This window comes from Methylobacterium sp. A52T (assembly GCF_053346095.1).
The window spans coordinates 57,672-112,907 of the sequence record NZ_JBKFBI010000003.1 but is presented as its reverse complement, the minus strand read 5'-3'; the positions used below and the strand labels follow the sequence as shown (position 1 = coordinate 112,907).

The following is a 55,236-nucleotide window of genomic DNA, read 5'->3' as shown; positions in this document are numbered from 1 at the left end:
TCACGATGTCGAGGAGGTGCGGCCGCCCCATCCGCTCGGCGTACTCGGCGATGAACTGCCGCAGCTCGGCGCCGTGCTGGTCCATCCCCACCGAGAACATGGCGCGCCCGGCGATCTCGAGGGCGAGCCGGTAGAAGGACGTGAACAGGTCGACCGGTCCCGCCGCGGCCTCGGCGGCGATGCGCTCCATCCCGTCGGACACGGCGGCGGCGATGTGGGGCACGAGGCCGTCGATCGCCCGCGGCGTGAAGGCCGGCGCCAGGGTGCGCCGCTGGTGCCGCCACGCCGAGCCCTCGCTGATCAGGAGACCGTCGCCGAGGATCGGGCGCAGGATGCGGGTCGTCCCGGTGGTGCGGGCGTAGTTCGCCTGATTCTCGACGAGCACCCGGCGGATCGCCTCGGGGTCGTTCAGCACGAAGCTCGACCGCCCGAGCAGGCCCCGGCGGGTGACCGGCTCCTCGAAGGCGCGCCGGGGGAAGCCCGCCAGGGCGTTGTCGCGGATCGAGCGCAGGTAGGCGGACAGCGGCAGCTCGCGCTCGGGCGGGGCGCGGTGCGGCGGCACCACGCGCGGCGTCCCGGCGAGGCTCGGGATCGTCCGGTCCGGGGTCGCGGTGGCGTCCGAGAATGTTGGCATGGGGTGCCATCCTGTGCCGGAGACGGGCAGCCCTGTAAACCGCCGGCCGCGCCCCGCGCGGACCGGTCACGCTTACGTCATTCCGCCGCCGTGCGCAGGCGCGCTTCGGCACTCCGGTCGGCACTCTGGATCGGCAGGCGCGCGGAGAACCGGGCCGGGTCGGATTCCGGCGACAGGCTCGCCACGAGGCTCGCCCGGGGCAGGGCGGTCTCGGTCACGTCGAGCAGCGTGTCGACGCCCCGCTCCAGGTGCTCGTCCACCCGGTCGACCACGAGGATCTCCGGCTCGCGCAGGATCGCCCGCGCGAGGCCGACCCGCACCCGCACCCGCTCGGCGAGCAGCTGGCCGCGGTTGCCCACCTCCTTCTCGAGGCCGCGCCGCTGGATCGGCCGCTCCAGGTCGAACTCCCGGAACACCGCGCGGGCTTCCTTCTGGATCAGCGCCTCGCCGTGCATCCGCGCCGTGTCGATGCGGCCGAACAGCAGGTTGTCGAGGACGGTGCTGCGCGGGTTGATCCGGTTGGGGTCGTAGGACTCGACGTCGCAGCCGTCGTCGCCGTGCATGAAGCCCTGCACGACCGCCCGCGCGCCGACCATGCGCTTGGCCAGGGTCTCGTCGAGCAGCCCGAAGCGCATCCGCGGCTCGACATAGGCGAGGGCCAGCGCCAGGAAGGCCACGCTGTCGGCCTCGCTCAGCCGCCCGTCCTCGGGCAGGCGCGCGAGCCGGCGCAGGTAGTCCGGCAGCGCGTCCGGGGTGATCAGCGAGAACCGCCGGAACAGCGGGTGGCCCGGCGGCACGTCGGCGAAGATGTCCTTGAGGTTGCTGGCGATGGCGACGCCCATCCGGTCGAGCTCGTCGAGGAGCTTCACCTTCTCCAGCGCGTCGCGGAACAGGGGGACGCCGGCGAGGCGGCGCGGATCCGTCAGCGTCGGGTCGCGGGGGACGCCGAACAGCAGGTTCTCCCCGACGGTGGCCTGCTCGTTGTAGTGGCCCCGGGCGAAGGGGATCACGAGGTCGGCGAGACCCTTCTGGGCGAAATGCTCGCGCAGGTGCTCCCGCGCCGCGATCATGCGCTGGCCCACCGGCGTGTCGTGGGCGACCGAGCTCAGGGCGCCGAGCCCGAACCGGTAGAGCTCGTCGCCGAGGTCGAGCCGGCCGAGCAGGTCGAGCAGGCGCTCGTCGAGCTCGTCGGCATCCCGGACGCCGAGGCGCTTGAAGTCGATCCAGGGGTCCTCGACGCTGTCGCAGGGGTTGCCGGTCTTCACCGCCTCGTTGATCCGCGCCTTGCTGAGATCGAGGCTCTTGGTGCGCAGCGGGTGCACGCGCAGCCCGTAGAGGACGTTGTCGCGCAGCGTCCCGGGGAACAGCACGGGCTGGACGCCCGCGTAGGCGATGCGCCGCGCGTGGTCGCGGCGCGGCAGCGTCGAGAGGTCGTGCTCGCCGATCCGGACGGTGCCCCCGGGCGGCGCCTGGAGGCCGGCGAGCACGCGGACGAACTCCTGCGCGATCGCCCCGGGCGGGACCAGGGCGACCTGCCCGGGGAGGCGCACCTCCGTGTCGCCGACCTCGATCAGCGAGCCGCCCTGGGGATCGCGCAGCTGCAGGCCCTCCAGCCGCAGCGGCCCGCCGAGAGGGGGCGCCGCGCGCTCGGATTCGTGCTCGGCCGGCAGGAGGCGCTGCGGGCCGAAATGCGCCGCCACGGTCTCGTACTTGACCTCGACGTCGAGGCGCTGCTGGTCCCAGTCGATCAGCTCCTTCAGGGGCGGCGGCAGGTCGCGGTAGGCGGCCAGGACCGCCACGAGCTGGCCGATGTCGAGCTGACCCTTCAGGGCGAAGTAGCCGCCGATCGCGTAGAACAGGAACGGCGTCACCTGCGCGAGCAGGTTGTTGAGGTATTTGACCGCGAACTTGCGGCGGTAGATCCGCAGCCGGAGGTCGTAGAGCCGGTAGAGGCGGCCGCCGATCTCCGCCCGCTCCCAGCGGCCGGTGTCGTTCAGCGTCACCGCCTGCAGGCCGTCGAGCACCTCGGCGACGCGCCCGGCCAGGGCGCGCGACGCGATCTGGCGCTGGCGGCTGAGGCGGATGATCTCCCGCCGCAGCCGCGGGATCACGGTCATCTGCACGGCGACCATGCCGCCGGCCGTGATGCCGAGCCAGATGTTCTGCATCATGATGAAGGCCAGCGCCGTGGCGGCCTGCGTGCCCAGGAACACCGGCACCACGATCGCGTCGCCGATGAAGGAGCCGATCGGCTCGACCTCGTCCCGGATGATCGTCGCGGTCTCGGAGGATTTCACCTCCCGCTGCGTCTCCGGGGAGAAGCGCAGCATCAGCGAGAACAGCTGGAACCGCAGGCGGCGCAGCATCCGCTCGCCGAGGATGCCCTTCTGGAGGTTGATCCAGAACTTGAACGCGCCGTTGATCAGGACGAGGCTGAGGAACAGCGTCGACAGGCTGAGCAGCAGCTCGAACCGGTCGAGCTGGAACCCCTCGAACAGGTGCGTCTTGCCGCCGCCCAGGAAGGCGGGCCACTCGACGGTGAGCTCGAGGAACGGCGCGGTCGCCTCGCCGTGCGCGTAGGCTTTCCCCGTGATCGCGTCGTTGACGATGCGCTTCGGCAGGTCGAGCGAGGCGAAATAGAACGGGAGCGACGCCAGCACGACGGCGCAGATCCGGAGCTGCGCGACCTTGGAGTAGCGCCAGATATACGGGAACAGCCGCGGCTCAAGCGCGCGCATCGTGTCCTTCCGACGAAAGCCCGCCCTGCCGGCCCGAGGGCCGAATCGCCGCAGCCGGACGCCTGATCCTGGTCGATACGCTACCCGAGGGATCCGGTTTCATCCAATACAGCCCGATAAACGCGGCTTTCCGCCTGTCGCGGTGTCGTCGCGCCGTCATATAGAGCGCTCGTAGGCCGGCCGGCGCCGGAGCGCGCGCGCGGAGCAGCCCTGCGCCCGCGGCCGGGAGGCGTGCGGTGCCGGATTCCGCCCTCGGTCTTCCCCCAGCAATCCCGGCCACGCGAGGCCCCCATGACCTCAGCGGCCTTGCCCAAGCGCGCGCGTCCTTATATTGCGACGCAACCACCACGACTCCGTACCTGAACCGGCGCGGACGGCCGCGCCGCGCGGCCGCCAGGGAGCCGGCACAACCCGTTTCGGGCCGCCATGAAACTGCGCAACATCGCCATCATCGCTCACGTCGACCACGGCAAGACGACCCTCGTCGACAAGCTGCTGGCCCAGTCCGGCACCTTCCGCGAGAATCAGCGGGTCGAGGAGCGGGCGATGGACTCGAACGACCTCGAGAAGGAGCGTGGCATCACGATCCTCGCCAAGGCGACCTCGGTCGTCTGGAAGGACACCCGGGTCAACATCGTCGACACCCCCGGCCACGCCGATTTCGGCGGTGAGGTCGAGCGCATCCTGTCGATGGTCGACGGCGTGATCGTGCTGGTGGACGCCGCCGAGGGGCCGATGCCCCAGACCAAGTTCGTGGTCGGCAAGGCGCTCAAGATCGGCCTGCGCCCGATCGTGGCGATCAACAAGGTCGACCGTCCGGACGCGCGGATCAACGAGGTCGTGAACGAGGTGTTCGACCTGTTCGCCGCCCTCGACGCCACCGACGAGCAGCTCGACTTCCCGATCCTCTACGGCTCGGGCCGCAACGGCTGGATGGCCGACAGCCCGGACGCGGACCCGTCGGTCGGTCTCGAGCCGCTTTTCGACCTCGTGCTCAAGCACGTGCCGCCGGCCCGGACCGAGGAGGGACCGTTCCGGATGCTCGGCACCCTGCTCGAGGCCAACCCGTTCCTCGGCCGCATCATCACCGGCCGCATCGCCGCGGGCTCGGTGAAGCCCAACCAGCAGATCAAGGTCCTCGACCGTCACGGCAAGGTCGTCGAGACCGGCCGCGTGTCGAAGATCCTCGCCTTCCGCGGCCTCGAGCGCGCACCGATCGAGGTGGGCGAGGCGGGCGACATCGTGTCCATCGCCGGCCTGGTGAAGGGCACCGTCGCCGACACCTTCTGCGACCCGCAGGTCGAGACCCCGATCCAGGCGCAGCCGATCGACCCGCCGACCGTGACGATGTCGTTCATCGTCAACGACAGCCCGCTCGCCGGCACCGAGGGCGACAAGGTCACGAGCCGCATGATCCGCGACCGCCTGTTCAAGGAGGCCGAGGGCAACGTCACGCTCAAGATCGAGGAGGCGGCCGACAAGGACAGCTTCTACGTCTCGGGCCGCGGCGAGCTGCAGCTCTCGATCCTGATCGAGACCATGCGCCGCGAGGGCTTCGAGATCGCCGTGTCGCGGCCGCGGGTCGTGTACGAGCGCGACGAGGCCGGCGGTTTGCTGGAGCCGATCGAGGAGGTCGTGATCGACGTCGACGAGGAGCATTCCGGCGTCGTCGTCCAGAAGATGTCCGAGCGGAAGGCCGAGATGCTGGAGATGCGGCCCTCCGGCGGCAACCGCCTGCGCCTCGTCTTCCACGCCCCGACCCGCGGCCTGATCGGCTACCAGGGCGAGCTGCTGACCGACACCCGCGGCACCGCGATCATGAACCGGCTGTTCAAGGCGTACGAGCCCTACAAGGGCGAGATGCCGGGCCGGCGCAACGGCGTGCTGATCTCCAACGACCAGGGCGAGGCCGTGGCCTACGCCATGTGGAACCTGGAGGACCGCGGCCCGATGATGATCGAGCCGGGCTGGAAGGTGTACCAGGGCATGATCGTCGGCGAGCACAACCGCGAGAACGACCTCGAGGTGAACGTGCTCAAGGGCAAGAAGCTCACCAACATCCGCACCACGTCGAAGGACGAGGCCGTGCGCCTCACCCCACCGATCCGGATGACCCTGGAGCGCTCGCTGGCCTGGATCCAGGACGACGAGCTCGTCGAGGTGACGCCGAAGTCGATCCGCCTGCGCAAGGCGATCCTCGACCCGAACGACCGCAAGCGGGCCGAGCGGTCGAAGGAGAACGCCGCCTGAGGCGCGCGACCGACATCGATCGTGAACGACCGGCAACCGGGCGCTCAGGCCCGGTTGCTGATGTGGCCCTTATTCCTGGCCGCTCTCGGACCCATCGACCCCTTATGCCGGGGGCGGTACTTCGATGGGGCGGACCCGAGAGGCCCGCGTGAACCCCGTGACACCGATGCCCGTCGCGCTGAACCCGCTTCCGTCGCTCGCGCAGGCCGCCGCCGCGCCGCTCTCGTACCTCGTCGGCCAGGACGGCGAGGGTCACTGGGTCGCGGTCGAGACCGGTGGCCGTGCCGGAGGCATCTTCCGCAGCCGCAAGGACGCGATCCGCTACGCCTGCGTCGAGACCGGCTGCCGTCCCGGCGACGTCCCGCTGGCTTCCGGGCCGATCCCCTTCCGCCTCTCCTGACCCGCGCGCCGCCGCACCGGGCATGCCGCCGCGGCGGCCCGGTCGCGTCAGCTGCCCCCGGGATCGGTCTCGTCGTTCTGCGTTCCGCCGGAGGGCGTCCCCTGGCCGGGCTTGCCCTCCGTCTTCTCGTTCGGGTCCTTGACCGCGTCGGGGGCGACGTTCTTCGGCTTGTCCGGCTGCGCGCCGGCCTCACGACGCTCGGTCATTCCCGATTCTCCCGCTCCGCCCGGTAGTGGCCGTCCGCGACCTTCGTGTCGGCGGCCGGGCCCCGCGCGGCCTTCTGGTCCGAGTGGCCGCCCGAGGAGCCGCCGACCGCGGGCGGCGCGCGCCCCGGCTCTCCGGCCGTGCCCCATCCCGCCTTCGGTTCGGTCCGCGGCGCGTCGCCGGAGCCCATGTCGGTGATCGCCGCCTGATCGGCCGTCTGGTGGCCGCCCCCGGCGGGCGGGCTCCCGCGCGAACCGACCTTGTCGTCGGGCTTGCGGGTGACCGTCCCGGATTCGCTCGTCGGCCTGACCATCAGCGCTTCCCATCGTCCTGGCCGACGGCGGCGGTGGCGCGGTCGATCGCCTCGCCGAGATCGGTGCCGGACCGCGCCTTGTCCTCCATCTGGCCGAGCTTCTCGCGCGGCGTCTCGGTCTCGCGGGCCGCCGCGGCCTCGGCGCGCTCCCGCGCGGGTCGTCCGGTCTGTTCTGTCATGGCTCGCCTCTCTGCCTCTTCGGGGGACAACGGAGGCGGCCGAGGAGGGTTGCGCGGACCGGGCGACCGGAGGCGGTCGGTTCAGGTCTCCGGCCCGACGATCCGGGGCAGGACGGCCTGCATGAGGCGCCGCGCCGCATCCTCCGCGGCCCCGCGATCCGATGCCCGGGCCTCGATCGTGAGCAGATCGCCGTCCCGGAGGATGACCGCGGTCGCCCCGGCGCCGCCGTCCAGCGCGTACACGCTCAACCAGCCGATCGCCGGTCCATTGGGCAGGGCCGAGAGCCGGCAATCCGGATTGCGCCGCACACAGAGCGCCTCGAGCGCAGCGAGGGTCGTCCTACCCGAGCGGACCCGGGCCTCGGTCCCGTCCGTCAGGCGCCCGAGCCGCAACGCGATCGTCGGGGCGCCCGCGCGGGCGGCGCAGTGCAGGCCAAGATACCCGGCCTCCGCCCGCGCCGTGGCCGCCAGTCCGAGCGCCGATCGGGCGGCTTCGGCCAGGCCGGTCAGGTCGTGGACCGCGAAGCCCTGGGCCGTCGCCGCCTGAGCCCAGAGGCCGAACACGAGAAGCAGGAGGCCGCGCATGAGATCGTCACTGTCCGTTCGCCGGTCGGCGTTAGCGGAGAGTTTTTCTGGCGTCCAGGCAGGGCGGATCGCAGTGTTGATCCGAGGATATTGCCGGAAAGTCGGTATTGTGCTGAGAATACTTTCGAGGGACGACAAATATTGATCAGAGAAGAATAATTATATGACTATGATAATTGAAAAATTCCGTCGGTCGCGACGATCGTGTCCGTCTCCGGCGGGACGAGATCCCGCGCGGGTCCACATCGCCGCGATCCGCGCCGGCGCGATTCGATCGGCGCTCCGCAGGAGAGCGGCCCGAAGGCCGCTCCGATGCCGGGTTCAGCCGATTCCGTCGAACAGGGCCGAGGAGATGTAGCGCTCGGCGAACGAGCAGGCGACGGTCACGATCCGCTTGCCCTGGAACTCGGGGCGCTTGGCCAGCTCCAGCGCCGCCGCGACGTTGCCGCCGGTGGAGATGCCGCCGGGGATGCCCTCCAGCCGGGCGAGCGCCCGGGAGGTCTCGAACGCCGCCTGGTTGGTGACCTTCAGGACGCCGTCGAGGATGTTGGTGTGCAGGTTGTCGGGGATGAACCCGGCGCCGATGCCCTGGATCTTGTGCGGGCCGGGCTGGCCGCCGGAGATCACCGGGCTGTCCTCCGGCTCCACCGCGAAGACCTTCAGGTTCGGCAGGCGCGGCTTCAGCACCTCGCCGACGCCCGTCACGGTGCCGCCGGTGCCGACGCCGGCCACGAACGCGTCGAGCTGGCCGCCCGTGTCGCTCCAGATCTCCTCGGCGGTGGTCTTCCGGTGGATCTCCGGGTTGGCCGGGTTCGAGAATTGCTGCGGCATGACCGAGCCCGGGATCTCCTTCAGGAGCTCCTCGGCCTTGGCGATCGCGCCCTTCATGCCCTGCGCGCCCGGCGTGAGCGCCAGCTCCGCGCCCAGGAAGGCGAGCATCTTGCGCCGCTCCAGCGACATCGTCTCGGGCATCACCAGGATGAGCCGGTAGCCGCGGGCCGCCGCCGTGAAGGCGAGGGCGATGCCGGTGTTGCCCGAGGTCGGCTCGACCAGCGTGCCGCCGGGCTGGAGCTTCCCGGAGGCCTCCAGGGCGTCGATCATGTTGACGCCGATGCGGTCCTTCACGCTGGCGATCGGGTTGAAGAACTCGAGCTTCAGCAGGATCTCGGCGTCGACGCCGTGCTCCTTGGGCAGCCGGTTCAGGCGCACCAGAGGGGTGTTGCCGATCGTCTCGGTGATCGAGCCGTAGACACGGCCGTGGCCGACCTTCGCCGGTGCGTTGAGGGTATCGGCCATCGCGGAACTCCTGCTCGTGGTGACGGATCGGACAGATGTCGTATCCGGGAGAGGCCCCGCCAAGGGATCGCCCTCGCGTGGGGAGGCTTGACCGGCCCGGACGGGAGGCTGCGATATCGCGTTGCCGCGGCCGGAGCAATCGGGCTAAGTGCCGTTGCCGAAAGTTCTTTCCGGAATCGGGCGAACTTTCGGAGCGGGGTGGAAGACCTTTATTGAGCGGCCCTTTCCTGATGGAATTCTATTCTCCAGCCCGTCCGGCCGCGGCCGGCGCTGCCCGACCGTCCTGCCCGACGGACGGACGGGGCCTCCCCCTTCGGCCGACTCGTCGGGCCGCTCTGCTGGCGGGCCTCGGGCTGGTCCTGGCGCGGCCGGCGCGCGCCGCCGAGGCGCTCCGCGTCGTGCTCGCCACCGCGACGCCGGGCGGCGGCTTCCCGGCCTTCGGGGAGGCCTTCGCCGGCGCGATCGCGGCCGCAGACCCGGCCCTGACCGTCGAGCGGCGCGCCACCGGCGGGTCGTCCGAGAATGTCGGCCTCCTCCGCGCCGGCCGCGTCGATCTCGGCCTCGTGCAGGGCGAGTACGCCTATCCGGCCCTCGCAGAGGGCGGCGGCCTGACCGTCCTAGTGCCGATGTACCCGACGCCGGGCCTGTTCGTGGTGCCGGCCGTCAGCGCGATCCGCTCGGTGGCGGATCTGCGCGGGCGCAGGGTCGTGCTCGGCACGCACAAGTCCGGGCTGACCGTCATGGGCCGGAGCGTCCTCGGCGCCTCGGGCCTCGATCCCGAGCGCGACATCAGCCCGATCCTGCTCGACCGGGCCGGCGACGGCCCGGCCCTGGTGCGGGAGGGCCGCGCCGACGCGCTCTGGGGCGGCGGCCTCGACTGGCCGGGCTTCCGCGCGCTGGCCGCGGATCCGGGCGGGGCCCGCTTCTTCGGACCGTCCGAGGCCGGCATCGCGCGCCTCGCGCAGCCCGGCGCGGCGACGCGGCGCCTCACGGTTCCGGCCGGCAGCTTCGCCGGGCAGGCGGAGCCGATCGCGACGGTGGGATCCTGGAGCTTCGTGATCGCGCGGCCCGGCCTCGACGAGGAGACGGCCTACCGGATCGTCCGGGCGCTGGCGCGGACGGAGCTCACCGAAGCGCAGCCGAGGAACCTCGTCGGCCTCGTCCCGGCGGACCGGGTCAATCCCGGGACCGCCCGCGTCCTCCGCGAGGCCGGCGTGACGCTGCGCTGACGGCGCGGCGGCTCAGCGGAACGAGGCGACGCGGCGATCGCGCTTCCGCTCGGCGGCGGGCTGGTAGGCGATCTCGGCGTGGTGTGTGCAGTACGGCAGGCCGGTGATGGAGCGGGCGCCGCAGAAGCGGAATTCCGGCGTCGTCGGGTCGCCGAGGGGCCAGCGGCACATGGATTCCCGGAGGTCCATGATGGTGACGCGCTCCGACACCGCGAGGGCCACGGGCGCGGGCGCCGCGGCCGGCGCGGGCGCCGGGAATTCCGGGGCCGGACGGTGGGCCAGGATCGCGACCGGCTCGGGCGCCTGCGTCTCGACCACCGCGATGGCGGTCTCGATCTCGACCGTCTTCGACGGCGGGACGGCGGTGGCGGCTTCCTCGCCGCCGCGGGCGCGACCGGCCAGACCCAGGCGGTGGACCTTGCCGATCACCGCGTTGCGGGTGACGCCGCCGAGTTGCGCCGCGATCTTGCTGGCGCTCTGCCCGTCTTCCCACAGGCGGCGCAGCAGCGCCACGCGATCGTCCGTCCAGCCGAGACCCGCTTCCATCATCCCCTCCGCCCCCTGCGGCTCGGCCGCGTTCCCGAAGGCCAGTCCGCGTCTTCCAGGCCGACAGGAGCCGTTGTACCGGCCGGCCGTGTCGCCGCGCAGACCGCGCCCTCGCGCACCGGCTGCCGCATCGCGTGCGACACCCTGTCTCGCCAGGCCACGGGGGAACCCTAGCGCGGCGCTCGCGAACGTTGCAAGGGCGGGCGGTCGCCGGGCACGGGCCGCCGCGACGCCTGTCCACCGGCAATGACCCGGGCCGGCCCGGTCCGGTCAGGGTCGGCGCGGTCCGGTACGGCGCCGCACCGTCCGGCCCGCCCGCCGCAGCGGCCACGCTTGCGCCCCGATCGCGTGGGATCGTGACCCCACCGCAACAGCGCGGCCTTATCGTTCCTCCGAAGCCGGCTAAGACGGAACAGGCGATACGGCCAAGCTCGTTCCGTGTGGCAGAGTGGGCGCGTTTCGCGGTTCGAGGAAGTGACGATGGGTGTTCGTCAGGTCAGCCTGCGCATGGCGGTGGCGTTCGGGCTGGCGGGTCAGGTCGCGGCCTGCGGCAGCGTTCCGCGGACCCCCTACAGTGCCGAGCAGGCGGCCTTCGCCACCGTGCCCGGCATCCCCGGCGCGCGCGTCTTCGCGGACGCGTCGGTGGACACGATCGCGGCGCTCGCCGCCAACCCGGAGCGGCGCCTCAAGGGCTTCACCTACCTGGCCCTGTCGGGCGGCGGCGGCGACGGCGCCTACGGGGCGGGCGTGCTCAACGGCTGGACGGCGTCCGGCAAGCGGCCGGAGTTCACCCTGGTCTCCGGCGTCTCGACGGGCGCGCTGATCGCGCCCTTCGCCTTCCTGGGCTCGGCCTACGACCCCTACCTGACCGAGTTCTACACGAGCGGCGTCGCCAGCGAGCTGGTGGCCTCGCCGAACCTGGCCAACGTGCTGTTCGGCTCGGGCCTGTTCGGCGACGGGCGCCTGCGCAACCTCATCGACCGCTACGTCACGGACGATCTCCTCAAGGCCGTGGCCGAGGAGCACGCCAAGGGCCGACGCCTGCTGGTCGTGACGACGAACCTCGATTCCCAGCGGGCGGTGATCTGGAACATGGGCGCCATCGCGGCGAGCGGGGTGCCCAACGCCCGCCAGCTGTTCCGCGACGTGCTGGCGGCCTCGGCCAGCATCCCGGCGGTGTTCCCGCCCCAGCTCATCGACGTCTCGGCCGGCGACGCGCGCTTCCAGGAGATGCATGTCGACGGCTCGGTGGTGACCCCCGTCTTCACCCTGCCGCAGACCCTGCTGCTGCGCGACGGGCGGATCCGCACCGGCGGCAAGGCCGAGATCTACGTGGTGATCAACGGCCGCCTGGAGCCGGAATTCGAGGTCACGAAGGACAACACGCTCTCGATCGTCGAGCGCTCCTTCACGACCGCGAGCCGCGCCCGCTCCCGCGCGACGCTGACGGCGACGTACGCGCTGGCCCGCACCAACGGCATCGGCTTCAATCTCACCTACATCGACGAGAACGGCCCCAAGGCGTCCGCCGCGAAGGGCTTCGACACCGCCTACATGCGGGCCCTGTACGAGGCCGGTTACGAGAAGGGCCGGACCGGCACCTTCTGGCAGCACTCGATCCCCGCCGCGCCGGTGCTCAGGGAGACCGCCAGCGCCGTGGCGAACTGATCGCCGGACGGTGCTGCCGCGCGCCCCGTCCGGGCGCGCGGCGGACGGTGCCGCTACTTGCCCAGGATCTTCGTCACGAGGCGGCCGAGCGGCGTCGCCGTGCTGGCGTTCCGGTCGTCCCGATCGACGGGGCGGTTCTCGTTGCCGAGGATCTTGGTGACGATGCGTCCGATCAGGTTCATGGGTCGGCCCTCCGGTTTCGCGCCCAAATGGCGCAGCTTCCCCATCAACGGGTCAGGCGCGGGCCGCGTTCCAGCCCGGCGCCCGATCGGGCGCCTCAGACCTGCATCAGCCGGATGTTGTTGGTGTTGCCGGCCGTGTGGAACGGGATGCCGGCGGTGACCACGATGACGTCGTTCGGCCGCGCGAAACCCTCGTCCTGGGCGTGGTGGCAGGCCTTCGAGGTCATCTCCTCATAGCTGTCGACGTCCTCCGTCAGGACGCTGTGCGCCCCCCAGAGCAGGCTCAGCCGCCGCGAGGTCGCGACGTTGGGGGTCAGGGCCAGGATCGAGGCCGCGGGCCGCTTGCGCGCGACCCGCGCGGCCGTCGTCCCGCTCGCCGTGTAGGCGACGATCGCCGCGGCGCGCACCGCCTCGGCGAGGTCGGCCGTGGCGGTTGCCACCGCGTGGGGCGGCGTCTCCTCCTCGCCCGGCTCCGAGGCCGCGACGATCGAGTGGTAGAGCTTGTGGCCCTCCACGCTGCGGATGATCCGGTCCATCATCGCCACCGCCTCGACTGGGTAGCGGCCGGTCGCGGATTCCGCCGAGAGCATCACGGCGTCGGCGCCGTCGTAGATGGCGGTGGCGACGTCCGACGCCTCCGCCCGGGTGGGCGCGGGCGCGTTGACCATCGAGTCGAGCATCTGGGTCGCCACCACGACGGGCTTCACGGCGAGCCGGCAGGCCCGGATCAGCTCCTTCTGCCGCCCCGGCACGTCCTCGTGCGGGATCTCGACGCCGAGGTCGCCGCGGGCGACCATCACGGCGTCGGAGAGCCGGATGATGTCGGCGATCCGCTCCAGCGCCTGCGGCTTCTCGATCTTCGACATGATGCCGGCGCGGTCACCGATGATCCCCCGCGCCTCGATGACGTCGGACGGCTTCTGGACGAACGACAGGGCGACCCAGTCGACGCCGAGGTCGAGCCCGAAGGCGAGGTCCGCCCGGTCCTTCTCGGTCAGCGGCGACAGGTCCAGCAGCGTGCCCGGCAGGTTCACGCCCTTGCGGTTCGAGATCGGCCCGCCGGTGACGACCTCGGCGGTGATGGAGGTCCGCTCGGGCCCGGTGACCCGCACCCGAACCCGCCCGTCGTCGATGAGGAGCTCCTGGCCCGGCACGACGGCGTCGAAGATCTCCGGGTGGTGCAGCGGGATCGCCTGCTTGTCGCCGTCCGCGCCGTCGAGGACGAAGCGCACCGTCTCGCCGGCCTGGAGATCGAGCCGGCCGCCCTGGAGCGTGCCGATGCGGATCTTCGGCCCCTGGAGATCCTGCAGGATGCCGATCGGCCGGCCGACCTCCTTCTCGAGGGCGCGGATGGCCGCGTGGACCTTGGCGTGATCCGCCTGGAGGCCATGGCTGAAATTGAGCCGGAACGTGTCGACGCCGGCGAGGAACAGGGCGCGGAGCTGGTCCGGGGCGGAGCTGGCGGGACCGACGGTGGCGACGATCTTGGCGTGGCGGTGACGGCGCATGCGGGTCTCGGCCTCCTGAGGCTGCCTCTGGGAATCGAGCCGGGCGCGCGGTCGCGCCGACGGCGCTCACATCGGTCCGCGACGGCCCCGCGGCGAGGCCTCGCGGCGCCCGGCGGGCGATTTTTCGCGCTGCGGGCCGATTCGGCGGGGGTCTATCTGGCCGCCTCGCGGGCGATCCCGGCAAGCCCGGCGTCGAACACGCCCGTGATGTCGGCGACGGCGTCGGCGTCGCTCATGCCCTCGGCGTCGAAGGTCGCGCTCCAGATCACCGTGGAGCCCGCGCCGTCGCGACGGACGGCCAGCGTCGCGTTGTAGGCGCGCACCGGCAGGGGGCCCTGGATGAAGCTGTAGCTGTAGCTCATGCCAGTCTCGTCGCGTGCGGTCTCGACCTCGGCGATCGTGCCCTTGCCGCCCTTCACCACGAGGCCGCGGATCTGCGCGCGGATGCCGTCATCCTCGTCCTCGCCCGACAGGATGCAGCGCTGGACCTGCGGGTGCCAGTTCTGGATCGCGCAGAAATCGCCGACCAGCGCCCAGACCGCGGCGGGCGGGGCCGGGATGTCGCGGCTGCGGGTGACCTCCAGGGCGCTGGCCGGTCCGGCGGCCAGGACGGCCGCACCGATCGCCGTCAGGGAAGCGGGATGCATCACGGGTCGGTCTCCGGGCCGCCGGGCTGATGTGACGCGACTTGGAGCGCCGCCGCGCCGCGGCGAGCCCCGGGGTCGCGACGGACCGCGTCTCGAAGGTGTCGCTGCCGGCGTGGTATGCTACGCCGCGCCCGTCTGGATCACCGGAGATGCCCATGGACGATCGCGCTGCGCCGAAGCGGCCCGCGACCCGGAGCGGCGCCGCGCGCGCGGTCCTGGCGACCGGCGCCGCGCTCGTCATCGGCACGGCCATGCCGGCGCTCGCCGCCGGGCCGGACCCGTCGCTGCCGGCCGCGCCGCAGGCCTTCGAGGCCTGCCGGACCGACCTGATCGCCTGGGTCACGGCCCGCGCCGTGCCGCAGGGCCTCGCCGAGGCGCAGCTCGCCGCGCTCACCCCCGACCCCGACGTGATCGCCGCGACCCAGAGCCAGGGCGAGTTCGTCCGACCGATCTGGGACTACATCGAGGCCAGCGTCACGCCGGCCCGCGTCGAGGCCGGTCTGCGCAAGCTCGCCGAGCACGCCGACACGCTCGCCGCCATCGAGGCCAGGTACGGGGTCGACCGCCACATCCTAGTGGCGTTCTGGGGCGTCGAATCGAGCTACGGCGCCGTGCTCGACAACCCGGCGGTGGTGAAGCCGGTCGTCCGCTCGCTCGCGACGCTCGGCTGCAGCGATCCCGCCCGGGCGACGTACTGGCGCGACGAGCTGGCGGCGGCGCTCCAGATCCTGGCCTGGAACCAGGCGCCCCTCGACCGGATGCAAGCGGGGCTGACCGGGTCCTGGGCCGGCGCCATGGGGCACACGCAGTTCATGCCCAGCGTCTACCAGCGCGAGGCGGTCGATTTCGACGGCGACGGCCGGCGCGACATCTGGACCTCGGTGCCGGACGCCCTCGCGTCGACGGCGAACTACCTGCGCAGCCACGGCTGGAAGCCCGGCGCGGGATGGGGCAGCGAGGCGGTTCTGCCCGAGACCTTCGACGCGGCGCTCGCCGACGAGACGACGGTCCGCACCGTCGCGGCGTGGCGGGCGCTCGGCGTGAGGCCCGCCCGCGACCGCGCCCTGCCGGACACGGCCGAGGCGACCCTGATCCTGCCCGCCGGGATCCGCGGCCCCGCCTTCCTGCTGCAGCCGAACTTCGCGGTGATCCTCCGCTACAACACGGCGCTCGCCTACGCGCTGACCGTCGCGCTCCTGTCGGACCGCCTGCGCGGCGACCCGGGCCTGGTGCACGACTGGCCACGGGGCGACCGGCCCCTCACCGGCGACGAGCGGCGCGACCTGCAGACCCGCCTGACGGAGCGCGGCTTCGCCACCGGCGGGGTCGACGGCAAGATCGGCCCGAAGACGCGGGCGGCGCTGCGCGCCTTCCAGGGGTCGGTCGGCCTGCCGCCGGACGGTTACGCCGACGCCGCGCTGCTGGACCGGGTCCGGGCCGCGCCCTGACGGGCGCTCACGCCAGGAAGGCGGGCTCGTCCCGGGCCAGAACCCGCTTGACGCTCTCCAGGTGGAGGCGGGCGCTCTCGGCGCGCCCGGCCGCCTCCTGGGCCGCCACGCGCTGCACGATCGCCTCGGGCACGGCCTTGAGTGCGCGCCCCGTGCTCATCGCCAGGACCTGCGCCTGCGCGGCGCGCTCCAGGTAGTAGAGGTCGTCCCAGGCCTCCGCGATCGTCTCGCCCAGCACCATCACGCCGTGGTTCTTCAAGAACACGACGTCCGCCTCGCCGGCGCTCTCGGCGATCCGCCGGCCCTCGGACGAATCGAGCGCGAGACCGTTGTAATCCTCGTCCACGGCGATCCGGCCGTAGAAGCGCAGGGCGGTCTGGCCCGCCCACACCAGGGGCTCGCTCTCCAGCATGGCCAGGGCCGTGGAATAGGGCATGTGGGTGTGGAACGCGGCCCGGGCGCGGGGCTTCAGCCGGTGCAGCTCGGCGTGGATGTGGAAGGCGGTGGCCTCGGGCTGGCCGTCGCCCTCGACGACGTTGCCGTGGAAGTCGCAGAGGAGAAGGCTCGACGCGGTGACCTCCGCGAAGGCGAGGCCGTAGGGATTGACCAGGAACAGGTCGGGCCGCTCCGGCAGCACCGCCGAGAAATGGTTGCAGATGCCCTCTTCCAGCCCGTTGCGGGCGGCCCAGCGCAGGCAGGCGGCGAGGTCGATCCGGGCGCGGCGCACGCTGTCGGCGTTCAGGGGCTCGTTGCTGCGGGCGGGCGGGGTTCCCGGGGCGGTAACGGCGTGCGCCATGCGTGCGGGCTTTCCTGTGTCGGGGTTCGGGCCGGGGACTCGACCGGTCCCGCACTCTAGACGCTCGCTCGCCCCTGCGCAGCCGCTCCGCGCTCAGGCGCGGCCGTCCGTGACGCCGCCGACGAGATTGAGGCCGAGCAGGAAGTCCGACGCGAAATCCGTGCGGATGACCGGCTCGCGCGGGATCGCCTCGCGCAGGAGATCGCGCTCGGCCCGCCGCGCCGCGACCGCCTCCGCCACCGAGACGCGCCGGAACGACAGGCTCGCCCCGCCCCGGACCTGCGCCAGCCGCCCGAGATCCGGCCCGATGACCGTGGCGATCTTCGGGTAGCCGCCGGTGGATTGCCGGTCGGCCATCAGGATGATCGGCAGGCCGTTGCCGGGGACCTGGATCGCCCCCATGGCGACGCCGTCGGAGACGATGTCGTGCCCCTTGGCGTGCCTCAGCGGCGTGCCGTCGACGAAGCAGGCCATCCGGTCGCCCCGCGGCGAGACCGTCCAGGGACCGGCCAGGAACGCCGCGACCTGGTCGGGCGCGAAGTAATCGTCCTGCGGGCCCAGCACGACCCGGATCTCCCGGCCGTCCCGGGCGAGCCAGGGCGCGACGAGCCGCTGCGGCGCTCCGTCCGACGTCCGGCCCTCGGCGACGGGGAGGCGGTCGCCCGCGGCGAGGCCGCGCCCGTCGAGGCCGCCGAGCCCCGAGCGGGTATGCGTCGCCGCCGAGCCGAGGACCGGCGCCACGTCGAGCCGCCCGGCGACCGCGAGGTAGCCCCAGGCGCCGGCATCGCCGGCCCGCACGGCGAGGGTCTGGCCGGGCTCCAGGGTGAGCGCGACCGTGTCGGGCAGGGGCACGCCGTCCAGCGCGACGCGGAAGCCCGGCGCCAGCAGGGCGAGCCCGACGGCGCCCTCCTGCGCCGAGACGGTGACGCCGCCGGTGGAGATCTCGATGGCGGTGGCGTCGAGGGCGTTCGACGCCGCGCGGTTGGCGGCGGCGTGCATCAGCGGGTCCATCGGGCCCGCGGCCGTGATGCCGTAGCGCAGGTAGCCGTGCCGGCCCCCGTCCTGCAGGGTGATGCCGGGCCCGGCGGAGTCGATGACGAGGGCGGGCATCAGCGCGCCTCCCCGCGGCGGGCCACCGGCTCGCCCGCCGCCTCGCGCGCCGTGAGGGCGTCGAAGGTCGCGGCATCGACGGGCTCGAAGCGGATCAGGTCGCCGGCGCCGACGAAGAAGCTCGGCTCGCGCTCCGGCGCGTAGAGGCGGGCCGGCGTCGCGCCGATCACGTACCAGCCGGTCGGCATCGGCACGGTCGCCACCGCGGCGAGGCCGCCGCCGATCATGGTCGCGTTGCGCGGGTGCGGCGGCCGTGGGCTCGGCCGCCGGGGCACCGCTAGGGGCTCCGGCAGGCCGCCGAGATACGCGAAGCCCGGCGCGAAGCCGTACATGTAGACCCGGAACGTCGTGGCCGCGTGGGTCGACACCACGCTCTCCGGGCTCAGGCCGCTGCGCTCGGCGACCTGCGCGACGTCCTCACCGTGGGGGGCGTCGTAGCAGCAGGGCAGGGTCCAGAGGTTCGGGCTCGCCGCGCGCGCCGTCGCGCCGGCCACCAGCGCCCGGACCCGCTCGGCGAGCGTCTCGCGGTCGAGCACCAGCGGGTCGTAGTGCAGCATCAGGGAGCGGTAGGTCGGCACGCGCTCCCGCAGCCCCTCCGGCGGGTCCGCCCCGAGGGCGTCGTCGAGGGCCAGGACCCGGTCGCTGATCGCCGGGTCGACGGTGCTGCCGAACTCCACCACGAGGGCCGCCTCGCCGGCGTCGAGGAGCCGGGGCTTGTCCAGCGCCGCGCTCACGGCCGGAACGACGCCAGCGTGACGCCCGCGCCCTCCAGCCGGGTCCGCACCGCCCGCGCCGTGGCGACGGCGTGGTCGGAATCGCCGTGGACGCAGATCGAGCGGATCGGCGTCGGCAGCGTTTGACCGTCCGCCGTGAGGATCGCGCCCGCCTCGACCATGCGCAGGACGCGGTCGGCCGCCTCGCCGGCATCGGTGATCATCGCGCCGGGCTGGCTGCGGGGGATCAGCAGGCCGGTCGGCGTGTAGCCGCGATCGGCGAAGATCTCCTGGTGGACGTCGAGGCCGCAGGCCTCGCCCGCCGGCACCTGGGCGGTCAGCGCGATGGCGAGCAGGGCGAGTTCGCGGTCCACGGCGCGGACCGCGCGGGCGATGGCGTCGGCCACCGGCCGCTCCTCGGCGGCGACGTTGGCCAGGGCCCCGTGCGCCTTCACGTAGGTGATGCGGTGGCCGGCATAGGCGGCGAGGGCCTGCGCGGCGCCGATCTGGTAGGCGACGAGCCGCTCGATCTCGGCGGGGCTGTAGGGCATCCGCCGCCGCCCGAAGCCCCAGAGGTCCGGGAAGCCCGGATGGGCGCCGACCGCGACGCCCCGCTCCTTCGCCAGCGCGAAGGTCCGGGCCATGATCTCGGGGTCGCCGGCGTGGAGGCCGCAGGCGACGTTGGCCGAGGTGACGATCCCGAGGATCGCCGCGTCGTCGCCGCAGGCGTAGGCGCCGTAGCCCTCGCCGAGGTCGGAATTCAGGTCCACGCTGGTCATCGCCGCCGCTCCGCGTGCCGATCGGGTCTCATAGGGCCGCAACGGGTTCCGGCTCGGCCGGATCCGCGCTGCGAGAGTCGAGCGCGCGGCCCGCCGTCTCCGGCAAGAGAAGCGCCGCGACGATCACGAGGCAATAGGCACCCGCCGCCACGACGCCGATGGCGATGCCGAGTGTCAGCGAGCCGCTGAGGTGGCCCACCACGGCCGGGCAGATCGCGCCGGTGGCGCGGCCGAAATTGTAGCAGAAGCCCTGCGCGGAGCCGCGGATCCGGCTCGGGAACAGCTCGCTCAGGAACGCGCCCATCCCGGAGAAGACGCCGGAGAGGAAGAAGCCGAGCGGGAAGCCGAGGACGAGCATCACCGGGTCGGTGATCGGGATCAGCGTGTAAGCCAGGACGAGGATGCCGGCGCAGAACCCAAACAGGACGAAGCCCAGGCGGCGCCCGATCCGGTCGGAGAGCCAGGCGCTGGTCAGGTACCCGACGAACGACCCGAAGATCAGCATCAGCAGGTAGCCGCTGGTGTTCAGGACCGAGAGGTTGCGCTCGGTCTTCAGGTAGGTCGGGAGCCACGTCGTCACCGCGTAGTAGCCGCCCTGCATGCCGGTCGCGAGGAGGCTCGCCAGCACGGTCCGGCCGATCAGCGGCCGGGAGAAGATGTCGAGGAAGCTGCCGGTGTCGCCGACGTCCCGCATGGCGGCGCGGGTCTGCCGGTAGACCTCGGGATCCTCGATGTTGCGGCGGATCCAGAAGATCAGCACCGAGGGGAGGGCGCCGAGCCAGAACAGGATCCGCCACGCCACCGCCGGCTCCGCCAGGGCGAACACGGCCCAGAAGGCGATCGCCGCGCAGGCCCAGCCGACCGCCCAGCTCGACTGGACGAGCCCCACCGCCTTGCCGCGGTAGCGGGCCTGGATCGTCTCGGCGATCAGCACCGAGCCCACCGACCACTCGCCGCCGAAGCCGAAGCCCTGCAGCGCGCGGGTCACGAGCAGCTGCTCGTAGGAATGGGTGAAGCCGCTGAGCACCGTGAACAGGGTGAACCACGCGACGGTGCCCTGCAGGACGACGACCCGGCCGTAGCGGTCGGCGAGGATCCCGGCCGCCCAGCCGCCGATCGCCGAGGTGACCAGCGCGGCGGTGGCGATGTTGCCGGCCTCGACCTTGGTCAGGGCCCAGACCACGACCAGGGTCGGGATCAGGAACGTGTAGATCATGTAGTCGAACGCATCGACGCCGTAGCCCGCGAAGGCCGCGCCCAGGACCCGGCGCTCCGCCGGACTCGTGTCTTTCACCCACATGGCGCAACTCCTTTGCGGACGGGCCGCCGCGCGGCCGGGAGGGTCACAGGAACGGCATGTCGCGGTTGAGGAGGTCGGTGATCAGCATGTGACCGGGCGCGTGGGTGATGCAGAGCGGCAGCCGCGCCGCCATCGCCACCGCCTGGGGGGTGACCCCGCAGGCCCAGAAGACCGGGATCTCGTCGGGCTCGATCGGCACGGGGTCGCCGAAATCCGGCCGCGCGAGGTCGCGGATGCCGATCAGGCCCGGGTCGCCGAGATGGATCGGCGCCCCGTGGACCGCCGGCATCCGGGCCGTCACCTGCACGGCCTTGATGGCGTCCGCCGCCTTCATCGGCCGCATGGAGACGACGAGCGGACCGTGGAACGGGCCCGACGGCTGGGTGGCGATGGAGGTCCGGTACATCGCGACGTTGCGGCCGAGGGCGACGTGCCGGAGCGGGATGCCCGCCTCGATCAGCCCGGCCTCGAACGAGAAGGAGCAGCCGAGGACGAAGGTGACGAGGTCGTCCCGCCACACGCCGGTCAGGTCGGGCAGCTCCGCCACGAGCGCGCCGCCCTCGTAGACGCGGTAGCCGGGGACGTCGGTGGCGAGGTCGAGATCGGTCCCCAGCGTCGGCAGTGCGCGGGCGCCGGGCTGCGAGACGCCGAGGATCGGGCAGGGCTTCGGGTTCTGCTGGCAGAATCGGTGAAAATCCTCCGCCATGGCCCGGGGCAGGATCATCAGGTTGCCCTGCGCGTGGGCGGGGACGAGACCCGAGGTGTGGCCCCGGAACCGACCCGCGCGGATCGCGCGCCGCGCGTCCGCCGCGTCGGCGAAGACAGGTGGCGCGCCGTCGGCGCCCGCGTGCTGGCTCACCGCGTTGATCTCCCTGGCTGGTCGTCGCGCGCCGGAGCGGCCGCGTCGGCCGTCCGTATTCCGCAAGATCCCGATCGCTTCAGCGATTCATTTCCTGAGGCAACGATCCCATCGCGCCGCGGAGCAGGCCAATCGTGATTGCGAATGGGGCGCGATAAACCGGACTTATCGGCCGGCGGCCCAGGTCTCTGCGACGTCCTGGGCCAGCCGGGCCGCGTCCGCCACGAAGTGGTGGGCCGGCCGCTTGGTGTGCATCGCCGTGAAGGTCAGGTCCGAGAGCTGCGGCTCGGCCGGCAGGACGCGCAGGCTGCCGGCACGAAGCTCAGCCTCGACCACGGCCGGGGGGATCACGCAGATCCCGAGGCCCTCGACGCCCATCTTCACGATTGTGGCCAGGGAGGCGCTCGTGTGGATCTGGCTCGGCAGGAGGTTCTCCTGGAGGACGAGGTCGCGGAGCTCGACGTAGGGGCTGGTGTTGCGCGGGTAGGTGATGAGCGGGTGGTGCAGCAGCGCGCCGAGGCTCAGGGGCTCGTCGCCCGGCAGCAGGCCGGGCGCGGCGATCCAGGCGACGGGGGTGCTGAACAGGGGCCGGTTGGCGAAGCTCGGCAGGGTGATCGGGCCGACGAGGAGGGCGAGGTCGATCTCGTCGGCGACGAGGGCGGCCTGCATGTTGGGCGAGATGTCGACCGTGATGTCGACGCCGATCCCGGGATGGGTGGCGCGCATGCGCTCGATGAAGCGTGACAGCCACAGGTGGACGATGGTCTCGGACACGCCGAGCCGCAGGGTGCCCCGCGTCCGGCCGGTCTCGTGCAGGGCCGCGCTCATCTCGGACTGGAGCGCCAGGAACCGCTCCGCGAAGCCGAGCAGCAGGCGTCCCCGCTCCGTCAGCGCGACGTCCCGGCTGCGGCGCTCGAACAGCGTCCCGTACTCGTGCTCCAGGGCCGCGATGCGCTGGGAGACCGCCGGCTGCGTGGTGTTCACCTTCTCGCTGGCGCGGCGAAAGCTCGAGAGTTTCGCGACCCAGTAGAACACCTCCAAGCTGCGGAAATCCGCCATCCCGCGATCGTCCCGCCTCGCCGCCGTGCTCGGCCATATCGCGCCCCGCCGCGCGGAAGCGCAAGCGTGCGGCTGTCCCCTCCGTACGGGAGAGGGGACCCGCGCCTCGCGCCCGGCGATCGCCCCCGTCTCGGGGTGATCGGGAACGGCTCTAGAGATCCGACACGGTCGTGGCCGGGCGGGCCGGGCGCATGTGCGCGAGCAGCAGGCGCGCTTCCGCGACCAGGGGATGGTCCAGGTACCAGAGGCCGCAGACCCAGCCGGCGATGCCCGCGGCGATCGCGGCCGCGAGGCTCGGGAGCGGCGTCTCGGCCGACCAGCCCCAGGCCGACATCACCAGGATGGCGGGCGCGACGGCGATCGCCGTCAGGGCGGCGGCGTGGAGGTAGATGGGGGCGTAGTCGCGCCGGAACGTGTCGGTCATCCGCTCGAGATGCGGCCGATAGAGGCCGACGGCCAGGAACGCCTCGCCGATCCGCGCCGCGCCCGCGCCGCCGAGGCCGAACAGGCAGCCGATGCTGAACATCACGAGACCGGCGCCGTGGCGCAGGAACTCGAACCGCGCCTGCAGGGCGGTCTGGTCCCGGATCAGGAACACCTCCCAGGTCATGCTGAGCGAGGTCAGGACGATCGCCGCCAGGGACAGCAGGCAGAACGGCAGCGCCGCGCCCTCCCAGCCCGGCCCGAGCAGGACGCGCACGATCGGCCCGGCCAGGACGGCCGCGCCCGCGAAGGCCGGCCAGAGCAGGACGGTGATCATCCGCAGCGTGTGGAGGTAGCAGGCGCGCAGGGACTGTCCGTTCCGCTGCTGGTTGGCGAGGTCCACGAAGGTGATGCGGGTGATCACCACGTGCAGGTGGTCCCACATCAGGGTGTTGAGGCTCGCCGCGCGGGAGTAGAGGCCGAGGGCGCTGAGCCCGAGCATCCGCCCGAGGACGAGGTCGCCCATCCGGCCGGCGATCCCCGCGACCCCCGCGATGGCGAAGAGGCGGCCGCCGTAGGTCAGGATCTCGCGCCAGCCCGCGAGCCCGAGGCGCAGCGACACGTAGCGCAGCCCGAGGCCGTTCGCGGCCAGCGCCGCCGCGACGGCGCCCGCGGCCTGCCCGTAGGCCTGGCTCATGTAGCTGAAGCCGAGGAGCGCCAGCGCCAGCATCGCGCCGCTGGCGACGAGCCCGCGCAGCATGTTGATGAGGGCCACGCCGCGGAAATTGCCGTGCCGCTCGATCATGGCGGCCGGGCGGAATTCCAGCGCGCCGACCAGCGGCACGACGGCGAGAACGGCCAGGGCGCGCTGGACCTCCGGCTCGCCGAGGAGGACGCTGCCGAAGACGCTGAAGGCCAGGATCAGGATCGCCGCCGCGCCCGACAGCATGAGGTTCACCGTGAACACGCTCGCCAGCAGGGCCGCGTCCACCCTATCCGCCCGGACGATGTAGCTCGACAGGCCGCAGGAGCGCAGCGTGGACAGCAGGCCCGCGATGGCGGCGGCGAGGCTGAAGATGCCGGTCTCGTGGGGCGTCAGCAGGCGCGCGAGCGCCAGCGAGGTGCCGAACTGTGCCAGGAACAGCCCGCCCTGGCAGAATCCCATCCAGGCCAGGCTGCGCCGCTTCGAGAACGCGGGCGGCGCCGTCGCTTCCGGCCCCTCTCGGAGTTCTGCCATGGGATCCTTCGGACGCGACAGGGGGTGGCGGCGGCGCCGGCTGCGGACAGGGCGCGATCGGTCAGGACGGCTTAACAGTGCGCGGTGGGCCGCGGCAGCTGGCCAATCGGAGGACCCGGCGCACGCCCGATGGCCGAGGTCAGGTCGGCCCGCCGTGCAGATCAGGCGCTGCAGAGAGGCCCGAGAGCTCGCCTGCTCCCGCGAGCGAGACTCTGTTTTTACTGTATCGGGCGCACATCTCCGTGATCAGTCCGCGTCATGAATCGGAGCGTGATAGATTGATCTTGCCGAACGCACTTTGCGCCCCGTGCGCCCTGGCCCCTCCGTATGCCGCGGCTGAACGAAGATTTCCGAATGTGCAAGCGGCGGGCGGCATGGCCGGGATGATCTGATTTTTCGGGTTGAGACGCCGCTAAACAACTTGTGTATCCGGTCGAAAGGCCCGCCGGTCCGCATTCGTTCACGGTGCGCGCGTGCCCTATTTCGCGTTGTCGACGATGGAACAGTAAATCTCCGCAAGATGTTCCCGGATTGACGGATCAGTGAGATCGAATGCGCGAGATCATTGCCGTATATCGGCGCGGATCTGGACTTTTCTATAGCCCTGCAGATGGTCCAATCGGCCGCCGCTGTGCGTCGAGGACGCCGATTATTGCGCCGCCACAACTGCACGACATTCGGTTCCGCATCCAAAAGGCGTAGCCGCCCCTACGGCGCACGGATCGAGGAAGTGCAATAATATTACTATACATTGTCTGTGACTCGTTTTAGAAGGTCGCAACTCTGGCAGTATTTATGAGATAATGCCAAATGAAAATCAGCTTCATCGTATGTACGCGCAACCGTGTAGCGTCCCTTCTGCAGACGCTCGACTCGGTGGTCCGCGCGATCGAGGCCGCGCCGGAAGCTGAGGCCGAGATCATCGTCGTCGATAACGGGTCCGAGGACGGAACGGACGCGGCGCTGAAGCGCTGGTCCGCGTCTGTCTCGATCGATCGACGCGACGTTCTGCTCCTCGCGCAGGCGCGCCCAGGTGTCGCCGGGTCTCGGAACGCCGCGATCGCGCGCGCGTCCGGAGACATCATCGCGTTCATCGACGACGATTGCGTCGTGTCGGACCAGTATCTGCGGGATCTGATCGCGCACTATGCCGGCGACACGGAAAGCGTCATCCGCGGTGGCCGTGTCGAACTGGGATCGACCCAGGACATCGACTTCACCACGAAGACCGAGGCCCTGGCCAGCCGGCTGACGTATCCGGCCCATCCCGGCGGCTTCGTCCACGGCTGCAACATGACCTGCAGCCGGGCCGTCATCGAGCGGATCGGCGGGTTCGACGCGGCGTTCGGCCCCGGAGCGACGTTCCGCGCGGCCGAGGACACGGACTTCATCTACCGCGGCTGGGCGGCCGGCGTGGCGGTCGAGTACGTGCCCGACATGAGCGTCAAGCACTTCCACGGGCGCCGGGACCCGCGCACGATCGACCGGCTGCACTGGAACTACCAGTTCGGCAACGGCGCGCTCTACGCCAAGCACATCGGCCGCAGCCCGTGGCTGATCAAGCACCTGTACTGGTCCGCCCGCAACGCCGCCCGCGAGCTGGTCGGCGGCCCGCGCTTCGACGCGCGGCTCGGCCTGACGTGGCGCGCCATCGTGACCGCCAATCTGAGCGGCGTCCTGGCCTTCGCCTGGCACAGCGCGCGGACGCTGCTGACGCGCGCGCCTGCCCGGGCCTAGCGCCGTTCCCGATCGGGTTGGGACGCAGGCGATCGGCGAGCCCGTGCCGAACGAGGCGCGGGTCCCCTCTCCCGCACGGGAGAGGGACAGGGTGAGGGCTGAGAACAGTCCGGAAGCGTCGCGGCCTGTACGCGCATCGGCGGCCTGTTCAGTCCTGATCCTTCGCGTCCCTCACCCTACCCCTCTCCCGCACGGGAGAGGGGGCCTGGTGCGGCTGGCGAGACCGGGCTCGCCGTCCTTCCCGACCGTTGCAACATGGTCGGATACGGCTCTAGGTCGGTCCGGGCCGGCGGGAGGCGCGGGAGCGCCGCCCGCTCAGCGGGCCGGCGCGCCGCCGGGCCGCGCGAGGCGCGTCCGGCCGAGCATCCGGAGCGTGACGCGCCGCCCGAGCTTCATCGCCGGGTAGAGAAGCCGCGCGCGTCCGGGGCTGCGCAGCAGCCGCGCGAGGAGCCGGCTCGCGGCGCCCCGGTCGTCGCTGAGGCGCGACAGCAGGACGAGCGCGTCCGCGCCGTGATAGAGGTCCGGGCCGTGCCGGACGACCATGCCCTCGTCGAGGTCGTACCCGCGCCGCGCGATCTCGTCGACCAGGGGACCCCCGCTCCGGGCGTCCACCAGGGCGACGGTGCCGACCGACCGGCGCAGGGCCATGAGGTGCACATAGTTGGAGCAGAACGGGCATTCGCCGTCGTAGACCACCGTCAGGGCGGCCTCGGTCGAGGGGGCGGTCATGGGGTCAGGTCGATCCTGTGCTCGGCTTCGGACACCACGCGGCGGACGGGGACGCCGTCCTGCATGCTGAAGCAGACGGATTCGCGCCGGTACACGTAGGCGACAATGTCGGCCATGGCGAGGGTGTCGAAGCCGGCGGCGTACTGGAGCGGGACGAAGAAGTGGTGCGGATAGAGCGCGTAGGGGAACAGGCCCGTCCTGTCGCGGATCGCGCTGACGAGGCGGTGGTAGCCCCGGACGTAGGCGTCCAGCGCCGGCCCGTCGATCTCCGACTTCGAGTATTCCTGACCCAGGCCGTCCGGCGCGGTCAGGACGGGAACGTCGCAGGTCGTCGAGGCCGTGACCTTGCGGAAGACCTGCGTGCCGCCGTTCGGGTTGTCGAGGGCGAAGGCGTTCGCCGCGTCGGGCGCGCCGTAGGCCATGTGGGCGAACGGGTAGGAGTAGAAGGTGAAGAAGTTGGTCGGCACGTAGTGGCGCTGGCCGGTCCGGTCGACCGCCTCGAAGTACATCTTGTTGTTGGCCAGGGTGTCGTACCAGCCGAGCCAGGCCTGGGTCATGAACGTGTTGCCGGTCAGGATGAACAGCACCGACAGGATCCCGACCGAGACCGGGGGGCGCTCGTAGTGCCGGCTCACGACGACGGCCGCGATGGCGAGGTTGAGCATGATCCAGGGGGCGAAGTTGGCGCCCATGAGCACGATGATCGACAGGTGCATCACGTCGAAGCCGAGGAGCAGCAGCAGCAGCCAGCGGCGCGGCATGAGGATCCCCACCAGGGCGATGCCCTGGCCGACCAGGATGAGCGTGTTGGTCAGCGCGCTCGAGTGGCTCAGGATCGTCCGCATCGCCTCCACCAGCACCGGCCAGCCGGCGTAGGGGACGTGGTTGTTGTCGAGGCCGACGATGAAGATCTTGCCGGGATCGTTGTTGAGCAGCCAGGAGAACGGCCCGTCGTCGAGCGTGACCTTGGCCAGGAATGACGAATAGTAGTTGCCGAGGTGGATGCTGATCGCCGCCGCGATCAGCACCTTCGAGAACATCGCGCTGGCCGACGCGACGTCCGACCGCGCCGCGGCGCCGAGCCCGTGCCAGTCGCGCAGACGCGCCGTCCCGTGGGCGATCAGCAGGCCCGCGACGAGGCAGAAGCTCACCTCCGCGAGCGGCACCACGTCGATGATGTGCCCGTGCCAGAGGCCGGTCACCCGGATGACCGCCTGCTTGCTCCAGACCAGATAGGTGGCGCTGATCAGGGCGAGCGAGGGCCAGCGCAGGCAGAGCACGCCGCCGGCCACGGCCGCGACCCACAGCACCGCGATGGCCGTGACGGCGACGGTCGCCTTCGCCCCGGGCAGAATGACGGGGAAGAGCGGGTAGTGGATCAGCGCGTAGCCGCCCGCGATCACGCCGATCATCTGCAGCAGCCGGACCGACGCGAGATCGGCGGCGGCGAAGCGCACCCGCGTCATCGCGAGGGCCAGCGCCACGGGCAGCACCACGCCGTAGTAGTTGTTGATCGCCGTGACGCCGTGCGAGATCTTCAGCAGGACCAGCAGGGCGCCGATCTGCGCGAGCAGGATCAGGTAATAGCGCGCCCGCTCCGCCACTGGCCGGACGAGGCGTCGCAGGGCGGTGTCGAGGGACTTGTCCGGGCCGGTGATCGGGAGCGTGCTGCTCATCGTCTGTCTTCCGCCGCGCTGGTGCGACCGCCGCTGCGCGCAGCGACGACCTCTCATCCTCAAGGGCCCGCGGCGACGGGGCGGCCAGCGGCCGAACGGGGTCCGCCGTCATGCGGGCGTCTCGAGGAGGACCCGCCGCGGAAGTGTCCTGCCGCCCCGGGCTCCTGCCTCGCCGGAGAGCTTGGCACTTCACGGGGGCGTGAGAGGCGGCAAAGAGGGCGATCGACCCTACGCCTTTCGGCTACCCCGACCGTCCCGGCCCCGGGCTCCCCCGCCGCAGCGCGGCGGGACGGGCGTCAGCGCGGCGCCTGTCCGGCGAGCGGTGAGGTCTCGTCGACGAACGTCAGCTTGGCGGCGACCCGCTCCGCCAGGACGCGTCGGCGCGCGGCGAAGAGGGGCTTGAGGATCGGGCTGCCTTTCAGGAAGGCCGCGATCCTGGAGCGGGACGTGAAGATGGTCGACTCGAACGGTTTCCGCGAGACGGCGTTCGGAACGAGCGCGCGACCGCATGTCAGGGCGCCGCGCTCGAAGAAGTAGGCCCAGTTGTCCGACGTCACCGCGACCGGGCGGTTGGCCCGCAGGATCCCCTCGGCCGCCGACCGGGTGATCACGTAGGCTGCGGCCGTGCCGAGGCTGCTCATGTCCATGGGCAGGCACAACCGGTATTCGCCGATGGTGACAGTGTCGACTGAGCTGAACGGCCCGACCGTCTCGGCCCAATTGAAGAGCAGGACGACGTCGCCCGGCCGCAAGGCGGCCTCGATGCCGGCCACGATCTGATGGATCTGCGGCGGCAGAACGACGTCGTCCTCGACGATGAGCGCGTGGGGCAGGTCGAGCGCGATCATCCGCTCGTAGGCGCTCATGTGGGACAGCGCGCACCCGATCTGACCGGCCGTCAGGTCGGGTTGGAACGGGGCGTTGGGATCCGGGACCGGGCCTTCATAGCCGGTGATCTCGCAGCGCGGCCCCCACACCTCGGCGAGGTGCCGGGATAGGTAGGCGTGCCGTTCGCGGAACCGGGGCAGGGAGATCCCGAAGCAGTACATCGTAGTCACCTCTGATGGGGCCTGTCGGGCCGGCCGCGTACGGCGGCCGTGATCCCTCCCGGCCGCGTCCTCCGACTCCGGCCGTCCGGATCTGCGCCGGGGTCCGGACGGCGCTCGGACCTGCGAGGTCAGTCGCGGGCGGCCGGGTCGCTCCCGTCGACGGTCGGCGACCGCACCACCGGCAGGATCGCCGCCAGCAGGAGCTGGTGGAGACCGTGATTGACGAAGAGCGGGCACTCGAAACAGACCAGGACGAAGAGCTGGCTCATGAACAGGATCGGCCACGCCTCGACGTAGCCGGAGGAGCGCGCGAAATGGGCGATCACCCGGCGCGCGGTGTCGAGCAGCGCGGCCGTGAAGAGGACCAGGCCGACGATCCCGAACGCCACGGCCGTGTCGATGAAGTTGTTGTGGAAGAACCACAGCTTCTGCTTCGTGACGAAGTGCAGGTAGGCGGCCGTGGTGAGCGGGCTCTCCCAGTAGGCCTTGTAGCCGATGCCGATGAGCGGCTCCCGCCAGAACTGTTCGAGGCCGAACTGCCAGAGGATGGTGCGGCCGGTCAGCGTGGTGTCCTTGCCGAGATCCGACAGCACGCTCGCCGAGATGTCGGCGCCCCGCGCGGCGACGACGAGGATCCCGACGCCCGCCAGGGCGATGGCGATGCCGAGGCAGAAGCCCGTCACGTGCTTGCCCTGGCGCCACGCGAAGATCGCGGCGAGGGGCAACAGCCCCGCGGCGGCGGCCACCAGGGCCGTGGCCGAGTGCGTCGACACGAGGAGCGCCAGGGCCAGGCAGAATCCGAACGCGGTCAGGAGACGGTTCCAGCCCTGCAGGAACAGGCAGGCCGCGCAGAGGATCTGGAGGCTCGACAGGGATCCGAGGACGTTCTTGTGCGAGTAGATCCCGGCCCAGTTGCCGTCCGTCCCGCGCGTCAGGGCGGGCGCCGCCACCGTGAGAAAGGCCGACAGGAGCTGTCCCGCCAGGAGGCCCAGGAAGACGATCCTGACGAGGCGGGACAGGCCCATCGTCGTCCGCAGGGTGATGCCGGCCACGATCGTCGCGAGCAGCTGGAGCCCGTGATAGGCGGAGAGGCCGGGCGTGAGGGACCACAGGGCGGACGCGATCGCCAGGAGCGGCCAGCTGAGCAGCAGCAGACGGCTGCCGAACAGGGTGGCGGCGAGGTCGCGGCGCATGACCAGGAACGCGAAGGCGATCAGGTCGCTGCCGATCCAGATGGCCTTGTCGACGCCCGGCAGCTTGATCTGCTCGCCGACCACCGGGGCGAAGAGGAACAGCACGATCCACGCGGCGGCGGCCACGCCGAGCCGCGGCATGGCCTCGGCCCCGCCATCGCCCGGATTGCCGGGATGGGCCCAGCGGTGATCCGTCCCGTACGGCCCGCCCGGCGACCAAGCGAGGCCGCCGGCAGGACCGGGTCCGAGGCCCGTCAAGTGTCGTGGAAACGCCATCGCTCGATCTCAGACGCCCCGGGTGAGGCGGTGTCCCATCCGGCCCGCGGCCTGACACCGCCCGAGGCTGCCGCGGACACGCCCCCTCGCGACTCGACGCTATCCCGGGCATTCCGGACTCAAGAACTCGACCAAACGAGGTAGCGGCGGCGCGCTGCTCAGGGACGACCGGGTCGATGCGCGGTCCCGCCGGGCCGTATGAAACGGCTCAGCCGGGCCTGGCGGGATAAGATGCCGCACCGAAGATCGGCCGCCGCGACGTGAGCGGCCCGGTATCTTCGGCGCCACTGTCTGAGTTCATACATTTATCCCCGTCGAAGGTACCGAAATCCGGTGTGCGGCCCGCTCTCAATCGAAGATCTGGGCAGTCGCGACGGAACTCACGGGATGATTAGGCACTTGGGAGATCGATAAATCCTGGAGGAGCGTTTGATGAAGGTCTCTCACCTGGCCGGTGCGGTTGCGCTTATGGCCCTCGCTGCCGGTCCCGCCCTCGCGGCCCCGTGCAACACCGGAACCACGAAGTCGAACAGCCCCGATCAGCAGGCATCGAATCCCAAGAGCTCCGACGCCGACAAGTCGAGCAAGAATCTCGCTGGCGGCAACCAGCCCGCGTCGCCCGGCACGGTCGGTGCCATGAACAACGTGGGCGCCAACCAGACCGCCGACCGTCAGGCCCAGACGGACGCCGGCTCCAAGTCGAACTCGACGGATCCGGCCGCCGCGAACCTGGCCGGCGGCAACCAGCCCGCGTCGCCGGGCACGGTCGGCGCCATGAACAAGGCCGCCGCCGATCGGCAGACCGCCCCGGTCTCCGGCAACGATTGCTGATCCGAACCGACATAATCCCAGCAGACCGGAAGCCCGCCTCGCACCGTCGAGGCGGGCTTTCGCGTTCCCGACCACCCGCGAGGCCCGACCCACGAGCGCAACCGAGCGTGACAGTTTGAGCTGGTCGAGTTCGGGTGTATTTGGCACCGAAACCGGGTAGATTCGGCAATCGGTCCAGGGGAGGAGAGCGACGTGCGTGGTCGCCGGGCGCTGCTGCTCATCGGAGGGGTCCTGCTCGCGGCGGCCGGTCTCGCGGTCACGCCGACGGGCGAGCGCCTCCGGGCCGATGCCGGCCCGATCGTCGCCGAGGTGCGGGCGCGCGTCGCGGCGCTGATCCCGGAGCGACGGGACAGTCTGTCGGCGGCGGCGCAACTCCCCGCGCCGCGCACCGCGATCGAGGACGGCCGGACCCTGGTCCGGCTGACGCCGGCCGAGCGCGCCCGGATCGGTCTCGTCGCCGAGGCGCGTCCCACGGTCCTCCACCGCCAGGAACTGACCGCCTACGGCAGCGTCCTCGACCTCGCCCGCATCACCGAGCTGACCAACAGCTACGCCGGCGCCGTGGCGGCGCTCCAGACCGCCCGCGCCCGGGTCGAAGTCTCGGCCAGCGCCGCACGCCGGGCGCGGACCCTCGGCGCCGGCGTGGTGGCGGTGGCGCAGATCGAGACCGCCGAGGGTACGCTCCTCACCGATCAGGCGTCGGTCACGGTGGCGGAATCGCAGCTGCGCACCTTCGCGGCGACGGCGCGCCAGGAATGGGGGCCGGTGCTCGGCAAGGCGATCATCGAGCGGTCGCCGCTGGTGACGCGCCTGATCGAGCGGGCTGATTTCCTCATGCAGGTGACGTTGCCGCCGGGGGAGACCCTGCCGGAGGCGCCCAAGGCCGCCTTCGCCGAGGTGCCGCCGCAGAGCGAGCGGGTCGCCCTGCGGCTGGTCTCGCCGGCGACGCGGACCGATCCGCGGATCCAGGGGCAGAGCTTCTTCTACCTCGTCTCCGGCGACAGCGGCCTCCTGCCCGGGACCAGCACGATGGCGTTCCTGCCGGCGCCGCGCGCGGTGAAGGGCGTCCTCGTGCCGGAGGACGCCGTCGTCCACGGCGAGGGCGGCACCTGGGTGTATCGCGGGACCGGCGACGGCGCCTTCGTGCGTCACCCGGTCCGGCCGGACGCGCCGATGTCGGCCGACGCCTTCGTGGTCGAGGATCTGGCGGACGGCAGCGAGATCGTGCTGCGGGGCGCGCAGGCGCTCCTGTCCGAGGAGATGAAGAGCCGCATCCGCGTCGTGGGCGACGACGATGACTGAGCCGCCCGCTGCCGCCGGTCGCGGCGGTCCGCAGGCGGCCCTCGTCGGCTTCGCCGTCCGGCTGCCCAGGGTGGTCCTGGCGCTCGCCTGCGCCGTCCTCGTCTTCGGGCTCTACGCCCTCTCGGGCGCGCGCTACGACGTGTTCCCGGAATTCGCACCGCCGACCGTGACCATCCAGACCGAGGCGCCGGGTCTCGACTCGGAGCAGGTCGAGGTGCTGGTCACGCAGCCCGTCGAGGTGGCGGTCGGCGGCCTGCCGGGCCTTGAGACCCTGCGATCGACCTCGATCCAGGGCCTGTCGGTGATCACCGCCGCGTTCCGGTCCGGCAGCGACGTCGACCGCATCCGCCAGCGGGTCAACGAGCGCCTGGCGGCGATCGCCGGCCGCATGCCGGCCGGCGTGGCGGCGCCCGCCATGACCCCGCTGACCTCCTCGACGCTGACCGTGCTCCTCGTGGGTCTCACCTCCGAGACCCGCGACGCCATGGACCTGCGCCAGGTCGCGGAATGGACCGTGCGGCGGCGGCTCCAGGCGGTGCCCGGCATCGCCCAGGTCTCGATCTACGGCGGCGGCGTGCGCGCCCTGCAGATCCAGGTCCGCCCCGACGACCTGATCCGCTTCCAGATCGGCCTCAACGACGTCCTGACGGCCGCCCGGAAGGGGACCGGCGTGCGCGGGGCGGGCTTCGTCGACACGCCGAACCAGCGCGTCCTGCTCCGGACCGAGGGGCAGTCGCTCACCCCGGAGGCGCTCGGGCAGATCGTGCTCCACAACGACGGCGGGGCGAGCGTGGTGCTCTCCGACGTGGCGACCGTCACGGCCGCGCCCGAGCCGGCGATCAGCGCGGCCCTCGTGGACGGCAGGCCCGGCGTGCTGCTGATGGTCGGCGCGCAGGTGGGCGTCGACACCCGCGCCGTGACCGCCCGCCTGGAGGCGGCCCTCGACGAGCTGCGCCCGGTCCTGAAGCGCGACGGCGTGAGCCTGCGGGCCGACCTGTTCCGGCCGGCGAACTTCGTGGACGTGGCCACCGGCAACGTGATCGAGGCGCTGGCGCTCGGCGGCGTGCTGGTGGTGGTCGTGCTCCTCGTCTTCCTCGCGGACTGGCGGGCGGCCCTGATCAGCGCGACGGCGATCCCGCTGTCGCTGATCGCCGCCGCCCTCGCCCTCCAGGCCTGGGGCGAGAGCCTCAACACGATGACCCTCGGCGGCCTCGCCCTCGCCATCGGCGAGGTCGTCGACGACGCGGTGATCGGCGTCGAGAACGTCGCGCGCCGGCTGCGGGAGTCGCGGGGCGGACGCCGCGGCCTGCCCCGCGTGGTGCTCGCCGCGATGCTGGAGGTGCGGACCTCGGTCGCCTACGCGACCCTCGCGGTGATTCTGATGTTCCTGCCGGTCCTGGCGCTGACCGGCGTCGCCGGCCGCCTGTTCGGGCCGCTGGCGCTCGCCTACATCGCGGCCGTCGTCGCCTCGCTCCTCGTGGCGCTCACGGTCACGCCGGCCCTGGCGCTCCTGCTCCTCGGCGGCCGGATCGGGCGCGACGCCGGCGCCGCGCCGCCCGATCCGCCCGTGGTGCGCTGGAGCCGCGCCGCCTACCTGCGGCTGCTCGCCGGGATCGGGCGGGTGCCGCGGGTCGCCATGGCGGGCGCCCTGCTGGTCACCCTCGCGGGCGCCGCCATCCTGCCGACGCTGGGCGCGGTGTTCCTCCCCGACCTGAAGGAGGGGCACATGATCCTGCACATGGTCGCCATCCCCGGCACCGCGCTGCAGGAATCGGAGCGGCTCGGGACGCTGATCACCGGCGACCTGAAGGAGATCCCCGGGGTGCGCGCCGTGGCGGCGCAGATCGGCCGGGCCGAGGCCGCCGAGGACACCGCCGGGCCGCACTACAGCGAGATCCACATCGACCTCGAGCCCGGGCTCGACGGCGCCGCCCAGCGCCGGGTCGAGGGCGCCATCCGGCAGCTGATCGCCGGCTTCCCGGGGGCCGCCTTCTCGCTCAAGACCTTCCTCACCGAGCGCATCGAGGAGACGGTCTCGGGCTTCACCGCGCCGGTCGTGGTCAACGTGGTCGGCAGCGACCTCGACCGGATCGAGGCGGCCGCCCGCTCGGTGGCGCAGGAGCTCTCGGAGGTGAAGGGCGCCCGGGACGTCCAGCAGGCCTCGCCGGCCGGGCTGCCGCAGGTCACGGTGGCGCTGCGCCCGGTGGACCTGCGGCACTGGGGGCTCGACCCCGTGGAGGTGCTGGAGGCCGTGCGCACCGCCTACCAGGGCGACACGGTCGGCCAGACCTATCGCGGCAACGCAGTGTTCAACGTGCTGGTGATCCTCGACGCCCGGGTGCGGGACCGGCTCAGCGCGGTGGGAGACCTGCCCCTGCGGACGCCGGGCGGGCGCTACGTCCGGCTGTCGCAGGTCGCCGACGTCTACGAGAGCGCCGGCCGCTACCAAGTCCAGCATCTCGGCGCGCAGCGGGTGCAGGCGGTGACCGCCAACGTCGCCGACCGCGACGTCGCGGGCTTCGTGGCGGCGGCCAAGCGCAAGATCGCCCGCGAGGTGCGGCTGCCGGAGGGGGTCTACGTGACCTTCTCGGGGGCCGCCGAGGCGCAGGCGGCCGCCCGCCGCGACCTGCTGGTCCATGCCGGGATGGCCGGCTTCGGCATCGTGGTCCTGCTGGCGATCGTCACCGGCTCGGCGGCGAACCTGCTCCTCGTCCTCGTCAACCTGCCCTTCGCCTTCGTGGGCGGCGTCGCGGCCGTGGCGCTCGCCGGCGGGGTGCTGTCGCTGGGCTCGATCGTCGGCTTCGTGACCCTGTCGGGCATCTCGCTGCGCAACAGCGTGATGCTGATCGCCCATTACGAGCAGATGGTCACCCGGGACGGGCGCGCCTGGGACGCCGCCACGGCGGCGGCGGGCGCCGCGGACCGGATGGTGCCGATCCTGATGACCTCCCTGGTGACGGGCCTCGGCCTGCTGCCGCTGGCGCTCGGTGCCGGGGAGCCCGGCCGCGAGATCGAGGGCCCGATGGCCCTCGTGATCCTCGGCGGCCTGATCACCTCGACGGTGCTGAACCTGCTGGTCCTGCCGGTTATGGCGCTGCGCTACGCCCGGTTCCGGCGCGCGGACCCCGCGGATCTGGAACTGACCGCGGTCGGGTCCTGAATCCGCGGATCGCCGGCGGCCCTACCACCAGCTCGCGCGGGTCTCGGGCGCGGGCTGCCGGCTGCCCGTCGCCGGGCGCAGGGAGTGGTCGAGGGCGGCGAGCACGCGGCGCACGGCCTCCTCGTAGGTCGCCGACACCGGTTCGCGCGGCCGGGCGAGCGCGACCGGGACGGTCTCGTCGAGGCGCCCGGGCCGCGGGCGCATCACCACCACCCGGTCGGCCAGGGTGACGGCCTCACCGACGTCGTGCGTGACGATCAGGATCGTCGGCTTCGACTCGGCCCAAAGACCGAGGAGCTGGTCGTGCAGCCCCTTCCGGGTGAAGGCGTCGAGGGCCGAGAACGGCTCGTCGAGGAGCAGCACCCGCGGCCGCGCCACGAAGGCGCGGGCGATCGCCACGCGCTGCTGCTGGCCGCCGGACAGCTCGCGCGGCCAGCGACCGCCGTGCTCGGCGAGCCCGACGCGCTCCAGGGCGTGGGCGACGCGGGCGCGGCGCTCGGACCGGGACAGGTCGGCGAGGCCGAAGCCGACATTGCCGGCCACGTCGAGCCAGGGCAGCAGGCGCGGCTCCTGGAAGACGACGCCCACGCTCGGATGGGGCGCGCGGATCGTCTCGCCGTCGACCGCGACGGCGCCCGCGCTCGCGTGGTCGAGCCCCGCGATCAGCCGGAGCAGGGTCGTCTTCCCGCAGCCCGAGCCGCCGATCAGCGCGACGATCTCGCCCTGCTCGACCGACAGGTCGATGCCCGCGAGCGCCTGCGTGCCGTCCGCGTAGGTCTTGGAGAGGTCGTCGACGGTCAGCACTTGCGTCTCTCGGCGGGCGTGGCGTGGGGATCGCGGCGCGGGGCGGCCTCCCGGTCCGCCGCGCGCCTCCGCAGCGGCGCCGCGGTCACAGGCTGTCCCGCACGGTATCCTGCCACCGGGTCAGGGGGGCAGTCAGCGTGACCAGGGCCATGTCGGCCGCCTTGCCGACGAGGGCGAAGGCGATGATCGCCGCCACGATCTGATCGGGCTTGCTGAACTGCTGCCCGTCCACCAGCAGGTAGCCGAGCCCCTCCGAGGCGCCCATCAGCTCCGCCGCCACGACGAACAGGAAGCCGAGGCCGAGCCCCGTGCGCAGGCCCACCAGGGTCGCCGGCAGCACGGCCGGCAGCAGGATCCGGCGGGCGAGGGCGAGGCGGGACAGGCGGAAGATCCGGCCGACCTCGACCAGCTTGCGGTCGACCGAGGCGATCGCGCCCGAGACGCCGACATAGACCGGGAAGAACACCCCCACGGCGATCAAAAGGACCTTCGGCGTCTCCAGGATGCCGAACCACAGGATGAAGAGCGGCACCCAGGCGAGCGACGGGACGGCCCGCAGCGCCTGCAGGCTCGGGTCGAGGAGCCAGCGCAGCGGCGGGACCGTGGCCACGAGGGCGCCGGCCAGGATCCCGGCCGCCGCGCCGCAGAGGAAGCCGAGGCCGACCCGCACGAGGGTCGCCTCGACATGCATCCAGAGATCGCCCGAGACGGCCAGGGCCCAGAGGGTCGCGGCGATCCGGCTCGGCGGCGGGAGCAGCCGCCCCGACGCCGCGCCGCTCGCGACCGCGAGCTCCCAGCCGATCGCCACGACGAGCGGCAGCAGCAGACCCAGGCCGGCGCGACCGCCCCGCCGCAGCAGCGGCACGCGGCCGCTCACTGTCCGGCGACGGGATTGAAGCGCGTGTCGAGCAGCCCGTCGACGGCGGCGGACACGTCGGTGCCCGCCGGGATGATCCCGGCCTGCTGCAGGGCGGTGCCGGCCGCCTTGATCGACTGCGCCTGTGCCGGGCCGATCGCCGGCTGGGAGAGGTCGGTCCGCTCGAGCTGCCGGGCGATCACCGGCTCGGGCAGCTTGGTGGCCGCCACGAGGGCCGCCGCGAGCGCCTGCGGGTTGGCCAGCGCGTAGGCGCGCGCCCGCTCGTAGGCCGCGATCACCGTCCGGACGAGGTCGGGATGGGCGGTGGCGAAGTCCTCCCGGACGTCGAGCAGGCCCCAGGTGTTCGCCGCGGCGTCGCGGTAGACCAGGACGTCGCCGTTCTCGATCTCGGCCGCCGCCATCATCGGGTCGAGGCCGGCCCAGGCATCGACGTCGCCGCGGTCGAGGGCGGTCCGCCCGTCCGCGTGCTGCAGCAGCACGAGCTTGGCGTCGCGCTCGGTGAGGCCGGCGCCCTGGAGCGCGCGGATCAGGAAGATGTGCGGATCGGTGCCCCGGGTGACGGCGACGCGCTTGCCCTTCAGGTCGGCGGGCTTGGTGATGCCGCTGTCCTTGCGGGTCACGAGCGCCGTCCATTCGGGGCGCGAGTAGGCGTAGATCGCCTTGATCGGGTTGCCGTTGTTGCGCGCCACGAGGGCCGCCGCGCCGGCCGCCGACCCGAAATCGATGGCGCCGGCATTCAGGAACTCGAGGGCCTTGTTGGAGCCGAGCGACTGGACCCAGCGGACCTTGATGCCCCGCGGCGCCAGCGCCTCCTCTAGGAAGCCCTTCTCCTTCAGGAGCAGGCCGACCGGGTTGTAGGTCGCCCAGTCCAAGCGGATCTCCTTCGGGTCGTCGGCGCGGGCCTCGCGCGGCGCGAGCGCGCCGAGGCAGGCCAGGGCGAGGCCGGCGGCCAGGAGGGATCGGCGGGTGGAGCGCATGGTCGGGCCTGATGTCGTGGCGAAACGGAGGGCGGGGTGCGGGGCCGGCGCGGGGCAGGGGATCCGCGCCGCGGCGCGGTCCCGAGCGGTCTCGTCCGGGCGGCTGGGTTCAGGGGCGCGGCGCCGTCGGCGAGACGTTCGGCCGGGCGCGTCCGGCGCGCCCGAGACCCGGGACCGCCCCGATCGCGCGATCCGCGCCGACACATCCCCCGGCTGCGGGATCACGCCCGGTCCGCCCCTGCGTCTTCATCGTACCTGCGCGGCCCTCGGCGTGACTGTGAATACAAGATCCTGTCGGCCGGTCGCGGAGTCAACAAAAGGGCTTTCTCTACTTCGCGGTGTCGAAGCAAGAATTTTCGGTCGGCCGACCCAAGACGAGAAGAAATTACGCGTCCGCGCGCGCGAGGAGCGGCGTCTGTCCTCCCCGGCCGCGCCGCAGCCACGCTGGAGCCGCGCGGCGGCAGCGCGCGGCCCGCACGCTCGCGAGACCGCGGCTGCGGGCTGACGGGTCGTTCCGGCGCCCGAGAGCGCGCCAGGGTGGCGGCTGCCACGACGGCCGAACCGCCGGCGCTCGACTGTCGGAAGCGATCCTCGCCCGCGCCAGGACTGTAACCGTTGCCGCATCGCCGAGCGACGTGCAGAGTTCGACGACTCCGGCACGGGGGGAACTCTGCCATGGACTCGAGAATCGTCGTGATCGGCGGCGGCTTCGCCGGTCTGTGGGCCGCCGCCGCCGCGGCGCGCGCCCGGACCGAGTTCGGCCTGGGCGACCGCGTCGCGGTCACGGTGATCGCGCCGGACCCGTTCCACGTCATCCGGGTCCGCTGCTACGAGACCGATCTCAGCGCCCTGCGCGTGCCCCTCGACGACGTTCTCGGGCCGATCGGGGTGGAACGCCGCGAGGCGCGCGCGATCGACATCGATCCCGTGGCGCGCACGGTCACGGTCGAGTCCGCGGCGTCGTCCACCGCGTCGTCGGGCGTCGTCGAGACGCTGGCGTACGACCGCCTCATCCTCGCCGCCGGCAGCCTGCTGTGGCGCCCCGAGATCCCGGGACTCGCGGGCGCCTTCGATGTCGACACCTTCGCGGGGGCCCAGGCCCTCGCGGCGCATCTCGATCGCCTCGGTGACGCGGGCGGGCCGGATGAGGCCGGCCGCTGGACCGCCGTCGTCATCGGCGGCGGCCTGGTAGGACTGGAACTCGCCTGCGAGCTGCCCGCCCGGCTCGCCGCTGCCAGGGACCGGGCCGGGGGCACGGGTCCGGTGCGGACCATCCTGATCGACCACGCGCGCGAGGTCGGGAGCGCCATGGGCGCGGCGGCCCTGCCGGGGATCCGCGAGGCCTTGCGCGATGCCGGCGTGACCTGCATCGGCGGTGCGCGGGTCGGTGTGGTCGATCGCGCCGGGGTGACGCTGGCGGACGGGACGCGCCTCCCGGCGTGGACGAGTGTCTGCGCCACCGGCATGCGGGCGAGCCCGCTGGGCGGCACGCTCGGCCTCCCCCTCGACCCGCTCGGGCGCCTGCCCGTCGACGCCTTCCTGGCCGTCCAGGGGCTCGCTGGCGTCTACGCGGCCGGCGACATCGCCTCGGCTGCGGCGGACGATGCCGGTCATCGCACGGTGATGTCGTGCCAGCACGCCCGTCCGATGGGGCGGTTCGCGGGCTTCAACGCCGTCTGCGATCTCGCCGGCGTGTCGGAGCGGCGGTTGCGCTTCGCCGCGCCCGACTACGTCACCGTGCTGGATCTGGGCGCCTGGGGGGCGGTCTACACCTCCGGCTGGGATCGCGGCACGCTGGTCTCGTCGGGCGCCGCCGCGAAGGCGACGAAGCGGATCATCAACGGCACGCGCATCTACCCACCCCTCGACCGCGACGCCGCGTCCATCCTGGCCGCAGCCGCGCCGATCATCCAGGCCGCGCCCGCGACGCAGGCCGCGCGATGACGCCGGCCCGATCGCGGCCGGTCCGGGAGTCGGGTCGTCGGCGGTCGATAACCTGGCGAAACCGCTCGAAGCGCCTCGGAAACTGGAACCGAGCCGGCGGAAGATTGTCGAGCCGTCCCGTCCGGGCCTGCCGAGACTGATCGGGCCGCCACGAACCGTCCCGAAGTCGCGTCGCCGCGCCGCCGATTAACCACCCATTAACCATACCGGAGATTGTATTAGCCATTGCCAAATCCCGCCAGGGTAGAGCCATCATGGTCGCGGCCCCCACTGCCACGTGGTCCCACATCCTCTCGCAGGTCGCCGACAGCCTGGACCGCTTCGTCGAAGGACCGTCCGCCGAGATCCTGTCGCTCAAGCCGTCCTTCGACGCGGTCGAGGGGCCGGCCGCGCTGTCCGCGCCGCGCGTCGATCCCGTCGCGCACCCGCCGATCCTGCCGGAACCCGCGGTCAACGACGCGGGCCCCGTGCCGGACCCCTGCGAGTCCGAGGCGGTGTCGGACTGGATGAGCACGCTCGACATCATCACCGGCATGGCCGGCCGCGCCGAAGCGCAGAAGCAGCGCCTGCAGGAGCAGAGCATGTCGCACGAGGCCGCCCTGGCCGCCGCGCAGCGCGCGCTGGCGGAGACCCGGCACCGCCTGCAACTGTCCGAGATGCGCGTCCGCGAGGTCGAGGCACGCGCCGATATCCGGCTGCAGCGCGTCCAGGCCGAGGCGGACGCCCAGGTGCAGGACATCCGCGCGGAGGCCGAGGCGCGCGTCCGGACGATCCGCGCGGAGGCCGAGGCTTGGGTTCGGGCCGCCGAGGAGCAGGTCCGCGTCGCCGACCTGCGCGCCGAGACGGCGGAGAAGTGGCTCGGCCGGATCGACGCGGCCGCCAAGGCGCTGCTTCTGGGCGGCCACGTGAGCCGCGGGCCGGCGGGCGCCTGAGGCCGAGTGCCGGGGCCGGGCCATGTCCGCGTTGGGCACCCGGCCCCTCCACGGCGCTGCTTCAGGCCGTCCGCCGGGACCCGTTGCCGGCCGCGCTTCGCGCCGAGGACGGAGCGCCGCGGTCGCGCGCGCGGTCGAGGCCGCATTGCCGATCCGCGGGTGGACCGTCCCGATCCGGGCTGTCGCCGTCGCGGCCGTCGCCCTGGCGCTGCCCCTCTGCGGCTGCGTCTCCGGCCGCGCCCCGTCCGCCGACATCGCCGTGGCGGCGCCTCCGCCGGCCATCGAGCCGGCCACCGTCGCGGACTCGTCCGGGTGGCGCTTGCGGCTCACCCACCTCTGAGTCGCCGCCTTCCCGGCACGGCCGATCTGTGCGGCGGCCTCCGCGCCCGCTCAGAGGCCGAACCTCACCAGTCCGCGTTCATCGATCCGCCAAGCCGGGTTCCAGGCGATCTCCCAGGCATGTCCGTCCGGGTCGCTCAGATATCCGCGGAAGCCGCCATGGGGCGGCTCGTCGGCCGCGCGCAGGAGCGTCCCGCCCGCCGCGATGAGCTGCGCGATGGTGGGCGCGACGTCGCCGCGGTTCGGGACGTTGTGGGCGAGGCAGAACGCGCTCGGGCTCGGTTCGCTCGCGCGCCGCATATCCTGGTCGAGGTTGGGATTCTGCCAGGTACCGAGCATGAACCCGTTCATCTGGTAGAAGACGATCTCGTCGTTCTCGAACACGGGAGCCCAGCCGAAGCCGTCGCCGTAGAAGGCGCGCGATCGGCCGAGCGATGAGACGCCGAGCGTGATGACCGAGATCTGCTGCTGCATCGTCGGATCCTAGAGCCGTATCCGACCCTGTTGCAACGGTCGGGAAGGAGGGCGAGCCCGGTCTCGCCAGCCGCGCCAGGCCCCCTCTCCCGTGCGGGAGAGGGTTGGGGTGAGGGACGCGAAGGATCAGGACTGAACAGGCCGCCGATGCGCGTACAGGCCGCGACTCGTCCGGACTGTTCTCATCCCTCACCCTGTCCCTCTCCCGCACGGGAGAGGGGACCCGCGCCTCGTTCGGCACGGGCTCGCCGATCGCCTGCGTCCCAACCCGATCGGGAACGGCTCTAGCCGCACCGGCGGGCGGACGCCGCACCGGCGACCGCCCCGGGCATCGGACCACACATGACACCGCACCGGGCTCCGGACCCTGGAACCGGACCCGACACCGGGCCGGGCTAAATCTTAACGTCTCCGCGGCAGGCTGGGCCCTCGAACGCGCCCGGAGCCACGCGATGCATTGGTCGAGCCTCGTCATCGCCGCGTACGCCGCCGGCTTCGTGGAGTTCTGGCGGCTCTGCCTTCAGGCGCCGGCCGCCGAGGAGGATCCAGCCTGACGTGTCCGCTTCGCCGCGCCGGGCCGCGCCGGGCCCGGACGGCTCACCGCTCGTTGGCGATGGGCCGCAGCAGGGCGCCGAGCAGGAAGGCCAGTTGCCCGCAGACCAGCAGCGCCGTCCCGCGCCGCAGGCACGCGCCGGCGCTCAGGTTGTAGACGAGGAGGCCGTAGCCGACCTCGGCCGCGACGATCGGGACGAAGACCAGCAGCCGCCAGACCGAGCCGAAGCGGCCCAGCATCACGCCCAGCAGGGCGTTGAGCATCATGCCCTTCATCGGCGCGCTCCGCTGCGGGCGCGGCGGGCGCGGCGCGGCCGCCCGGCCATGGCCCTAGCGGCTGCCGCGCTGGCTCAGCACGGCCGGAACCGTCTTGAGCAGGATGGCGAGGTCGCGGCGGAGGCTCCACTGGCTGGCATAGGCGCAATCGAGGGCGACGCGCTCGGCGTAGCCCGTGTCGCTGCGCCCGGAGACCTGCCAGAGGCCGGTCAGGCCCGGCGGGACGGAGAAGCAGGCGGTGAAGTCGGCGCCGTAGCGCACGACCTCGGCCTGGACGATCGGCCGCGGCCCCACGAGGCTCATCTCGCCGCGCAGCACGTTCCAGAGTTGCGGCAGCTCGTCGAGGGACGTCTTGCGCAGGACATGGCCCAGCGCCGTGACGCGGGGATCGTGGGTGAGCTTGAAGGACGCCTCCCACTCCGCCCGGGCCTCGGGATTCTCGGCGAAATGCCGCGCCAGCACCGCGTCGCCGTCCGCGACCATGGACCGGAACTTCAGGCATCCGAAGGGGCGCCCGTGCCGGCCGAGGCGCTTGTGTCGGAAGATCGGCGACCGGCCGTCGCTGCCCCAGATCAGCAGGGCGATGAACAGCAGCAGGGGCAGAAGCAGGAAGAGCGCCGTCAGCGCAATCGTCGCGTCGAGGACGCGCTTCATCGCCCAGCTCGCCCGGAGGCCGGGGCCGGCCTGCCGCGGGGCCGGCAATGTCTTGACCAACGCCTCGTTCAGCGTCTCGACCATATCCTGCGGCGTCGACGACTCGATCGGCGTCGGGGTCCCAGCCGGGCGCAACATGTCGGCTCCTTGACTCGGGGTGAGACGGGATCGGAACTTGCGGAGCGACGCGCGCAGCCGGCCGGTTCGGCCAGCCTCGCCGCGGCCGGCTTCGGCGGCGCTCGGCCGGTCCGAAGGGGCGTCGATCGCAGGCGGAACCCTTGCGACAACACTGGGCCCACGACCGGTTCGGCAACAAGACGGCCGCCGATCCATCAATGGAGGTAAGGCCTTGCTGGTCGTGCTGGTGTTCGCTGCACTGATTGGAGGAGCGATCGGCTTCGCGGTTGTTCTACCGAAGGGTTTCCTGCTCGCGCTGCTGGCCGCCCAGGCCGGGGCGGCCGTCGCCGTCGGCCTCGTCGTCCTGCTCGTCCGCCGCCGCTGACGGCCCTGCCGGGCGGCGGGACCGCTTTCGGGGAGGTCCCGTCCGCCGATCGAGGTAAGGGGGCCCCGCGCGGGGGCCGGTCTAAGCCGGGATGCCCGGCCCTCCCGGCCGGACCCGGCCGCGCGGGCGCGTTCTGCCCCGGCGCGGCGCGGTCGATCACCGGACGGGACGCGCCGTGGCCCCTTCAGAGCGCCGCATCAACGGGTTCGACGGCCTGCGGGCCCTGGCGTTCCTGATGGTCTTCGTCAGCCACAAGGCGCCGAGCCCGAGGACCGAGGCCCTCGGCACGGCCGGCGTGTGGCTGTTCTTCGTCCTGAGCGGCTTCCTGATCGTCCGGATCCTCGCCGCGGCCCGCACGGCCGTGGAGGCGGGCGCGTCGACGCCGCTCGGCAGCCTCGGGCTGTTCTACCGGAACCGCGTCGCCCGGATCGTGCCGGTCTACTACGTCTTCCTGTTCGTGCTCTACACGGTCCGGCCCGGCGACCCGGCCAGTCTCGGCAACGACGCGTTCAAGCTCGCGACGTGGTTCTACGTCACCAACATCTACATCGAGCTGAACGGCTGGGGCACCGAGCTCGGCCATCTCTGGAGCCTCGCGGTCGAGCAGCAATTCTACCTGCTGTTCGCGCCGGCGGCCCTGTTCCTGCCGCGGCGCCACCTCGGCACGCTGTGCTGGCTCCTGGTCGGGATCAGCGTCCTGGCGCACGGTGCCCTGTGGCGGGCGGGCGCCGCGCCGCGGTGCTTCGACGTCGACACCCTGGCCAATGTCGGACTGATCGCGCTCGGCGGGCTCGCCGGCCTGCGCACCCGGCCGCTCCCGGCCTGGCTCGCCCGCGACGCCGCCCTGGCCGGCGCGCTGGCCCTGTTCGTGGCCCTGCCGCTCGTGATCGCGCCGACCGGCTGGTGGCTCGTTCTCGGCCGCCTCAGCGGTCTCCTGGCGGCACTGCTGCTGCTGCAGGTGGTCCAGGCGCGGGAGGGCCGCGCGGTTGCCCTCCTGGAGATCCCGTGGCTGCGCCGGATCGGCGTGATCAGCTACGCCGCCTACCTGTTCCACGTGCCGCTCCACGCGGAGCGGGTGCTGGCCCTCGTCGGCCTCGACGTCGCCGAACCGCGCTCGGTCTCCATGGCGCTCAACCTGATGCTGACGCTGCTGCTGGCCGAACTGTCGTGGCGGCTCCTGGAGCGGCCCGCACGCCGGCTGCTGCGGGCCCCGCGCCGGCGGGTCGGCGCCTCCGCGCTGGTCGGCCCGTAATCCGGTCGCGCGGCCCCGGCTCAGCCCTTGATCGGCACCCGGCCGACCTCCGCGCCGGTGGCGTCACGCACGACGAGCGTCCACGCGCCGGCCGGTCCCGCGGCCTCCAGTTCACCCGCCATTTCGTCGATCACGCTGCGGGCCTCCGCGAGCGCCTCGGCCAGGTCCGCGGCCTCCACGCCCTGCGCGTCGCGGATCGTCTCCTCGCCGTTCTCGATGTCGAAATAGAAGCGACTGGGCACTCATCTCCTCCCTGATTTCCGCCCTCGGGAGGGCCCTCGGATACTACCTACGTAGTTCGCCCACGTCCGACAATGCTCAGTAGGAGACATAAACCTTAACAAACATCAAAACTGTTTTCGTTGGTTGCGTTGCAATAATGTCGAGATTCCAGCCACATAATCCATTATAGGTATCGCCGATCACCCTTGCGGCCGCTTCGGCGATGGCGGCGCGCGGTGACGGGCCTCAGGGGCGTTCGACATGGCAGCCTCCGGCGATTCGAGCCTCAAAAAAGATTCTCCTGCCTCGGCTGAGAGAAAACAAAAATTGCGCGCCCACGTCCGGACGATTCTGGCGAAGGGCCTCACCGTCCGGAATTCCCGCCCCGCGGGCGACACCGCCCCCGACACGCACTGAGCTGTTCCGGCCGTCGGGGCCATCCCCCGCAATGGGAGGGGATGGCGGCCGCCCTACGCCCTTTGAGCGTCGTGCGCGCCGATCGCTTCCGGCCAAAGTCGGGGGCGGTCTCGGAGGCCGCGCCCGGCGGCCCAGGAAGCGCGATGGCGGATCAACTCTTGTCCGATGCTCGGGGCACCTTCGTGGACGTCTCGTTCATCATGGCCGCGCACGACGCGGCGCCCTGGATCGAGACGGCCATCCGCTCCGCCCTCGCCCAGACCGGCGTCGCCGTGGAGGTGGTGGCGGTCGACGACGGCTCGCGGGACGGGACCGCCTCCGTGCTGGCGCGCCTGGCGGAGGCCGATCCGCGGGTCCGCGTCGTTCCCCTCGCCGATGCCGGACCGGGCGCGCCCCGGGGCCCGTCGAGCGCCCGGAACGCGGCGCTGAACGCCGCCCGGGGCCGGTGGATCGCGATCCTCGACGCCGACGACCTGATCCTGCCCGACCGCACCCGGACCCTGCTCGATCTCGCGCTCGCGGCGGATGCCGACATCGTCGCCGACAACCCGATCCCGTTCACCGACATGTTCGACCCGCAGGGTCCGGGGATGCTGGAGGGCGGCCGGGAGCCGTACCTGTTCGAGATCGACCTCGCCAAGTACATCGCCAGCAACCAGCTGCTCAGCCGGGTGACCAAGCTCGGCTACCTCAAGCCCATGATGCGCGCCGAGATCCTGCGCCGGCACGGCATCCGGTACGACGAGGGCGTCCGGATCGGGGAAGATTTCCTGCTGTGCCTGGAAGCCCTCGCGGCGGGGGCGCGGTTCGTGGTCACCACCTACGCGGGCTACGGCTACCGGCGCGGGCCCACCTCCCTGTCGCACCGGCTGCGCCAGGCCGACATCGCGCGCCTCGACGCGGCCTTCGCGGCCCGGGCCGAGCACGGCCGCCTCGCCGAGGCGCGGTCGCGCTCCGCCGAGATCCGCCACGGCAGCCGCGCCTACCGCGACGGCCTCGCGGTGACGCGGCTGATCGCCCAGGTCATCGAGGCGGCCCAGGCCGGCCGCTGGCGCGCGGGCGCGACCCTGGCGCTCCGGCATCCCCGGATCTGGCGGTTCCTGGCCGCGACGCTGCTGGCGGCGGCGGGCAAGCGCCTGCGGCCGCGGCCGCACGCCCACCCGATCGGACAGAGGTAAGACGATGCGCCTGTGCATCTGCATCTGCACCTGCGAGCGGCCCGTGGGGCTGGCGCGCCTGCTCAAGGCCCTGGACCAGCAGCGGCTCGGCAGCCTCGCCGAGACCGCCCTGCGCATCCTGATCATCGACAACGGGCGCAGCCGCGCCGCCGTCCCGGTGGTGGAGGCCTACCGGGCGACCGGCCGCTTCCCCGTCACCTACGCCCGGGAGGAGACCCGCGGCCTCGCCGCGGTCCGCAACCGCAGCCTCGCGGAGGCCTCCGCGGCCGGCGCGGACTGGGTCGCTCTGATCGACGACGACGAGTTTCCCGACCGCGACTGGCTCCACAACCTGCTCGAGACCGCCCTCGCCGCGGGCGTCGCGGCCTGCGTCGGACCGGTCGTGCCGTTCTTCGACCGGGTTCCGCCCGCCTGGGCGGCCGCCGGGGGCTTCTTCGCCAAGCGCCTGCCGGTCCGCGACGGCTACGTGGAGGACGGCTACACCGCCAACGCGCTCCTGGACCTGCGGGTGATCCGGGCGCTGGGCCTGTCCTTCGACATGCGCTTCAACACCATGGGCGGCGAGGACACGTTCTTCTTCCGGGCCCTGATGCTCGCCGGGCACCGGATCGCCTGGGCCGAGACGGCCGTGGTCTACGACAGCATCCCGACGCACCGGATGCGGGTGCGCTGGCTGCTGGCGCGCTGGTACCGCAGCGGCAGCGTCGAGGCCTATCTCGGCCGGCTCCGCCCGGAAACGGTGGGCGGCCGGCTCGCCAACGCGGGCCGCGGCTTCGTGCGCCTCGGCGGCGGCCTGCTGCGGCTCGGGGTCGCCGGCCTGTCCCTCCGGCCGGCGGCCCTCGTCGGCGGGGGGGGCCCGCCGCCCCCCCCCCCCGCCCGGCGACCCTGATCGGCGGCGGCTACACGCTGTGCCGCGGGGCCGGGCTGCTCGCGGCCGTGATCGGTGTGAGCTACCGGGAGTACCACCCGTCGCGCTATCGCTAGCCGCGCCGACCGGGCGCATCCCGGTGCGGCAGCAGGAAGGGCTGGCCGCCCGCCGGCACCCGCCCGACCGGCCAGCGGACGCCGAAGACCCCGGCGATGAGGTCGTCGGTCAGGACCTCGGCCGGCCGCCCGCCGGCGACCAGCCGGCCCCCGTCCAGCACCAGCAGTCGGTCAGCGTAGGCGGCCGCGAGGTTGAGGTCGTGGAGGATCGCCACCACGGCGACGCCGGTCGCCGCCAGCCCGGCGGCGGCGTCGAGCAGCGCGCCCTGGTGCCGGAGGTCGAGGCTCGCGGTCGGCTCGTCGAGGAACAGCACCTGCCGGTCCGCCACCGTGCGGCCGGCCTCCAGTTGGCAGAGCACGCGGGCGAACTGCACACGCGCCTGCTCCCCGCCCGAGAGGGTCGGGTAGGCCCGGTCGGCGAGATGCGCCACGTCGGCCCGCGCGAGGGCCCGGGCCAGGATCGCCGCCCGGTCGCGGGCCCCGAGGCCCCGGCCGATGCCGTCGAGGCCGATCCGGGCGACCTCGGCCGCCGCGAACGGGAAGGCGAGGCGCGCCGCCTGTGGCAGCACCGCCCGCGTCGCGGCGAGGCGCCAGGGCGGGATCGTCGCCACGGGCGCACCGTCATAGGCGACGCTGCCCCGGGTCGGGCGCAGGGCGCCGCTGAGCAGGCGGACGAGGGTCGACTTGCCGGCCCCGTTGGGGCCGACGATCACCTGCAGGGTGCCGCCCTCCACCGCCAGGGAGACGTCGCGCACGAGGTCGCGCCCCGCCACCGTGACGGTCAGGTCGCGGGCCGTGAGCAGGGCCGGATCAGACATTGTCAGACATTGTCAGACATCGTCCGGCCGCACCCGGCCGAGAAGCAGCCACAGGAAGACCGGCGCGCCGACCAGCGCCGTGACGATCCCGATCGGCAGCTCGGCGGGCGCGGCGACGCGGCGCGCCACCACGTCGGCGAGGACCAGGAAGGCGCCGCCGAGGAGCGCCGAGGCCGGCAGCAGCAGCCGGTGCCCCGGGCCGATCAGCAGCCGCAGGGCGTGCGGCACCACGAGGCCGACGAAGCCGATCACCCCCGCCGCCGCCACGCTGGCGCCGACCGCGACCGCCACCAGCACGATGCAGGCGCGCTTCAGCCGCTCGACCGGGACGCCGAGATGGAACGCCTCGGCCTCGCCGAGGACGAGGGCGTTCAGGCCGCGGCCGAGGAGCGGGACCGCGGCCAGCACCGGCAGGATCAGCGGCGCCGAGGCCGCGACCTTGGACCAGGTGGCGCCGCCGAGGCTGCCCAGGGACCAGAAGGCGAGATCGCGCAGCTGCCGGTCGTCGCTGACGAAGGTCAGCAGGCCGGTCAGCGCGCCGCTCAGCGCCCCCAGCGCGATCCCCGCGAGCAGCATCGTCGCCACCGCGGTGCGCCCGGACCGGGTGGCGAGGGCGTAGAGGATGAGGGTCGCGCACAGGCCGCCGAGGAAGGCCCCGGCCGGCAGCGCGGCGTAGGGCAGCGGCCCGGGCAGCCCCAGCCCGGCGAGGATCCGGTCGCCCAGGACGATGATCACCGCGGCCGCGAGCCCCGCCCCCGACGAGACCCCGACCAGCGCCGGATCGGCCAGGGGGTTGCGGAACAGCCCCTGCATCAGCGCCCCCGAGACCGCCAGCCCGGCCCCGACCAGCAGCCCCAGCAGGGTGCGGGGCAGGCGGATCGAGAGGATCACCAGCCCGTCGCGGGCGCGGGCCGGGTCGCTCCCCTCCCCGATCAGGACCGCGAGGACCCGGTCCGGCGGGATCGGGATCGCCCCGAAGCTCACCGAGAGCAGGGCGGCGGCGAGCACCAGGGCCGCCAGGACACCCAGCACCCAGGGCGCCGCGGACCGGCGGCTCACGCGCCCCGCCCGCCGCCGCGCGGCTCAGTCACGCGGCAGGTCCGGGTAGAGCGCCCGCATCAGGTCGGTGGCGGCCTCGGGCGTGCGCGGCCCGAAACCGAGGAGGTAGAGGCCGTCCATGGCCACCAGCCGCCCCCGCGCCGCCGCCGGCGTCTGGCCGAGGGCCGTGCCGGGGGCGAAGATGCTCTCGGGCTTCGGCGGCTCGGGCCCGTTCTGCATCATCACCACCGCGTCGGGGGCGGCGGCCACGATGGCCTCGTCGGTCATCGGCTTGAAGCCCTCCAGGCCCGCGGCCGCGTTGCCGATGCCCGCCAGGGCCAGGATGCCGTCCGCGGAGGAGCCGGTGCCGCCGACGACGGTCCGGCCGCCCTGGACCGACAGGACGACGAGGGCCCGGGCCGCCCGGGCGATCCGGGCGCGCCGGGTCGCGAGGTCGGCGAAACGGGCGCGGACCTCGGTCTCGAGCGCCTCGGCCTCGCGCTCCAGGCCGGCGAGGCGCCCGACCGTCTCGATCTTGTCCAGCACGCCCTCGGGATTCGGCGGCTCCGTCACCGTCTCGACGCGCAGCCCGGCCTCGCGCAGCTGCGCCAGGACGGCCGGCGGCCCGGCACCCTCGGCGGCGATGATCAGGTCGGGCTGCTGCGCCAGCAGGCCCTCGGCCGAGAGCGCCCTCAGGTAGCCGACACTCGGCTTCTCGCGCAGCGCCTCGGGCGGGTAGAGGCTGGTCGTGTCGACCGCGACGATCCGGCCGCCGGCGCCGAGGCGGTAGAGGATCTCGGTGACGGCCCCGCCCAGGGCGGCGATGCGGGTGGCCGCCTGCGCGGCGGCGGCGCGCGGGGCGAGTGCCCCGGCCGCGGCGGCGGCCAGGAGCGCGCGGCGCGACAGAAGGCCGGGGGCGCTCATCGGGTCAGCATCGGCGCGGCGCCGGCGGTCAGCCGCGGGCGACAGGCGTGATCGCCGTGGCGGATCTCGATCCCGCCCGCCGCCTCGGAACGCGCGACCGGCCCCGCGCGCGTGCCGCCCGGGACGCGGCGCTGCCCATCTCCTTCGGCACACGACATGGACCGGTCACTCCAGATCTGTTCTTTGTAAATTTTCAAATGAGAGGATCGCGACGACAGAAACGCAGCGTATCGGCAATCGATCGCGGACGCCACCCCGCGACAAGGTCACGGTTTTACTTCGCTGACCGGCTGAAAAAAGCGGCCTATGTCATTTTCCAAGTCAGGATATCGTCGCGCACGCACCGGCAGCCGATTCCGGGCGGCGGACACTGGTACAGGCGGCTCCGGTCCACGGCTCCGGCGGCCCGCCCGACGGCGTGGCCGGGACGGAACGGGCCTTCGCTGCGCCCGCTCGGGCGGAGCGCGGCACGACGAGGTCCGACCCTCGTCCTGAGGTGACGCGTCGCGGCCCCGGCGGAGAACTCCTTCGAGGCGGACGCCGCGCGACCGCACCGCGGGATGGGGGGAGGGTCGGACGATCCGGGTCGGGCGGCCTCGAAGCGTCCCCTCCCCGCGCGCTCAGCCGAGGCTGCCGAACCCGGCGCTCTCGCGCGTCCAGGCCAGCGCCTGCTCGCTCAGGGAGAGGCCGAGGCCCGGCCGGGTCGGCACGCGCATGCGGCCGTCCTCCAGCTCCAGCCGCTCGTTGAACAGCGGCTCCAGCCACTCGAAATGCTCGACCCAGGGCTCCCGCTGCAGCGCGGCGGCGAGGTGGATGTGCAGCTCCATCGAGAAGTGCGGCGCGATCGTCAGGCCGGCGAACTCGGCGAGCGCCGCCACCTTGAGGAAGGGCGTGATGCCGCCGACCCGCGGGGCGTCGGGCATCAGGAAATCGGCGCCGCCCTGGCGGATGAAGTCCCAGTGCTCGGCGACGCTCGTCAGCATCTCGCCGGTGGCGACCGGCGTGTCGAGGGCGGCGGCCAGGGCCGCGTGCCCGGCGGCGTCCAGGCAGTCGAGGGGCTCCTCGATCCAGATCAGGTTGAAGCGCTCGAAAATCCGGCCCATCCGCATCGCGGTCGGCCGGTCCCATTGCTGGTTGGCGTCGACCATGAGCGGGAAGGCGTCGCCCAGATGCTCGCGCACCCGCGAGACCCGGCGGATATCCTCGGCCCAGTCCGGCTGGCCGACCTTCAGCTTGATGCCGCCGATGCCCTTCGCCCGGGCGCGGTCGGTGTTGACGAGCAGTTCCTCCAGCGGCGTGTGCAGGAAGCCGCCCGAGGTGTTGTAGCAGCGCACCGAGTCGCGCTGCGCCCCGAGGAGCTTGGCGAGCGACAGGCCGGCCCGCCGCGCCTTGAGATCCCACAGGGCCACGTCGAAGGCGCCGATCGCCTGGACGGCGAGGCCGCTGCGGCCGGCCGAGGCGCCGGCCCAGGCGAGCGTGTCCCAGGCCTTGGCGATGTCGCTCGGATCCGCCCCGAGCAGCGCCGGGGCGATCTCGCGGGCATGGGCGAACTGGCCCGGCCCGCCGGCGCGCTTGGAATAGCTGATCCCGAGGCCGCGATGGCCCTCCCGGCTCTCGACCTCGCAGAACAGGATCGCGATCTCGGTCATCGGCTTCTGACGGCCGGTGAGCACCTTGGCGTCGCTGATCGGGGTCCTCAGCGGCAGGGCGACGGACCGCAGGCGGATCCCGGTGACGGCGTCCTCGGCCATGGCTTCCTCCAGGTCTTGTCCGCGCGGGCGCGCTGGAAGCCCCGGAGGCGGTTCTTGGCGGTGCCTCTCGGCGGCGACCGCGACGGCTCTCCCGGGGCGGGGCCCAGGAGTGGCGCAGGCTGGACGGCCTGTCCAACGTCATTGTTGGATCGATCGATGCGCACCTGGCATCAATGGCGCCGAGGGGGGGATGGGGGAGGACGGCCGGTCTCAGCCGGCGGCCGTCCCCGGAGGAAGCCGGAACGCCACCAGGGTCATGTCGTCCCGCCGGGCCTCGGTCCCGCGATAGGCGTCGAGATCGGCCTCGAGGGCCGCGGTCTGGGCGGCGAGGGGCAGGTCGGCGTGGCGCAGGAGGCTGTCGGCCACGCCGCGCCGGCCGAGGAGCCGCGGCGCCCGGTCGGGCGCCGCGCGGCCCATCTGGTCGGTGATGCCGTCCGTCATCAGGTAGAAGGTGGCGCCCGCCACCGGCACGGCGATGTCCGCGACGACGTCCTCCGGCTGCCCGTCCCGGGCGGGGCGCGGGTAGCCGAGCCCCCGGCGGCCGCCGCGGACGCGCTCGGCCACGCCGTCCCGGACCACCGTGAGCGACAGACCGGCGCCGGCGAAGTGCAGGGTGCCGGCCGCGCGGTCCCAGACGCACAGGCCGCAATCGAGCCCGTCATCCGATTCGGCGCCGCGGCCGTCCTGGCGGAGCTGCGTGCGGACCATCGCGTCGAGCCCGGCCAGGATCGCCGCCGGCGCGCGCAGGCCGCGCTCGTGCAGCAGCCGGTCGAGGGCGGTCGCGACGATCAGGGTCAGGAACGCGCCGGGCACGCCGTGGCCGGTGCAGTCGGCGACCGCGATCACGCAGAGGCCGTCGATCTCCTCGAGCCAGAAATAGTCGCCGCCGACGACATGGAGCGGCTCCCACAGCACCGCGACCTCGACCCCCGCGCCCGCCAGGGCATTGCGATCCGGCAGCACCGAATCCTGGATGCGCCGGGCGTAGCCGATGCTCTCGACCACCTGGCGGTTGGCGCGCTCGAGCCGGTCGTGGGCCTGCTCCAGCTCGACGAGGAGCTGCTTGGCGGCGTCGCCGCTCCGCAGGCCCTCGACCATGCGGTTGAAGGCTTGGCTGATGACGTCGATCTCGTTGCTCGGCCGGTAGGCGCCCCCGAGCTCCACGGTCGTCCAGCGCTTGTGCTCGATCTCCCGCATGGCGAGCAGCAGCCGCATCAGCGGCGCCATGACGTGGCGGCGCACGGTGGCGTGCAGGGTGATCACGAAGGCGATCATCAACCCGACGCTGGCGCCGAGGGCGAGCATCACCTGCCACGCCGCGTTGTCCCGCAGCGCCTTCGTGGAGACCGTGACGGTGAGGCTGCCCGCCGGGCCGGCGCGGCCGGGCACCGACAGGTCGGCCCGGGCCGAGAGGGTGGACCAGCCCCGCACCGGAGGCGCCGCGCCCGCCGACCCGACGACGTGGCCCGCGGCGTCGCGCAGGACGGCGTGGGCGAAATCGGGCTCGGCGGCCAGGGCCTTGAGCGGGCCGTCGTAGGCGTCCGGGTCGCGCGCCCAGTCGGGCCGCGCGATCGCCGCGGCGGTGAGCCGGGCGAGGAGATGCGCCCGGTCGCCGTACAGCCGGAGCTGGTCGGTGTAGGTCACCCAGGCGATCCCGAGCTGCGTCAGCAGCAGGAGGGCGCCGATCACCGGGTAGATGCGCAGGAACAGGGTGTGGGACAGGCTGTCGAGGTCGCGGCCCCGGGCCGCCCCGCGCAGGGCGCCGGGCTTCATCAGCTCGTCCGCGGGCGCGCCCGCGGCCAGCACGTCGGCGAAGCCGCGCTTCGACAGGGGGTCGCCCCGGCGGATCGGGCCGGCCCCGCGCAGGCCGCCCGCGCGCCCGGCGCCGCCGGTGGCCGGGACCGGATCGATGTCGGCGAAGCCGAGCCGCGCCAGGGCATCCCCGGTCCGGAGCGGTCGCGCGCCGCGGATCCCCCCGGAGGCACGCGGGCTGTCCAGGGCCGTGTCAGGTCCGCTCACGCGACGTCACTCCGTGTCACAGCGGTTCCGCTCCGAGACCGGGCGCGCGGCGCCTCAGGTCAGGGACGCGCCCGGTTCGGCCGCGCAGCGCACGCAGTCGCGGCCGGCATGCTTGGCGGCGTAGAGCGCCGCGTCGGCCCGCCGGAGCGTCGCCGACATCGACTCGCTCGGGCCGAACGCCGCGAGGCCGATGCTCACCGAGATCGGCAGCGGTCCGTGCTCGAGGCGCACCGGCCGCTGCGCCAC

52 protein-coding genes (2 of these 52 running past the window's edge) are annotated in these 55,236 nt (G+C 72.8%); 16 read left to right on the top strand and 36 right to left on the bottom strand.

Going from position 1 to position 55,236, the window contains the following annotated elements:
* Positions 1-634, bottom strand: partial view of a cytochrome P450 gene (locus ACLBYE_RS01925; RefSeq protein ID WP_447692813.1) — the start only. It extends 803 nt beyond the left edge of the window; the window shows 634 of its 1,437 coding nt (coding positions 1-634); the start codon lies at positions 632-634; its stop codon lies off the left edge, out of view.
* 77 nt (positions 635-711) lie between these two features.
* The gene (locus ACLBYE_RS01920; RefSeq protein WP_447692812.1) at positions 712-3,372 is read right to left on the bottom strand and encodes an ABC transporter transmembrane domain-containing protein; all 2,661 of its coding nucleotides are present in this window, start codon (positions 3,370-3,372) and stop codon (positions 712-714) included.
* A gap of 426 nt (positions 3,373-3,798) precedes the next feature.
* On the opposite strand from ACLBYE_RS01920, the gene typA reads away from it, so the two are divergent.
* Both typA and ACLBYE_RS01910 read left to right on the top strand, forming a co-directional pair.
* On the top strand, positions 3,799-5,622 hold the full coding sequence (typA, locus tag ACLBYE_RS01915) for a translational GTPase TypA (RefSeq protein WP_447692811.1): 1,824 nt from the start codon (positions 3,799-3,801) through the stop codon (positions 5,620-5,622).
* 148 nt (positions 5,623-5,770) lie between these two features.
* Complete coding sequence (locus ACLBYE_RS01910; RefSeq protein WP_447692810.1) at positions 5,771-6,022, top strand: RAG2 PHD domain containing protein; 252 nt, start codon at positions 5,771-5,773, stop codon at positions 6,020-6,022.
* Between the two features lie 47 nt (positions 6,023-6,069).
* Here the strand turns inward: ACLBYE_RS01910 and ACLBYE_RS01905 are convergent, their stop codons facing one another.
* The 5 genes from ACLBYE_RS01905 to cysK form a co-directional block, all read right to left on the bottom strand.
* Positions 6,070-6,228, bottom strand: a complete 159-nt coding sequence (locus ACLBYE_RS01905; RefSeq protein WP_447692809.1) for a hypothetical protein — start codon at positions 6,226-6,228, stop codon at positions 6,070-6,072.
* The gene (locus ACLBYE_RS01900; protein ID WP_447692808.1) at positions 6,225-6,539 is read right to left on the bottom strand and encodes a hypothetical protein; all 315 of its coding nucleotides are present in this window, start codon (positions 6,537-6,539) and stop codon (positions 6,225-6,227) included. Before ACLBYE_RS01900 ends, ACLBYE_RS01905 begins: the two co-directional genes overlap by 4 nt.
* Entirely contained in the window at positions 6,539-6,718 is a 180-nt protein-coding gene (locus ACLBYE_RS01895) for a hypothetical protein (protein WP_447692807.1), read from the bottom strand. Before ACLBYE_RS01895 ends, ACLBYE_RS01900 begins: the two co-directional genes overlap by 1 nt.
* An 81-nt stretch (positions 6,719-6,799) precedes the next feature.
* Entirely contained in the window at positions 6,800-7,303 is a 504-nt protein-coding gene (locus ACLBYE_RS01890) for a hypothetical protein (protein ID WP_447692806.1), read from the bottom strand.
* A 321-nt stretch (positions 7,304-7,624) separates the two neighbouring features.
* Positions 7,625-8,599 carry a cysteine synthase A gene (cysK, locus tag ACLBYE_RS01885; RefSeq protein ID WP_070999936.1) on the bottom strand — a complete coding sequence of 325 codons (975 nt, stop codon included), beginning with the start codon at positions 8,597-8,599 and terminating at the stop codon, positions 7,625-7,627.
* A gap of 230 nt (positions 8,600-8,829) precedes the next feature.
* Here cysK and ACLBYE_RS01880 point away from each other — a divergent pair, with 230 nt between their 5' ends.
* Complete coding sequence (locus ACLBYE_RS01880; protein ID WP_447692823.1) at positions 8,830-9,828, top strand: TAXI family TRAP transporter solute-binding subunit; 999 nt, start codon at positions 8,830-8,832, stop codon at positions 9,826-9,828.
* A gap of 12 nt (positions 9,829-9,840) precedes the next feature.
* Here the strand turns inward: ACLBYE_RS01880 and ACLBYE_RS01875 are convergent, their stop codons facing one another.
* On the bottom strand, positions 9,841-10,377 hold the full coding sequence (locus tag ACLBYE_RS01875; RefSeq protein WP_447692805.1) for a GcrA family cell cycle regulator: 537 nt from the start codon (positions 10,375-10,377) through the stop codon (positions 9,841-9,843).
* 477 nt (positions 10,378-10,854) lie between these two features.
* Here ACLBYE_RS01875 and ACLBYE_RS01870 point away from each other — a divergent pair, with 477 nt between their 5' ends.
* Positions 10,855-12,042 (top strand): patatin-like phospholipase family protein, encoded by a 1,188-nt coding sequence (locus ACLBYE_RS01870; RefSeq protein ID WP_447692804.1) that lies wholly within the window; start codon positions 10,855-10,857, stop codon positions 12,040-12,042.
* A 53-nt stretch (positions 12,043-12,095) separates the two neighbouring features.
* Here the strand turns inward: ACLBYE_RS01870 and ACLBYE_RS01865 are convergent, their stop codons facing one another.
* The 3 genes from ACLBYE_RS01865 to ACLBYE_RS01855 all read right to left on the bottom strand — a co-directional run bounded on the left by ACLBYE_RS01865 (position 12,096) and on the right by ACLBYE_RS01855 (position 14,379).
* On the bottom strand, positions 12,096-12,224 hold the full coding sequence (locus ACLBYE_RS01865; RefSeq protein WP_012320301.1) for a hypothetical protein: 129 nt from the start codon (positions 12,222-12,224) through the stop codon (positions 12,096-12,098).
* Positions 12,225-12,319: 95 nt separating this feature from the next.
* Positions 12,320-13,732: a pyruvate kinase gene (gene pyk / locus ACLBYE_RS01860; RefSeq protein WP_427509601.1), complete on the bottom strand. Its 1,413-nt coding sequence runs from the start codon at positions 13,730-13,732 to the stop codon at positions 12,320-12,322.
* Positions 13,733-13,884: 152 nt separating this feature from the next.
* Positions 13,885-14,379: an SRPBCC family protein gene (locus ACLBYE_RS01855; RefSeq protein WP_091927159.1), complete on the bottom strand. Its 495-nt coding sequence runs from the start codon at positions 14,377-14,379 to the stop codon at positions 13,885-13,887.
* A 155-nt stretch (positions 14,380-14,534) separates the two neighbouring features.
* On the opposite strand from ACLBYE_RS01855, the gene ACLBYE_RS01850 reads away from it, so the two are divergent.
* On the top strand, positions 14,535-15,827 hold the full coding sequence (locus tag ACLBYE_RS01850; protein ID WP_447692803.1) for a lytic murein transglycosylase: 1,293 nt from the start codon (positions 14,535-14,537) through the stop codon (positions 15,825-15,827).
* Between the two features lie 7 nt (positions 15,828-15,834).
* On the opposite strand, the gene ACLBYE_RS01845 is transcribed toward ACLBYE_RS01850, so the two are convergent.
* From ACLBYE_RS01845 to ACLBYE_RS01810, 8 genes are all read right to left on the bottom strand, one after another.
* On the bottom strand, positions 15,835-16,623 hold the full coding sequence (locus ACLBYE_RS01845; RefSeq protein ID WP_447692802.1) for an aldolase: 789 nt from the start codon (positions 16,621-16,623) through the stop codon (positions 15,835-15,837).
* Positions 16,624-16,716: 93 nt separating this feature from the next.
* Positions 16,717-17,733, bottom strand: a complete 1,017-nt coding sequence (locus tag ACLBYE_RS01840; RefSeq protein ID WP_447692801.1) for a 5-oxoprolinase subunit C family protein — start codon at positions 17,731-17,733, stop codon at positions 16,717-16,719.
* Positions 17,733-18,467, bottom strand: coding sequence for a 5-oxoprolinase subunit B family protein (locus tag ACLBYE_RS01835; RefSeq protein ID WP_447692800.1), 735 nt, complete (start codon positions 18,465-18,467; stop codon positions 17,733-17,735). The genes ACLBYE_RS01840 and ACLBYE_RS01835 overlap by 1 nt, the downstream gene beginning before the upstream one ends.
* The gene (locus ACLBYE_RS01830) at positions 18,464-19,225 is read right to left on the bottom strand and encodes a 5-oxoprolinase subunit PxpA (RefSeq protein ID WP_447692799.1); all 762 of its coding nucleotides are present in this window, start codon (positions 19,223-19,225) and stop codon (positions 18,464-18,466) included. The genes ACLBYE_RS01835 and ACLBYE_RS01830 overlap by 4 nt, the downstream gene beginning before the upstream one ends.
* Positions 19,226-19,253: 28 nt before the next feature.
* On the bottom strand, positions 19,254-20,525 hold the full coding sequence (locus ACLBYE_RS01825; protein ID WP_447692798.1) for an MFS transporter: 1,272 nt from the start codon (positions 20,523-20,525) through the stop codon (positions 19,254-19,256).
* 43 nt (positions 20,526-20,568) lie between these two features.
* Complete coding sequence (locus ACLBYE_RS01820) at positions 20,569-21,384, bottom strand: putative hydro-lyase (protein WP_447692797.1); 816 nt, start codon at positions 21,382-21,384, stop codon at positions 20,569-20,571.
* 165 nt (positions 21,385-21,549) lie between these two features.
* On the bottom strand, positions 21,550-22,443 hold the full coding sequence (locus ACLBYE_RS01815; protein ID WP_447692796.1) for a LysR family transcriptional regulator: 894 nt from the start codon (positions 22,441-22,443) through the stop codon (positions 21,550-21,552).
* A gap of 151 nt (positions 22,444-22,594) precedes the next feature.
* On the bottom strand, positions 22,595-24,103 hold the full coding sequence (locus ACLBYE_RS01810) for an oligosaccharide flippase family protein (RefSeq protein WP_447692795.1): 1,509 nt from the start codon (positions 24,101-24,103) through the stop codon (positions 22,595-22,597).
* An 810-nt stretch (positions 24,104-24,913) separates the two neighbouring features.
* Here ACLBYE_RS01810 and ACLBYE_RS01805 point away from each other — a divergent pair.
* Entirely contained in the window at positions 24,914-25,840 is a 927-nt protein-coding gene (locus ACLBYE_RS01805; protein WP_447692794.1) for a glycosyltransferase family 2 protein, read from the top strand.
* A 315-nt stretch (positions 25,841-26,155) separates the two neighbouring features.
* On the opposite strand, the gene ACLBYE_RS01800 is transcribed toward ACLBYE_RS01805, so the two are convergent.
* From ACLBYE_RS01800 to ACLBYE_RS01785, 4 genes are all read right to left on the bottom strand, one after another.
* A complete protein-coding gene (locus ACLBYE_RS01800; RefSeq protein ID WP_447692793.1) occupies positions 26,156-26,569 on the bottom strand; it encodes a DCC1-like thiol-disulfide oxidoreductase family protein in 414 nt (137 codons plus the stop codon).
* Positions 26,566-28,245: a hypothetical protein gene (locus tag ACLBYE_RS01795; protein WP_447692792.1), complete on the bottom strand. Its 1,680-nt coding sequence runs from the start codon at positions 28,243-28,245 to the stop codon at positions 26,566-26,568. Before ACLBYE_RS01795 ends, ACLBYE_RS01800 begins: the two co-directional genes overlap by 4 nt.
* A 296-nt stretch (positions 28,246-28,541) precedes the next feature.
* On the bottom strand, positions 28,542-29,294 hold the full coding sequence (locus tag ACLBYE_RS01790) for a glycosyltransferase family 25 protein (protein WP_447692791.1): 753 nt from the start codon (positions 29,292-29,294) through the stop codon (positions 28,542-28,544).
* A gap of 128 nt (positions 29,295-29,422) precedes the next feature.
* Positions 29,423-30,763, bottom strand: coding sequence for an O-antigen ligase family protein (locus tag ACLBYE_RS01785; protein WP_447692790.1), 1,341 nt, complete (start codon positions 30,761-30,763; stop codon positions 29,423-29,425).
* Between the two features lie 432 nt (positions 30,764-31,195).
* On the opposite strand from ACLBYE_RS01785, the gene ACLBYE_RS01780 reads away from it, so the two are divergent.
* The 3 genes from ACLBYE_RS01780 (at position 31,196) to ACLBYE_RS01770 (ending at position 36,056) form a co-directional block, all read left to right on the top strand.
* Positions 31,196-31,594 (top strand): exopolysaccharide production protein YjbE, encoded by a 399-nt coding sequence (locus ACLBYE_RS01780; RefSeq protein ID WP_447692789.1) that lies wholly within the window; start codon positions 31,196-31,198, stop codon positions 31,592-31,594.
* Positions 31,595-31,786: 192 nt separating this feature from the next.
* The gene (locus ACLBYE_RS01775) at positions 31,787-32,896 is read left to right on the top strand and encodes an efflux RND transporter periplasmic adaptor subunit (RefSeq protein WP_447692788.1); all 1,110 of its coding nucleotides are present in this window, start codon (positions 31,787-31,789) and stop codon (positions 32,894-32,896) included.
* On the top strand, positions 32,889-36,056 hold the full coding sequence (locus ACLBYE_RS01770) for an efflux RND transporter permease subunit (protein ID WP_447692787.1): 3,168 nt from the start codon (positions 32,889-32,891) through the stop codon (positions 36,054-36,056). The genes ACLBYE_RS01775 and ACLBYE_RS01770 overlap by 8 nt, the downstream gene beginning before the upstream one ends.
* 21 nt (positions 36,057-36,077) lie before the next feature.
* Here the strand turns inward: ACLBYE_RS01770 and ACLBYE_RS01765 are convergent, their stop codons facing one another.
* From ACLBYE_RS01765 to ACLBYE_RS01755, 3 genes are all read right to left on the bottom strand, one after another.
* Positions 36,078-36,860: an ABC transporter ATP-binding protein gene (locus tag ACLBYE_RS01765; RefSeq protein ID WP_447692786.1), complete on the bottom strand. Its 783-nt coding sequence runs from the start codon at positions 36,858-36,860 to the stop codon at positions 36,078-36,080.
* 85 nt (positions 36,861-36,945) lie between these two features.
* On the bottom strand, positions 36,946-37,725 hold the full coding sequence (locus tag ACLBYE_RS01760) for an ABC transporter permease (RefSeq protein WP_447692785.1): 780 nt from the start codon (positions 37,723-37,725) through the stop codon (positions 36,946-36,948).
* Positions 37,726-37,733: 8 nt separating this feature from the next.
* Positions 37,734-38,714 carry an aliphatic sulfonate ABC transporter substrate-binding protein gene (locus ACLBYE_RS01755; RefSeq protein ID WP_447692784.1) on the bottom strand — a complete coding sequence of 327 codons (981 nt, stop codon included), beginning with the start codon at positions 38,712-38,714 and terminating at the stop codon, positions 37,734-37,736.
* A gap of 675 nt (positions 38,715-39,389) precedes the next feature.
* Here ACLBYE_RS01755 and ACLBYE_RS01750 point away from each other — a divergent pair.
* The 3 genes from ACLBYE_RS01750 (at position 39,390) to ACLBYE_RS01740 (ending at position 41,930) form a co-directional block, all read left to right on the top strand.
* Positions 39,390-40,658 carry an NAD(P)/FAD-dependent oxidoreductase gene (locus ACLBYE_RS01750; protein WP_447692783.1) on the top strand — a complete coding sequence of 423 codons (1,269 nt, stop codon included), beginning with the start codon at positions 39,390-39,392 and terminating at the stop codon, positions 40,656-40,658.
* A gap of 254 nt (positions 40,659-40,912) precedes the next feature.
* Positions 40,913-41,590, top strand: a complete 678-nt coding sequence (locus ACLBYE_RS01745) for a cell division protein DivIVA (protein WP_447692782.1) — start codon at positions 40,913-40,915, stop codon at positions 41,588-41,590.
* A gap of 145 nt (positions 41,591-41,735) precedes the next feature.
* Positions 41,736-41,930, top strand: coding sequence for a hypothetical protein (locus tag ACLBYE_RS01740; protein WP_447692781.1), 195 nt, complete (start codon positions 41,736-41,738; stop codon positions 41,928-41,930).
* 50 nt (positions 41,931-41,980) lie between these two features.
* On the opposite strand, the gene ACLBYE_RS01735 is transcribed toward ACLBYE_RS01740, so the two are convergent.
* The 3 genes from ACLBYE_RS01735 to ACLBYE_RS01725 all read right to left on the bottom strand — a co-directional run bounded on the left by ACLBYE_RS01735 (position 41,981) and on the right by ACLBYE_RS01725 (position 44,023).
* Positions 41,981-42,403: a VOC family protein gene (locus ACLBYE_RS01735; protein ID WP_447692780.1), complete on the bottom strand. Its 423-nt coding sequence runs from the start codon at positions 42,401-42,403 to the stop codon at positions 41,981-41,983.
* Between the two features lie 597 nt (positions 42,404-43,000).
* The gene (locus ACLBYE_RS01730) at positions 43,001-43,231 is read right to left on the bottom strand and encodes a hypothetical protein (protein WP_020091201.1); all 231 of its coding nucleotides are present in this window, start codon (positions 43,229-43,231) and stop codon (positions 43,001-43,003) included.
* 54 nt (positions 43,232-43,285) lie between these two features.
* Positions 43,286-44,023 carry a sugar transferase gene (locus tag ACLBYE_RS01725; RefSeq protein WP_427508512.1) on the bottom strand — a complete coding sequence of 246 codons (738 nt, stop codon included), beginning with the start codon at positions 44,021-44,023 and terminating at the stop codon, positions 43,286-43,288.
* Positions 44,024-44,234: 211 nt separating this feature from the next.
* Here ACLBYE_RS01725 and ACLBYE_RS01720 point away from each other — a divergent pair, with 211 nt between their 5' ends.
* Positions 44,235-44,387: a hypothetical protein gene (locus ACLBYE_RS01720; RefSeq protein WP_447692825.1), complete on the top strand. Its 153-nt coding sequence runs from the start codon at positions 44,235-44,237 to the stop codon at positions 44,385-44,387.
* A gap of 175 nt (positions 44,388-44,562) precedes the next feature.
* Positions 44,563-45,639 (top strand): acyltransferase family protein, encoded by a 1,077-nt coding sequence (locus ACLBYE_RS01715; protein WP_447692779.1) that lies wholly within the window; start codon positions 44,563-44,565, stop codon positions 45,637-45,639.
* Positions 45,640-45,659: 20 nt separating this feature from the next.
* Here the strand turns inward: ACLBYE_RS01715 and ACLBYE_RS01710 are convergent, their stop codons facing one another.
* The gene (locus tag ACLBYE_RS01710) at positions 45,660-45,881 is read right to left on the bottom strand and encodes a DUF6894 family protein (RefSeq protein ID WP_447692778.1); all 222 of its coding nucleotides are present in this window, start codon (positions 45,879-45,881) and stop codon (positions 45,660-45,662) included.
* A gap of 555 nt (positions 45,882-46,436) precedes the next feature.
* Here ACLBYE_RS01710 and ACLBYE_RS01705 point away from each other — a divergent pair.
* Both ACLBYE_RS01705 and ACLBYE_RS01700 read left to right on the top strand, forming a co-directional pair.
* Positions 46,437-47,456, top strand: coding sequence for a glycosyltransferase family 2 protein (locus ACLBYE_RS01705; RefSeq protein WP_447692777.1), 1,020 nt, complete (start codon positions 46,437-46,439; stop codon positions 47,454-47,456).
* 4 nt (positions 47,457-47,460) lie between these two features.
* On the top strand, positions 47,461-48,345 hold the full coding sequence (locus ACLBYE_RS01700; protein ID WP_447692776.1) for a glycosyltransferase family 2 protein: 885 nt from the start codon (positions 47,461-47,463) through the stop codon (positions 48,343-48,345).
* A 91-nt stretch (positions 48,346-48,436) separates the two neighbouring features.
* Here the strand turns inward: ACLBYE_RS01700 and ACLBYE_RS01695 are convergent, their stop codons facing one another.
* From ACLBYE_RS01695 to ACLBYE_RS01670, 6 genes are all read right to left on the bottom strand, one after another.
* Positions 48,437-49,258: a heme ABC transporter ATP-binding protein gene (locus tag ACLBYE_RS01695; protein WP_447692775.1), complete on the bottom strand. Its 822-nt coding sequence runs from the start codon at positions 49,256-49,258 to the stop codon at positions 48,437-48,439.
* A gap of 12 nt (positions 49,259-49,270) precedes the next feature.
* A complete protein-coding gene (locus tag ACLBYE_RS01690; protein ID WP_447692774.1) occupies positions 49,271-50,317 on the bottom strand; it encodes a FecCD family ABC transporter permease in 1,047 nt (348 codons plus the stop codon).
* A gap of 24 nt (positions 50,318-50,341) precedes the next feature.
* Entirely contained in the window at positions 50,342-51,220 is an 879-nt protein-coding gene (locus tag ACLBYE_RS01685; protein ID WP_447692773.1) for a heme/hemin ABC transporter substrate-binding protein, read from the bottom strand.
* 620 nt (positions 51,221-51,840) lie between these two features.
* The gene (locus ACLBYE_RS01680) at positions 51,841-52,971 is read right to left on the bottom strand and encodes an L-talarate/galactarate dehydratase (protein ID WP_447692772.1); all 1,131 of its coding nucleotides are present in this window, start codon (positions 52,969-52,971) and stop codon (positions 51,841-51,843) included.
* 210 nt (positions 52,972-53,181) lie between these two features.
* Positions 53,182-54,990: a SpoIIE family protein phosphatase gene (locus ACLBYE_RS01675; protein ID WP_447692771.1), complete on the bottom strand. Its 1,809-nt coding sequence runs from the start codon at positions 54,988-54,990 to the stop codon at positions 53,182-53,184.
* Between the two features lie 54 nt (positions 54,991-55,044).
* A protein-coding gene (locus ACLBYE_RS01670) for a GGDEF domain-containing protein (RefSeq protein ID WP_447692770.1) crosses the window boundary here: on the bottom strand, positions 55,045-55,236 show its 3' end. 654 nt of this gene lie beyond the right edge of the window; only the last 192 of its 846 coding nucleotides appear in the window; its start codon lies beyond the right edge, outside the window; it ends in the stop codon at positions 55,045-55,047.

Excerpts from the sequence above, each read along its gene's own strand:
- ACLBYE_RS01890 (WP_447692806.1), bottom strand. The coding sequence starts at position 7,303 with ATGCGCGGCCTCCTGCTTCTCGTGTTCGGCCTCTGGGCTCAGGCGGCG.
- ACLBYE_RS01805 (WP_447692794.1), top strand. The coding sequence starts at position 24,914 with ATGAAAATCAGCTTCATCGTATGTACGCGCAACCGTGTAGCGTCCCTT.
- ACLBYE_RS01785 (WP_447692790.1), bottom strand. The coding sequence starts at position 30,763 with ATGGCGTTTCCACGACACTTGACGGGCCTCGGACCCGGTCCTGCCGGC.
- ACLBYE_RS01815 (WP_447692796.1), bottom strand. The coding sequence starts at position 22,443 with ATGGCGGATTTCCGCAGCTTGGAGGTGTTCTACTGGGTCGCGAAACTC.
- ACLBYE_RS01875 (WP_447692805.1), bottom strand. The coding sequence starts at position 10,377 with ATGATGGAAGCGGGTCTCGGCTGGACGGACGATCGCGTGGCGCTGCTG.
- ACLBYE_RS01755 (WP_447692784.1), bottom strand. The coding sequence starts at position 38,714 with ATGCGCTCCACCCGCCGATCCCTCCTGGCCGCCGGCCTCGCCCTGGCC.
- ACLBYE_RS01790 (WP_447692791.1), bottom strand. The coding sequence starts at position 29,294 with ATGTACTGCTTCGGGATCTCCCTGCCCCGGTTCCGCGAACGGCACGCC.
- ACLBYE_RS01795 (WP_447692792.1), bottom strand. The coding sequence starts at position 28,245 with ATGAGCAGCACGCTCCCGATCACCGGCCCGGACAAGTCCCTCGACACC.
- ACLBYE_RS01700 (WP_447692776.1), top strand. The coding sequence starts at position 47,461 with ATGCGCCTGTGCATCTGCATCTGCACCTGCGAGCGGCCCGTGGGGCTG.
- ACLBYE_RS01745 (WP_447692782.1), top strand. The coding sequence starts at position 40,913 with ATGGTCGCGGCCCCCACTGCCACGTGGTCCCACATCCTCTCGCAGGTC.
- ACLBYE_RS01880 (WP_447692823.1), top strand. The coding sequence starts at position 8,830 with ATGGAATTCTATTCTCCAGCCCGTCCGGCCGCGGCCGGCGCTGCCCGA.
- ACLBYE_RS01895 (WP_447692807.1), bottom strand. The coding sequence starts at position 6,718 with ATGACAGAACAGACCGGACGACCCGCGCGGGAGCGCGCCGAGGCCGCG.
- ACLBYE_RS01780 (WP_447692789.1), top strand. The coding sequence starts at position 31,196 with ATGAAGGTCTCTCACCTGGCCGGTGCGGTTGCGCTTATGGCCCTCGCT.
- ACLBYE_RS01920 (WP_447692812.1), bottom strand. The coding sequence starts at position 3,372 with ATGCGCGCGCTTGAGCCGCGGCTGTTCCCGTATATCTGGCGCTACTCC.
- ACLBYE_RS01905 (WP_447692809.1), bottom strand. The coding sequence starts at position 6,228 with ATGACCGAGCGTCGTGAGGCCGGCGCGCAGCCGGACAAGCCGAAGAAC.
- ACLBYE_RS01750 (WP_447692783.1), top strand. The coding sequence starts at position 39,390 with ATGGACTCGAGAATCGTCGTGATCGGCGGCGGCTTCGCCGGTCTGTGG.
- ACLBYE_RS01735 (WP_447692780.1), bottom strand. The coding sequence starts at position 42,403 with ATGCAGCAGCAGATCTCGGTCATCACGCTCGGCGTCTCATCGCTCGGC.
- ACLBYE_RS01680 (WP_447692772.1), bottom strand. The coding sequence starts at position 52,971 with ATGGCCGAGGACGCCGTCACCGGGATCCGCCTGCGGTCCGTCGCCCTG.
- pyk (WP_427509601.1), bottom strand. The coding sequence starts at position 13,732 with ATGCGCCGTCACCGCCACGCCAAGATCGTCGCCACCGTCGGTCCCGCC.
- cysK (WP_070999936.1), bottom strand. The coding sequence starts at position 8,599 with ATGGCCGATACCCTCAACGCACCGGCGAAGGTCGGCCACGGCCGTGTC.
- ACLBYE_RS01725 (WP_427508512.1), bottom strand. The coding sequence starts at position 44,023 with ATGTTGCGCCCGGCTGGGACCCCGACGCCGATCGAGTCGTCGACGCCG.
- ACLBYE_RS01825 (WP_447692798.1), bottom strand. The coding sequence starts at position 20,525 with ATGTGGGTGAAAGACACGAGTCCGGCGGAGCGCCGGGTCCTGGGCGCG.
- ACLBYE_RS01840 (WP_447692801.1), bottom strand. The coding sequence starts at position 17,733 with ATGCCCGCCCTCGTCATCGACTCCGCCGGGCCCGGCATCACCCTGCAG.
- ACLBYE_RS01870 (WP_447692804.1), top strand. The coding sequence starts at position 10,855 with ATGGGTGTTCGTCAGGTCAGCCTGCGCATGGCGGTGGCGTTCGGGCTG.
- ACLBYE_RS01770 (WP_447692787.1), top strand. The coding sequence starts at position 32,889 with ATGACTGAGCCGCCCGCTGCCGCCGGTCGCGGCGGTCCGCAGGCGGCC.
- ACLBYE_RS01855 (WP_091927159.1), bottom strand. The coding sequence starts at position 14,379 with ATGCATCCCGCTTCCCTGACGGCGATCGGTGCGGCCGTCCTGGCCGCC.
- ACLBYE_RS01850 (WP_447692803.1), top strand. The coding sequence starts at position 14,535 with ATGGACGATCGCGCTGCGCCGAAGCGGCCCGCGACCCGGAGCGGCGCC.
- ACLBYE_RS01865 (WP_012320301.1), bottom strand. The coding sequence starts at position 12,224 with ATGAACCTGATCGGACGCATCGTCACCAAGATCCTCGGCAACGAGAAC.
- ACLBYE_RS01900 (WP_447692808.1), bottom strand. The coding sequence starts at position 6,539 with ATGGTCAGGCCGACGAGCGAATCCGGGACGGTCACCCGCAAGCCCGAC.
- ACLBYE_RS01685 (WP_447692773.1), bottom strand. The coding sequence starts at position 51,220 with ATGAGCGCCCCCGGCCTTCTGTCGCGCCGCGCGCTCCTGGCCGCCGCC.
- ACLBYE_RS01730 (WP_020091201.1), bottom strand. The coding sequence starts at position 43,231 with ATGAAGGGCATGATGCTCAACGCCCTGCTGGGCGTGATGCTGGGCCGC.
- typA (WP_447692811.1), top strand. The coding sequence starts at position 3,799 with ATGAAACTGCGCAACATCGCCATCATCGCTCACGTCGACCACGGCAAG.
- ACLBYE_RS01810 (WP_447692795.1), bottom strand. The coding sequence starts at position 24,103 with ATGGCAGAACTCCGAGAGGGGCCGGAAGCGACGGCGCCGCCCGCGTTC.
- ACLBYE_RS01845 (WP_447692802.1), bottom strand. The coding sequence starts at position 16,623 with ATGGCGCACGCCGTTACCGCCCCGGGAACCCCGCCCGCCCGCAGCAAC.
- ACLBYE_RS01695 (WP_447692775.1), bottom strand. The coding sequence starts at position 49,258 with ATGTCTGATCCGGCCCTGCTCACGGCCCGCGACCTGACCGTCACGGTG.
- ACLBYE_RS01830 (WP_447692799.1), bottom strand. The coding sequence starts at position 19,225 with ATGACCAGCGTGGACCTGAATTCCGACCTCGGCGAGGGCTACGGCGCC.
- ACLBYE_RS01800 (WP_447692793.1), bottom strand. The coding sequence starts at position 26,569 with ATGACCGCCCCCTCGACCGAGGCCGCCCTGACGGTGGTCTACGACGGC.